Annotated in this window: 52 protein-coding genes and 2 pseudogenes (1 of these 54 running past the window's edge); 21 read left to right on the top strand and 33 right to left on the bottom strand. The window is 57.5% G+C overall.

The window, feature by feature from the left end; all coding sequences use genetic code 11:
- From AP059_RS04300 to AP059_RS04285, 4 genes are all read left to right on the top strand, one after another.
- On the top strand, positions 1 to 403 hold the 3' portion of the coding sequence (locus AP059_RS04300; protein ID WP_048366344.1) for a LysR family transcriptional regulator. It extends 521 nt beyond the left edge of the window; the window shows 403 of its 924 coding nt (coding positions 522-924); its start codon lies off the left edge, out of view; its stop codon occupies positions 401 to 403.
- Positions 404 to 516: 113 nt separating this feature from the next.
- Positions 517 to 1086: a peptidylprolyl isomerase gene (locus tag AP059_RS04295; protein ID WP_059762036.1), complete on the top strand. Its 570-nt coding sequence runs from the start codon at positions 517 to 519 to the stop codon at positions 1084 to 1086.
- 102 nt (positions 1087 to 1188) lie between these two features.
- A complete protein-coding gene (locus AP059_RS04290; protein ID WP_059762035.1) occupies positions 1189 to 3021 on the top strand; it encodes an ABC transporter ATP-binding protein in 1833 nt (610 codons plus the stop codon).
- Positions 3022 to 3178: 157 nt separating this feature from the next.
- Entirely contained in the window at positions 3179 to 3472 is a 294-nt protein-coding gene (locus AP059_RS04285) for a hypothetical protein (protein WP_059762034.1), read from the top strand.
- 18 nt (positions 3473 to 3490) lie between these two features.
- Here the strand turns inward: AP059_RS04285 and AP059_RS04280 are convergent, their stop codons facing one another.
- Positions 3491 to 4615, bottom strand: coding sequence for a GNAT family N-acetyltransferase (locus AP059_RS04280; protein WP_059762033.1), 1125 nt, complete (start codon positions 4613 to 4615; stop codon positions 3491 to 3493).
- 258 nt (positions 4616 to 4873) lie between these two features.
- Here AP059_RS04280 and AP059_RS04275 point away from each other — a divergent pair, with 258 nt between their 5' ends.
- On the top strand, positions 4874 to 6166 hold the full coding sequence (locus tag AP059_RS04275) for a putative porin (protein ID WP_048366349.1): 1293 nt from the start codon (positions 4874 to 4876) through the stop codon (positions 6164 to 6166).
- Positions 6167 to 6228: 62 nt separating this feature from the next.
- On the opposite strand, the gene AP059_RS04270 is transcribed toward AP059_RS04275, so the two are convergent.
- The 6 genes from AP059_RS04270 to aceK form a co-directional block, all read right to left on the bottom strand.
- Positions 6229 to 6468: an anti-sigma factor family protein gene (locus AP059_RS04270; protein WP_059762032.1), complete on the bottom strand. Its 240-nt coding sequence runs from the start codon at positions 6466 to 6468 to the stop codon at positions 6229 to 6231.
- Positions 6462 to 7064 carry an RNA polymerase sigma factor gene (locus AP059_RS04265; protein ID WP_059762031.1) on the bottom strand — a complete coding sequence of 201 codons (603 nt, stop codon included), beginning with the start codon at positions 7062 to 7064 and terminating at the stop codon, positions 6462 to 6464. The genes AP059_RS04270 and AP059_RS04265 overlap by 7 nt, the downstream gene beginning before the upstream one ends.
- An 85-nt stretch (positions 7065 to 7149) precedes the next feature.
- A complete protein-coding gene (locus AP059_RS04260; protein WP_059762030.1) occupies positions 7150 to 8271 on the bottom strand; it encodes a beta-ketoacyl-ACP synthase III in 1122 nt (373 codons plus the stop codon).
- A gap of 207 nt (positions 8272 to 8478) precedes the next feature.
- Positions 8479 to 12390 (bottom strand): ATP-dependent RNA helicase HrpA, encoded by a 3912-nt coding sequence (gene hrpA / locus AP059_RS04255; RefSeq protein ID WP_059762029.1) that lies wholly within the window; start codon positions 12388 to 12390, stop codon positions 8479 to 8481.
- Between the two features lie 146 nt (positions 12391 to 12536).
- Positions 12537 to 15467: an amino acid adenylation domain-containing protein gene (locus AP059_RS04250; RefSeq protein ID WP_165599914.1), complete on the bottom strand. Its 2931-nt coding sequence runs from the start codon at positions 15465 to 15467 to the stop codon at positions 12537 to 12539.
- Positions 15468 to 15882: 415 nt separating this feature from the next.
- Entirely contained in the window at positions 15883 to 17592 is a 1710-nt protein-coding gene (gene aceK / locus AP059_RS04245) for a bifunctional isocitrate dehydrogenase kinase/phosphatase (RefSeq protein ID WP_059762027.1), read from the bottom strand.
- 138 nt (positions 17593 to 17730) lie between these two features.
- Between aceK and AP059_RS04240 the strand changes: the two genes are divergently transcribed.
- Positions 17731 to 18624 (top strand): DMT family transporter, encoded by an 894-nt coding sequence (locus tag AP059_RS04240; protein ID WP_059874951.1) that lies wholly within the window; start codon positions 17731 to 17733, stop codon positions 18622 to 18624.
- 32 nt (positions 18625 to 18656) lie between these two features.
- Here the strand turns inward: AP059_RS04240 and AP059_RS04235 are convergent, their stop codons facing one another.
- The 3 genes from AP059_RS04235 to cysK all read right to left on the bottom strand — a co-directional run bounded on the left by AP059_RS04235 (position 18657) and on the right by cysK (position 22038).
- A complete protein-coding gene (locus AP059_RS04235; protein ID WP_059762025.1) occupies positions 18657 to 19523 on the bottom strand; it encodes a DMT family transporter in 867 nt (288 codons plus the stop codon).
- A 324-nt stretch (positions 19524 to 19847) separates the two neighbouring features.
- On the bottom strand, positions 19848 to 20786 hold the full coding sequence (locus AP059_RS04230) for an aspartyl/asparaginyl beta-hydroxylase domain-containing protein (RefSeq protein WP_059762024.1): 939 nt from the start codon (positions 20784 to 20786) through the stop codon (positions 19848 to 19850).
- 277 nt (positions 20787 to 21063) lie between these two features.
- Positions 21064 to 22038 (bottom strand): cysteine synthase A, encoded by a 975-nt coding sequence (cysK, locus tag AP059_RS04225; RefSeq protein WP_059762023.1) that lies wholly within the window; start codon positions 22036 to 22038, stop codon positions 21064 to 21066.
- Positions 22039 to 22243: 205 nt separating this feature from the next.
- On the opposite strand from cysK, the gene AP059_RS04220 reads away from it, so the two are divergent.
- Together AP059_RS04220 and AP059_RS04215 are read left to right on the top strand one after the other, a co-directional pair.
- Positions 22244 to 23089 carry an AAA family ATPase gene (locus tag AP059_RS04220; protein WP_047276083.1) on the top strand — a complete coding sequence of 282 codons (846 nt, stop codon included), beginning with the start codon at positions 22244 to 22246 and terminating at the stop codon, positions 23087 to 23089.
- 21 nt (positions 23090 to 23110) lie between these two features.
- On the top strand, positions 23111 to 24289 hold the full coding sequence (locus tag AP059_RS04215; protein ID WP_059762022.1) for a vWA domain-containing protein: 1179 nt from the start codon (positions 23111 to 23113) through the stop codon (positions 24287 to 24289).
- 51 nt (positions 24290 to 24340) lie between these two features.
- Here AP059_RS04215 and AP059_RS04210 read toward each other — a convergent pair whose 3' ends face one another.
- The 6 genes from AP059_RS04210 to AP059_RS04185 all read right to left on the bottom strand — a co-directional run bounded on the left by AP059_RS04210 (position 24341) and on the right by AP059_RS04185 (position 28745).
- Complete coding sequence (locus AP059_RS04210) at positions 24341 to 25270, bottom strand: biotin-dependent carboxyltransferase family protein (RefSeq protein ID WP_059762021.1); 930 nt, start codon at positions 25268 to 25270, stop codon at positions 24341 to 24343.
- Positions 25267 to 25971, bottom strand: a complete 705-nt coding sequence (gene pxpB / locus AP059_RS04205; RefSeq protein WP_059762020.1) for a 5-oxoprolinase subunit PxpB — start codon at positions 25969 to 25971, stop codon at positions 25267 to 25269. The genes AP059_RS04210 and pxpB overlap by 4 nt, the downstream gene beginning before the upstream one ends.
- Positions 25968 to 26717, bottom strand: a complete 750-nt coding sequence (locus AP059_RS04200) for a 5-oxoprolinase subunit PxpA (RefSeq protein WP_059762019.1) — start codon at positions 26715 to 26717, stop codon at positions 25968 to 25970. The genes pxpB and AP059_RS04200 overlap by 4 nt, the downstream gene beginning before the upstream one ends.
- A gap of 178 nt (positions 26718 to 26895) precedes the next feature.
- Complete coding sequence (locus AP059_RS04195) at positions 26896 to 27429, bottom strand: DUF2937 family protein (RefSeq protein ID WP_048366363.1); 534 nt, start codon at positions 27427 to 27429, stop codon at positions 26896 to 26898.
- A gap of 12 nt (positions 27430 to 27441) precedes the next feature.
- The gene (locus AP059_RS04190; RefSeq protein WP_059762018.1) at positions 27442 to 28218 is read right to left on the bottom strand and encodes a class II glutamine amidotransferase; all 777 of its coding nucleotides are present in this window, start codon (positions 28216 to 28218) and stop codon (positions 27442 to 27444) included.
- A gap of 35 nt (positions 28219 to 28253) precedes the next feature.
- Entirely contained in the window at positions 28254 to 28745 is a 492-nt protein-coding gene (locus AP059_RS04185) for a hypothetical protein (protein WP_059762055.1), read from the bottom strand.
- 100 nt (positions 28746 to 28845) lie between these two features.
- Between AP059_RS04185 and AP059_RS04180 the strand changes: the two genes are divergently transcribed.
- Entirely contained in the window at positions 28846 to 30891 is a 2046-nt protein-coding gene (locus AP059_RS04180; RefSeq protein ID WP_059762017.1) for a S9 family peptidase, read from the top strand.
- A gap of 29 nt (positions 30892 to 30920) precedes the next feature.
- Here the strand turns inward: AP059_RS04180 and AP059_RS04175 are convergent, their stop codons facing one another.
- Positions 30921 to 31214, bottom strand: coding sequence for a hypothetical protein (locus AP059_RS04175; RefSeq protein ID WP_048402530.1), 294 nt, complete (start codon positions 31212 to 31214; stop codon positions 30921 to 30923).
- Between the two features lie 82 nt (positions 31215 to 31296).
- Here AP059_RS04175 and AP059_RS04170 point away from each other — a divergent pair, with 82 nt between their 5' ends.
- The 4 genes from AP059_RS04170 to AP059_RS04155 all read left to right on the top strand — a co-directional run bounded on the left by AP059_RS04170 (position 31297) and on the right by AP059_RS04155 (position 33437).
- Positions 31297 to 31983 carry a spermidine synthase gene (locus AP059_RS04170; RefSeq protein WP_010656469.1) on the top strand — a complete coding sequence of 229 codons (687 nt, stop codon included), beginning with the start codon at positions 31297 to 31299 and terminating at the stop codon, positions 31981 to 31983.
- A 52-nt stretch (positions 31984 to 32035) separates the two neighbouring features.
- Complete coding sequence (locus tag AP059_RS04165) at positions 32036 to 32410, top strand: YajD family HNH nuclease (protein ID WP_048366367.1); 375 nt, start codon at positions 32036 to 32038, stop codon at positions 32408 to 32410.
- Between the two features lie 144 nt (positions 32411 to 32554).
- Entirely contained in the window at positions 32555 to 33022 is a 468-nt protein-coding gene (locus tag AP059_RS04160; RefSeq protein WP_059762016.1) for an RNA methyltransferase, read from the top strand.
- 79 nt (positions 33023 to 33101) lie between these two features.
- The gene (locus AP059_RS04155) at positions 33102 to 33437 is read left to right on the top strand and encodes a DUF2892 domain-containing protein (RefSeq protein WP_059762015.1); all 336 of its coding nucleotides are present in this window, start codon (positions 33102 to 33104) and stop codon (positions 33435 to 33437) included.
- Between the two features lie 191 nt (positions 33438 to 33628).
- Here AP059_RS04155 and AP059_RS04150 read toward each other — a convergent pair whose 3' ends face one another.
- From AP059_RS04150 to AP059_RS04110, 9 genes are all read right to left on the bottom strand, one after another.
- Positions 33629 to 34678: an AI-2E family transporter gene (locus AP059_RS04150; protein WP_059762014.1), complete on the bottom strand. Its 1050-nt coding sequence runs from the start codon at positions 34676 to 34678 to the stop codon at positions 33629 to 33631.
- 73 nt (positions 34679 to 34751) lie between these two features.
- Complete coding sequence (locus AP059_RS04145) at positions 34752 to 35570, bottom strand: DUF4892 domain-containing protein (protein ID WP_059762013.1); 819 nt, start codon at positions 35568 to 35570, stop codon at positions 34752 to 34754.
- 145 nt (positions 35571 to 35715) lie between these two features.
- Complete coding sequence (locus tag AP059_RS04140; protein ID WP_059762012.1) at positions 35716 to 36570, bottom strand: alpha/beta fold hydrolase; 855 nt, start codon at positions 36568 to 36570, stop codon at positions 35716 to 35718.
- 12 nt (positions 36571 to 36582) lie between these two features.
- Positions 36583 to 37383 carry an alpha/beta fold hydrolase gene (locus AP059_RS04135; protein ID WP_059762011.1) on the bottom strand — a complete coding sequence of 267 codons (801 nt, stop codon included), beginning with the start codon at positions 37381 to 37383 and terminating at the stop codon, positions 36583 to 36585.
- Between the two features lie 111 nt (positions 37384 to 37494).
- The gene (locus AP059_RS04130) at positions 37495 to 37938 is read right to left on the bottom strand and encodes a hotdog fold thioesterase (RefSeq protein ID WP_059762010.1); all 444 of its coding nucleotides are present in this window, start codon (positions 37936 to 37938) and stop codon (positions 37495 to 37497) included.
- A 22-nt stretch (positions 37939 to 37960) separates the two neighbouring features.
- On the bottom strand, positions 37961 to 39634 hold the full coding sequence (locus AP059_RS04125; RefSeq protein ID WP_059762009.1) for an AMP-binding protein: 1674 nt from the start codon (positions 39632 to 39634) through the stop codon (positions 37961 to 37963).
- A gap of 134 nt (positions 39635 to 39768) precedes the next feature.
- Positions 39769 to 40218 carry a phosphohistidine phosphatase SixA gene (sixA, locus tag AP059_RS04120; RefSeq protein ID WP_059762008.1) on the bottom strand — a complete coding sequence of 150 codons (450 nt, stop codon included), beginning with the start codon at positions 40216 to 40218 and terminating at the stop codon, positions 39769 to 39771.
- Positions 40215 to 40544 carry a DUF4389 domain-containing protein gene (locus AP059_RS04115; protein WP_059762007.1) on the bottom strand — a complete coding sequence of 110 codons (330 nt, stop codon included), beginning with the start codon at positions 40542 to 40544 and terminating at the stop codon, positions 40215 to 40217. Before AP059_RS04115 ends, sixA begins: the two co-directional genes overlap by 4 nt.
- Positions 40545 to 40563: 19 nt before the next feature.
- Positions 40564 to 41589 carry an NAD(P)H-dependent glycerol-3-phosphate dehydrogenase gene (locus AP059_RS04110; RefSeq protein ID WP_059762006.1) on the bottom strand — a complete coding sequence of 342 codons (1026 nt, stop codon included), beginning with the start codon at positions 41587 to 41589 and terminating at the stop codon, positions 40564 to 40566.
- A 264-nt stretch (positions 41590 to 41853) separates the two neighbouring features.
- Between AP059_RS04110 and AP059_RS04105 the strand changes: the two genes are divergently transcribed.
- From AP059_RS04105 to fabB, 3 genes are all read left to right on the top strand, one after another.
- On the top strand, positions 41854 to 43725 hold the full coding sequence (locus tag AP059_RS04105) for a response regulator (RefSeq protein ID WP_059762005.1): 1872 nt from the start codon (positions 41854 to 41856) through the stop codon (positions 43723 to 43725).
- Between the two features lie 248 nt (positions 43726 to 43973).
- Entirely contained in the window at positions 43974 to 44489 is a 516-nt protein-coding gene (gene fabA, locus AP059_RS04100) for a 3-hydroxyacyl-[acyl-carrier-protein] dehydratase FabA (RefSeq protein ID WP_032859207.1), read from the top strand.
- A gap of 11 nt (positions 44490 to 44500) precedes the next feature.
- Positions 44501 to 45721, top strand: coding sequence for a beta-ketoacyl-ACP synthase I (gene fabB, locus AP059_RS04095; protein WP_048366380.1), 1221 nt, complete (start codon positions 44501 to 44503; stop codon positions 45719 to 45721).
- 65 nt (positions 45722 to 45786) lie between these two features.
- On the opposite strand, the gene AP059_RS04090 is transcribed toward fabB, so the two are convergent.
- Positions 45787 to 46758 carry an amidohydrolase family protein gene (locus AP059_RS04090; protein WP_256209705.1) on the bottom strand — a complete coding sequence of 324 codons (972 nt, stop codon included), beginning with the start codon at positions 46756 to 46758 and terminating at the stop codon, positions 45787 to 45789.
- Between the two features lie 176 nt (positions 46759 to 46934).
- Between AP059_RS04090 and AP059_RS04085 the strand changes: the two genes are divergently transcribed.
- Both AP059_RS04085 and AP059_RS04080 read left to right on the top strand, forming a co-directional pair.
- Positions 46935 to 47351, top strand: a complete 417-nt coding sequence (locus AP059_RS04085) for an OsmC family protein (RefSeq protein ID WP_059762004.1) — start codon at positions 46935 to 46937, stop codon at positions 47349 to 47351.
- 64 nt (positions 47352 to 47415) lie between these two features.
- Positions 47416 to 48276, top strand: coding sequence for a pirin family protein (locus AP059_RS04080; protein WP_059762003.1), 861 nt, complete (start codon positions 47416 to 47418; stop codon positions 48274 to 48276).
- 58 nt (positions 48277 to 48334) lie between these two features.
- Here AP059_RS04080 and AP059_RS23010 read toward each other — a convergent pair whose 3' ends face one another.
- From AP059_RS23010 to AP059_RS04070, 3 genes and pseudogenes are all read right to left on the bottom strand, one after another.
- Positions 48335 to 49090: a methyl-accepting chemotaxis protein gene (locus AP059_RS23010; protein ID WP_441295888.1), complete on the bottom strand. Its 756-nt coding sequence runs from the start codon at positions 49088 to 49090 to the stop codon at positions 48335 to 48337.
- A 102-nt stretch (positions 49091 to 49192) separates the two neighbouring features.
- Positions 49193 to 50017 (bottom strand): annotated as a pseudogene (locus AP059_RS23005) (cache domain-containing protein); the annotation flags it as partial.
- A gap of 105 nt (positions 50018 to 50122) precedes the next feature.
- A complete protein-coding gene (locus tag AP059_RS04070; RefSeq protein ID WP_165599915.1) occupies positions 50123 to 51442 on the bottom strand; it encodes a Na+/H+ antiporter family protein in 1320 nt (439 codons plus the stop codon).
- Between the two features lie 306 nt (positions 51443 to 51748).
- Here AP059_RS04070 and AP059_RS23000 point away from each other — a divergent pair.
- A pseudogene (locus AP059_RS23000) lies at positions 51749 to 53038 on the top strand (HAMP domain-containing protein); the annotation flags it as partial.
- A 102-nt stretch (positions 53039 to 53140) separates the two neighbouring features.
- Positions 53141 to 53896, top strand: a complete 756-nt coding sequence (locus AP059_RS22995; protein WP_371260616.1) for a methyl-accepting chemotaxis protein — start codon at positions 53141 to 53143, stop codon at positions 53894 to 53896.
- 26 nt (positions 53897 to 53922) lie between these two features.
- Here the strand turns inward: AP059_RS22995 and AP059_RS04060 are convergent, their stop codons facing one another.
- Genes AP059_RS04060 through AP059_RS04050 form a run of 3 tightly spaced genes read right to left on the bottom strand, consistent with a single transcriptional unit; the run spans position 53923 to position 56236 of the window.
- Positions 53923 to 55257: an ATP-binding protein gene (locus tag AP059_RS04060; RefSeq protein ID WP_059761999.1), complete on the bottom strand. Its 1335-nt coding sequence runs from the start codon at positions 55255 to 55257 to the stop codon at positions 53923 to 53925.
- The gene (locus AP059_RS04055) at positions 55254 to 55922 is read right to left on the bottom strand and encodes a response regulator transcription factor (RefSeq protein WP_059761998.1); all 669 of its coding nucleotides are present in this window, start codon (positions 55920 to 55922) and stop codon (positions 55254 to 55256) included. The genes AP059_RS04060 and AP059_RS04055 overlap by 4 nt, the downstream gene beginning before the upstream one ends.
- A complete protein-coding gene (locus AP059_RS04050; protein WP_059761997.1) occupies positions 55922 to 56236 on the bottom strand; it encodes a PepSY domain-containing protein in 315 nt (104 codons plus the stop codon). The genes AP059_RS04055 and AP059_RS04050 overlap by 1 nt, the downstream gene beginning before the upstream one ends.
- Before the next feature lie 215 nt (positions 56237 to 56451).
- Here AP059_RS04050 and queD point away from each other — a divergent pair, with 215 nt between their 5' ends.
- On the top strand, positions 56452 to 56808 hold the full coding sequence (queD, locus tag AP059_RS04045) for a 6-carboxytetrahydropterin synthase QueD (RefSeq protein WP_059761996.1): 357 nt from the start codon (positions 56452 to 56454) through the stop codon (positions 56806 to 56808).
- Positions 56809 to 57671: the final 863 nt, after the last annotated feature.

Here is a 57671-nt window from a genome sequence, read left to right as displayed (position 1 = left end):
GGACCATCCGCTGCACCGCCTGCAACGTGAACTGCAATTTCAGGACCTTGAAAGCCAGCTGCAAGTGGTGATCCGCGATTCGGGGCGCCAGCAACCACGGGACATGGGCTGGCTGGGCGCCGAACAACGCTGGACCGTTGGCAGCCTGGCCACCGCTGCCGCCTTTGTCGGTAGCGGCCTGGGTTTTGCCTGGCTGCCCCGACACATGATTGAACGCGAAATACACGAAGGCGTGCTCAAGCCTTTGCCGCTCCATCAGGGCGGCAACCGCCACCCGGTGTTTTTCCTGTACAGCAACAAGGACAAACCGCTGGGGCCTGCCACCCAAATACTTGTCGAGTTGTTACGCACCTTTGATACAGCGCCGCTGGACGCAGCGTTTGCTGCGCCACTGCAAGCGTGAACAGCGGTGGGCAGGAACCGGATTCGCGCATATCCTGTCCAACGATCGCTACACCTCGCCCCATTGCCTGCGTGACATAGACCCGTCACCCCACTTTTCAGGATTACTGAACCATGTTTAAAAAGATTGCCCTCGCCGCTGGTGCCCTGCTGTTTGCTGCCAACCTGATGGCTGCCACGCCTGCACCGACCAAGGCGCCGCATGTACTGCTGAACACCAGCTTCGGGGAAATTGAAATCGAACTGGACCCGGTAAAAGCACCGATCAGCAGCAAGAACTTTCTGGAATACGTCGACAGCGGTTTCTACACCAACACCATTTTCCACCGGGTGATACCGGGCTTCATGGTGCAAGGTGGCGGTTTCACGGCTCAAATGACACAAAAAGACACCAAAGACCCAATCAAAAACGAAGCCAGCAACGGCCTGCATAACGTGCGCGGTACGTTGTCGATGGCACGCACCTCCAACCCGAACTCGGCCACCAGCCAGTTTTTCATCAACGTGGCAGATAACGCATTCCTCAATCCGGGCAGTGATGCCGGTTATGCCGTGTTCGCCAAAGTGGTGAAAGGCATGGACGTTGTCGATCAAATCGTTAACTCGCAGACCACCACCAAGCAAGGCATGCAAAATGTGCCGATTGACCCGGTTCTGATCAAGTCCGCCAAACGCGTGGACTGATGGATTGAGTCTTGCAGGGAGCGCTGACCGGTAAATACCACGCCATCGGGTGCTACCGGCCACACCACTAAAGGAGCGCCCGCACAGCGGGCGTCAGTGACCATGCTCTACCGTCGTTTCGAACAACTGATCGATATTTTCCGCAAGCCTCCCACCGATGCACCGCCCTCCACCGTGTGGGCGTTTTACCTCTATTACCTGCGTCAGGTATGGCCGATTTTTGCCGCACTGCTCGTGGTGGGGCTGGTCGCGGCCCTGGTTGAAGTCGCGCTGTTCAGCTACCTGAGCACCTTGATCGACCTGGCACAGGGCACGCCCAACACTGACTTTTTCAGCCTCCACAAGGGTGAACTGATCTGGATGGCCGTCGTGGCCTTGATCATTCGCCCGGTGTTCTTTGGCCTGCATGATCTATTGGTGCACCAGACCCTCAGCCCGAGCATGACCAGCCTGATCCGCTGGCAGAATCACAACTATGTGCTTAAGCAAAGCCTGAACTTCTTCCAGAACGATTTTGCCGGGCGCATTGCGCAACGCATCATGCAAACCGGCAACTCGTTACGCGACTCAGCGGTGCAAGCGGTGGACGCGCTGTGGCACGTGTTGATCTATGCCATCAGCTCGCTGGTTCTGTTCGCCGAAGCCGACTGGCGCCTCATGCTGCCGCTGCTGACCTGGATCGTGCTTTATATCGGTGCACTGTATTACTTCGTCCCCAAGGTCAAGGAACGCTCGGTGGTGTCCTCCGAAGCGCGCTCTAAACTGATGGGCCGCATCGTCGACGGCTACACCAACATCACCACCCTCAAGTTGTTTGCCCACACTCAATTTGAGCAACAGTACGCCCGCGAAGCCATCATCGAGCAAACCGAAAAAACCCGACTGGCCAGCCGTGTCGTCACCAGCATGGACGTCACCATCACCAGCATGAACGGTCTGTTGATTGTCAGCACCAGCGGCCTGGCCCTGTGGCTGTGGAGCCAGTCGTTGATCAGCGTGGGAGCCATTGCGCTGGCCACGGGCCTGGTGATCCGCATCGTCAACATGTCCGGCTGGATCATGTGGGTGGTCAACGGCATCTTCGAAAACATCGGCATGGTCCAAGACGGGCTGCAAACCATTGCCCAGCCAGTGGCGGTGACTGACCGCGAAAATGCCCCGCGCCTGAACGTGACCCGCGGCGAGGTGCGCTTCGAACACGTGGACTTCCACTACGGCAAGCGCAGCGGCATCATCAGCGACCTGAACCTGGTGATCAAACCGGGCGAAAAAATCGGTTTGATCGGCCCCTCAGGCGCAGGCAAATCGACACTGGTCAACTTGCTGTTACGCCTGTACGACCTCCAAGGCGGGCGCATCCTGATCGACGGTCAAAATATTGCCGAAGTGACGCAGGAAAGCCTGCGCGAGCAAATCGGCATGATTACCCAGGACACCTCGCTGCTGCACCGTTCGATTCGCGACAACTTGCTGTACGGCAAACCGGATGCCACCGACGAACAATTATGGGCTGCCGTGCATAAAGCCCGCGCCGACGAATTCATCCCGCTGCTGTCCGACGCTCAGGGCCGAACCGGCTTTGACGCCCATGTGGGTGAGCGCGGGGTCAAATTGTCGGGTGGTCAGCGCCAGCGCATCGCCATCGCCCGCGTGCTGCTCAAGAACGCGCCGATTCTGATCATGGACGAAGCCACTTCGGCCTTGGACTCTGAAGTGGAAGCAGCGATTCAAGAGAGCCTTGAAACCCTGATGCAGGGTAAAACCGTGATCGCCATCGCTCACCGCCTGTCGACCATCGCGCGCATGGACCGCTTGGTGGTGCTGGAAAAAGGCCAGATCGCCGAAAGCGGCACGCATGCCGAACTGCTCGCCCGGGGCGGTTTGTATGCACGCCTCTGGCAACACCAAACGGGTGGATTTGTCGGGATCGATTAAGCCAGAACAATAGCCTGCCGAACTGGCAGGCTATTCCTACAACGTGAGTCGGCCGATTATCAGCCCCCCCTCCCCCCGTTGAGTCGAGCGAACACTACAGTGAAGTACAGACGCGAACTGCTCGCGTCTTCACTGACGTATTCAATGGACTGAACTCATGAACCGACTCTTCATCTTTTTAATCACGCTCACACTTGCTTTGCCATTCACTACATTTGCCCATGCGGCAGAGGCTCACCAAGGCGATGCAGCACAGCTGCAACCCACCAAGGTCAAAAAAAACCGGCTGCCGGGCAATGGCCCTTACGTGTACATAAATTGCGTAGCCATGACCCCGGACGGGCCCCTCCCGGTGCTGCCTTTTCGCTCGACCTACTCAACGCCAGCCCAATTAATGGCCAACCAACGCGATCTGTCGCAGTGCGAAAAACGTAACGACGCACCTGCCTGATTTGAGGGTGTGCACTGCTCAGTCTTGCCGATAGGGCAAGGCTGAGCGGGCTTCTTGGGCATAGGCCAACACACCTTCACGCTCACGCCGTAAAAAATCACTGACTGCCGCTCTCAATCCCGCGTGGCGCAGGTAATGCCATGAGTGAGTAATCACCGGTTCAAAGCCGCGAATCAACTTGTGCTCACCCTGTGCTCCGGCATCAAAGCGCTGAATACCCTGTGCGATGGCGTAATCCATGCCCTGGTAGAAACACGTTTCAAAGTGCAACCGGTCGAACTCAGCCAGGCAGCCCCAGTAGCGCCCATACAAACTGTCGCCCCCCACCAGGCTAAAGGCCATCGCCACCGGCTGATTGGCTTGTTTGGCCATCACCACGCGAATGGCCTCTGGCATGCGCTCGGCCAGCAGACTGAAAAACGCGCGGGTCAAATACGGGGTGCGGCGGCGTATGGCGTAGGTATTGGCGTAGCAGGCGTAGACGAAGTCCCATTGTGCTTCGCTGACCTGATGGCCTTCGAGCCATTCAAACTCGAACCCCTGCCCCGCCACTTGCTCACGCTCTTTGCGCATCTGCTTGCGTTTGCGTGAGCTGAGCGTATCGAGAAAGTCCTGAAAGTCGCGGTACTCGCGATTTTGCCAATGAAACTGGCAGCCCAATCGTTGTAACCAGCCCGGTTGCTGTGCCAAAGCGTTATCGGCCAACGGGTCGGTGAAGTTGATGTGCGCACTGGACAACCCCTCGCTCTCCAGATAACCGGGCAATGCCGCCAACAGCGCGAACCCGTCTTCGGCGCGGGCCGCCAGTAAGCGCGGGCCACTGACCGGGCTAAATGGCACGGCCGTCAAAAGCTTGGGGTAGTAGTCAATGCCCGCACGCTCGCAAGCATCCGCCCACTCGTGATCAAACACGTATTCGCCATAGGAGTGCCATTTGCGATAACTGGGCAACGCAGCGTGCAACTGCCCATCTTCGTAATGCAGCAAATGCTCAGGCTGCCAACCTGAATGCGGCCCAAGGCTGGCGCTGTCTTCCAGGGCACTGAGAAAGGCATGACGCAGAAACGGTTGCGAGGCAGGCACCAGCGCATCCCATTCCTGAGCGCTGATAGCCGACAGGCTGTCCAGACGATGTAACGGCATTGAAAAACCTCAGCACGCGGCGTAAGGCCGCGATGGTAACACCCCGCCAGCGACGATGACGCTGTCACAGACTTGCTATCACTTTGCCACTTTTCTGTCATATCCAGCCGCGATACTGACGCCGCTTCTTAGATCGCGGGGTTATGAGTGGTCGTCGGCCTACACGCCGCAAGTCCACCCGCACCGCTTCAATTCAGAGCCCATAAAGGGCCGTTTTTCCTGGGGTGGCTAGGGCCATCTCACCACTGGGAGATTCATATGCGTCTTGTATCTACACGGGTTGCGGCGGGACTGTGTGGCGGCTTGGCTATAGCCATGAGTATTCCGGCCAGCGCCGGGGTCGATGCCAAACTGCTGGAAATGCTCAAGGCCAACGGCTCCATTTCGCCAGCTCAATACGCTGAATTGCAAACCGAACTCACCAGTGAAAAACAGGCCCAGCAAGAAGCTGCCGCCAATCAGGTGAAGAAGTCTGATCTGAGCGCCTTCGAACAAAAAGTGGCCTGGGCGGCCAAGACTGAATTCAAGGGCGACGTACGCGTGCGTCAGGAAACGGTCAAAATCGATGGCGAATCTGACGGCAAAAACAAGGACCGTCAGCGCATTCGCGCTCGTTTGGGTGCCTACACCGAAATCAACCCGCAAGTGAACACCGGTATTCGTATTGCCACGGGCGGCGGCGACGATGCGCGCTCCACCAACCAGGACCTGGACAACTACTTCGACAAGAAGCAGCTGTGGCTGGATCAGGCCTACATCGACTACCACCCCACGGCGATTAATAACCTGCACCTGATTGGCGGCAAGATGCCACAACCGTGGGTCAGCACCGGCGATGTGATCTGGGACAGCGACATCAACCCCGAAGGTCTGGCCGCCACCTACAAACACAACCTGGGCAACAGCGGCGTCGAGATGTTCGGTAGCGCGGGTTATTACACCCTCAAGGACAACGTCGACGGCGAAGGCGTGCAATTTCGCAATGACCTGAGCATGTACGCCGGCCAGTTGGGTGCACGTTTCGCCCCGACCGACAGCCTGAAAGTGACGCTGGGCGGCAGTGTTTACGGCTACAAAAACGACGAAGACAGCAAGTGCCCCACCACCGGCACCAAAACCACCCCGTGTGCACTGGCGGTCAACGGCAACAGCACCGACGAGTTCCGTCTTTACGAAGGCTTTGGTCAGGTCGATATTGCCAACCTGCCGTTGCCCCTGTCGCTGTATGGCCAATACGTGCATAACGCCGAGACCGACAGCGATCAGGACGATGCGTGGCTGGTGGGCTTCAAAAGCAAGTACAACGCCTTCAGCCTGGACTACAACTACCGCGATATTCAGCGTAACGCCGTGGTCGGAGCCTTCACTGACTCTGACTTCGCGAACGGCACCACCGGTTCTCGCGGCCACAAGGTCAAACTGGGCTACGAGATCGACAAGAACTTCGGGGTTGGCGTGACGTACTTCCTGACCAAAGCCGACTACGCCACCACCACCCAGAAAGATGCCAACACCAATACCTTGCAACTGGACGTAGAAGCCAAGTTCTAACGGCACCTGGGCTTAAGAGAACGCGTCGTCGATCCCCACATCCGTCGACGACGTTTGTTCTTTTAGCTTTCACTCGAGCGCGAGCGCTCACGCATCATGCGCTCAACCGTACTGTCCAGATCGGCCGGTGGCGTCTCGGGCAGTTTTTTCAACGTCGCCCCCAGCAAGCGCATTTGTTTGATGAACCGGCGGCAGTTGGGACAAAACAACAAGTGATGACGCACCAACAACCGTTCACGAAACGTCAACTGACCATCCAGATAATCGCTTGAGCGGGCTACTTGCTGTTTGCAGGTCAACATTCACCGGTTTCCTCGAAATGCTCCACGGTCGCGAAGACTTTAAGTCGGGCTCTGTGCACGAGCACCCGAACATTAGAGAGCGATATCTCCAGAAGATTACAAATCTCCTCCAGCTCCAGCCCTTGACGCTCGCGCAACACCAGCACGCTGCTTTGCAGCTGCGGCAAGCTCAACAAAGTGTGCTCCAGGCAGTCACGCAATTCGTCTTCGGTGAGCAAGGCTTCAGGTGTGTCCTGATGCCAGGCGAAAGGCGCCAGCAACCAATGGCCATCACTGGAGAAGCGCTCATCATCGATCGTGCCGTGGGGCGATGGCAGGTCGTCGAGCAGCACTTCGCGGCGATTTTGTTTATAGCGATTTTTCGCACAATTGGCCGTGATGGTCAGCAGCCAGGTTTTCAGGCTTGAGCGGCCCTCAAACCCGGCCAGGTTGCGCACCACCGACAACCACGCATCTTGCACGGCTTCATCGGCGTGCCGATTGCCGACAATCGCGTACGCCACGGCACGCATCGGGCTTTGATAGGTACTGACCAGCTCGCGAAAGGCCCGTTCATCACCGGCCAGCAAGCGGGTTAATAATTCAGTGTCTGCCATTGGGTCTCACAGCGATTGAAGTGGCTGGCGCAGGCGACGAACCTGATTGTTCGCAGCCTGTGCCCGTGACGACACCCTCAAGGGATCAACGCTTGCGCAAAATCACGCTACCAATGGAGTAGCCCGCGCCGAACGAGCTGAGGATCGCCAGTGCACCGCTTGGCAAGTCGTCCTGATAAGTGTGGAAAGCGATCACCGAACCCGCCGAGCTGGTGTTGGCGTAGGTGTCGAGAATCACCGGGGCTTCTTCAACCGACGCTTCGCGGCCCAGCAGGCGCTTGACGATCAGGTGGTTCATGCTCAGGTTGGCCTGGTGCAGCCAAAAGCGCTTCACATCCGCTACGTTCAACTGGTTTTCTTCAAGGTGCTGACCGATCAACTCGGCCACCATCGGGCACACCTCACGGAATACTTTGCGCCCCTCCTGTACGAACAGTCGGTCCGGGCTGTCCGCCGGTTCGTCTGAGGCACGGTTAAGAAAGCCAAAGTTGTTACGGATGCTGTTGGAGAACGTGGTCAGCAGTTTGGTGCTGACAATATCGAACTGATGCGCGGAGGTCGCCAGGTCGGCACGCTCGACGATCACGGCGGTCGCCGCATCACCAAAGATAAAGTGGCTGTCACGGTCACGGAAATTCAAGTGGCCGGTGCACACTTCCGGGCTTACCAGCAGCACGGCCCGGGCCTGACCCAGTTGCACGCTGTTGCTGGCGGTCTGAAGGCCAAAAGTGGCCGATGAACAGGCCACGTTCATGTCAAAGCCGAAACCCTGGATGCCCAGTGCCTGTTGCACTTCAATGGCAATGGCCGGGTATGGGCGTTGCAAGTTGGAGCAGGCGACGATAACGCCGTCGATATCGGCAGCGGTTTTACCCGCACGTTCCAGCGCCTGTCGGGCGGCGCCGACAGCCATTTCGCACAACACAGACATCTCGTCATTGGAGCGCTCAGGCAAATGCGGGCGCATGCGTTGCGGATCAAGAATGCCGTCCTTGTTCATCACAAAGCGGCTTTTGATACCGGAAGCTTTTTCGATGAAAGCAGCGCTGGACTCGGCCAGAGGCTCGATCTCGCCGGCCTCGATGGCGCCAGCGTTATCGGCATTGAACTGTTGCACATAGGTATTGAAAGACTGCACCAGCTCTTCGTTGGAGATGCTGTTGGCCGGGGTGTACAGGCCGGTGCCGCTGATGACGACGTTATGCACGGTCGTTCCTCTGTTCTGATCAAGCAGAAAATACTGGCACCTTAGTGCCAAGTCATAAAAAGGCTTACCCCTGCACATGAGAGGTAAACGCCTTGGATCAAATTCGTGTCTGGACTTTATAGCCGCGAAGTTTGCCATAAAAGGCAACATTTGGCGTTATGTGAGCAACAAAGCCCCTCGCCCCGACCCTCTACCTACGGCTGAGGGTCAGGCCTCCACTCCACTCCATTGCTTGCTCAAGCGCTTGTCAGAAATCGGCACTTTGGTGCCCAACTGCTGACCAAACAACGACACGCGGTACTCCTCCAGCCACCAGCGATACAGCTCCAGTTGCGGGTCGCGCTTGCCTTCCTGGGCATGCTTGGAGGCGCGCGCCTGATACTGCGCCCATAACCCGCTCAATTCAGCGCTCCACACCCGGTCTTTCTGCACCTGACCCGGCAGTTTTTCCAGTCGTAACTCAATGGCCTTCAAATACCGCGGCAACTCCTTGAGCCACACTGCCGGCGTCTCGCGCACAAAGCCTGGGTACACCAAGTGGCTCAGTTGCTGCTTGATATCATTCAAGGCCACTGCTTGCGCCAGATCAATCTTGCCCTTGAAGCGCTTTTGCAGGCCGTGCCACAGTTTGAGAATGTCCAGCGTCAGTTTGGCCAGTTTCTCGGCGTGCTCAGTCCAGCCTGCGCGTTTGCGCTCGGCCAACGAAGCCAGCCCGGCGCCATCGCGCGGCAACACCGTCTCGCCTTCAAGGATGCAGCTGTCGAGACTGGCCAGCAGAATGTCTTCTACCAGGCTATCGACCCGGCCCAGCTCGCGGTACAGCAACCCCAACTCGGTCAGGCCCGGCAACTTGCCGCGCAGGAACTTGGCCGGCTCGGCCAGTTGCTGCATCAGCAAACGCTGTAAAGCGCGGCGGTGCTGATATTCGGCCTCAGCCGGCGTCGAAAAACGCCCCTCCTTGACCGTGTTGCCCTCTTCCACCAACGCCGGGTACACCGTCATCGAGAGCCCGGCGATCTTTTGTTGGGTTTTCTCGGCCACCGGGGCAAACACTTTGGCTTCAACCGGCTGCTGGTTTTTGGCCGTTTGCGGCACCGCCAGCGCCGCCTGACTGGCCTGCGCAAAGCGTGCCGTCAGTTCAGCCAGATCGCGGCCTTCACCGAGGAATTTGCCATCGGCGTCCACCACTTCGATGTTCATCTTCAGGTGGTTTTCGACTTGCTGCGCGGCCTCTGCCCACGCCTCGTCACTGACCCGCGCACCGGTCATGCGCAATAATTCGCGGCCCAAGGTGTGCGGCAACGAACCCTGCGCAAACGCCATCCGCTCCAGAGCTGCTTTGACGAAGTCCGGCACCGGGACAAAGTTTTTGCGCAACGCTTTGGGCAAACTGCGCACCAAGGCTATGCACTTGGCCTCGATCATGCCGGGTACCAGCCATTCCAGACGCTCTGGCGGTAACACCGGAAGCAACGGCGCGGGCACTTTGACGGTCACGCCATCGCGCGGGTGATTGGGTTCAAAGTGGTAGCTCAGCGCCAGGGTCAAATCCCCCAGATGCAGGGTGTCAGGGTAATGCCGGGCTGTGATTTCGGTGGCTTCGCGGGCCAGCACGTCTTCTTCGCGCATGATCAGCAGTTGCGGGTCTTTCTGGCTGTTGACCCGGTACCAGCTGTCAAACGTGGCGGTCTGATGAATCTCGGCCGGCAGGCGCGCGTCGTAAAACGCATACAGGGTTTCTTCGTCTGCCAGGATGTCCCGACGACGGGCCTTGGCCTCCAGTTCGTCGAGTTGCTCCAGCAGTTGAGCGTTGGCGGTCAGGCACTTGGCCCGCGACAGAATCTCGCCGCGCACCAACCCTTCGCGGATGAACAGTTCGCGCGACAACACCGGGTCGATCGGCCCGTAGTGCACAGCCCGGCGCCCGACCACAATCAGCCCGAACAAGGTGATTTGCTCGTAAGCCACCACTTGCCCGCGCTTTTTCTCCCAATGCGGCTCGAAGAAGTTCTTTTTCACCAGATGCCCCGCCAGCGGCTCGATCCAGTCCGGCTCGATCTTGGCCACCATGCGCGCATAGAGTTTGGTGGTTTCTACCAGCTCGGCGGTCATCAGCCATTGCGGGCGCTTTTTGCCCAGCCCGGATGAGGGGTGAATCCAGAACCTGCGCTGGCGCGCGCCCAGATAATCACCGTCTTCGGTCTTTTGCCCGATCTGGCTGAGCAAGCCGGACAACACCGCTTTGTGCAGCTTGGGATAGTCCGCCGGTTCTTTATTGACCGTCAGTTGCAGGTCGCGGCAGATCAGGCTCAGCTGACGATGGGAATCACGCCACTCGCGCAGGCGCAGGTAGTTCAGGAAGTTCTTGCGGCACCAGTTGCGCAGCGGGCTGGCGGTCAGCGCCTGACGCTGCTCTTCAAAACCGCGCCATACGTTGATCAGCGCAGCGAAGTCCGAGTCCACGTCTTTCCATTGCGCATGGGCCTGATCGGCCGCTTGCTGGCGCTCGGGTGGACGTTCACGCGGGTCTTGCACCGACATTGCACTGGCCACGATCAACACTTCCTGCAAGCTGCCCAGCTTGGCCGCTTCGAGCAACATGCGGCCCATGCGCGGGTCGACCGGCAAACGCGCCAGTTGTCGGCCCAACGGGGTCAGCTGGTTCTCGCGGTTAACTGCCGACAGCTCTTGCAACAGATTGAAACCATCGGTGATGGCCTTGCCGTCCGGTGGCTCGATGAACGGGAACGCGGTGATCTCGCCCAGACGCAAATGCAGCATTTGCAGGATCACGGCCGCCAGGTTGGTGCGCAGAATTTCGGGGTCGGTAAATTCGGGCCGTGCGTTGAAGTCTTCTTCGGCGTACAAGCGCACGCAAATACCCGGCTCAACCCGGCCGCAACGACCTTTACGCTGATTGGCGCTGGCCTGTGAAATGGCTTCAATCGGCAGGCGCTGCACCTTGGCGCGATAGCTGTAACGACTGATGCGCGCCGTGCCGCTGTCGATCACATAGCGAATACCCGGCACCGTGAGCGAGGTTTCCGCAACGTTGGTCGCCAGCACCACGCGCCGTCCAGGGTGCGACTGAAAAATTCGCTGCTGCTCGGCCGGGGACAGTCGCGCATATAGAGGCAGGATTTCGGTGTGCTTGAGTTGTGCCTTGCGCAGCATGTCGGCGGCATCGCGAATCTCACGCTCTCCGGGCAAAAACACCAGTACATCACCGGGGCTTTTGCGCTCATGGCGTTCGTGCGCGGCAATCTCATCCAGTGTGGCAATGATCGCCTGATCGACGCTCAAGTCTTCTTCGACACTGTTGCCCTCCTCGTCCTGCTCGCTGGTCAGCGGGCGGTACCAGGTTTCTACCGGGTACGTACGGCCCGAGACCTCGACAATCGGCGCATCGTTGAAATGCTTGGAGAAGCGCTCAAGGTCGATAGTGGCCGAGGTGATGATGACTTTCAGGTCGGGACGACGCGGCAGCAGGATTTTCAGATAACCCAGCAAAAAGTCGATGTTCAGACTGCGTTCGTGTGCTTCGTCGACGATGATCGTGTCGTAGCGTTCCAGGTAACGGTCGTGCTGGGTTTCGGCCAGCAAAATACCGTCGGTCATCAGCTTGACCAAGGTATTGGAATCGCTTTGATCCTCGAACCGCACTTGATAGCCGACCAGTGCGCCCAGCGGTGTACCCAACTCGTCTGCTACGCGGCTGGCCACGCTGCGCGCTGCAATGCGCCGCGGCTGTGTGTGACCAATCAGGCCATGCTGACCACGACCGATTTCGAGGCAGATTTTCGGCAACTGAGTGGTTTTACCTGAACCGGTCTCACCCGCCAGAATCAGCACCTGATGCTTGAGCAACGCGGCCTTGATCTCATCGCGCTTGGCGGCAATGGGCAAGTTTTCGTCATAGCGAATCAACGGCACACTGGCGGCCCGCGCCGTCACCTGCGCGCACGACGCCTCAACCCGCGCCACCCAGGCCGCCAACTTGGCGTCGTCCGGTTTTTTGCGCAGCTCATGCAACTGCCGACGCAGCTTATGGCGGTCGGCAATCATGGCGTGATCGAGGTTTTTCAGCAGCTTGTCGATAGCAGGCGATTCGTCAGTCATCAGGTGCGCAAAAGTCTTGGTAAAGGCAGGGGGCGGATTGTCGCAGATTTGGGGGCTATTGCACGAATCTGTGGCTGATCCGTGTTCCGATTGAAGGGCCAAACAACAGCCCTTGGGCGTGTACCCGCTCCCTCGCGCCATATGCCTCAGCCCATCAAGTGTTTGAGGTAGCGATGCAATACCTGCTGCGAGAACACCGATTCACGCACCGTGCTGTCCTTTAAAAAAAACTTGGTCTGACTGCAATCCCACCTGTAGGTATTTTGATAGAGCTCAATAATGGCTTCCCCCTTGTACATATCGTCGGTAAACATCCCGCGTAGCGGATAAAGAAACGCTTGCGTGTCGTGACTCCAAAGTTCCACCCATTGCTGATAAGGCAATAACTGGAAGTGGCGATCATAGTAAGTCTCGACGCGCTGGCAGAACGCCTGAAGGTCGAGGTTGGTTGATTCACTCTGAATGAGGTTGAACTTGTGCCCGAGTGCATCCGGATTACGCGAAATACAGGCCACTGCTTCAACCATGTAATCAACAGTGGTCAACCCTTCCAGAAGGTTTTGCAAGTCTGGAACCGCGTTGTACTTCAGGCATGTCTGAATAAAACGCCCCCACCATTGATAGTCCGCGCACACGCCTGTACGGCTATGAAATGTCGCGTAGCCCAGACGAAAAGTCATGACGGGAAGGCCCGCCGAGGCCGCCAGATCAGCGAGTTTTTCCATGACCCATTTACTTTGTACATACCCCAGATCGTGGCGAATGGACTCCAGGTTCTCGTCAATACTGTCGTTCTCGTAGACGCGTGTTTTTTGGGTGAACCGATGGCCCCAGCTATAGACCGAAATGGTCGACATCAGCATTAAAGGCTTGGTCTTTTTAGCCGCACAAAAGCGGATGATTTGCCTCATGCCTTCAACGTTGTCCTTGCGCATGAAGGCGTACGGCATGATGAAGTTGACCGCACTGGCCGAGTGGTACACGACATCAATCTTTTCAGCGAGGTTGAGGTACTCGGGTTCATTTATTCCCATTGCGGCGTCTGATAAATCAGCCGCATAGACGTGAATACGCCCCCACTCACGCTCACTTAATGAAACCTGATAGCGCTCGCTGACTTGTTGTAACCGCGTCAATGCAATGTCGGTATTCGCACACCGCACAGGGCAGTGAATCTCAGCCGACGTGGTGGCCAGCAACTGCCCCAACAAATGAATGCCGACGAAGCCTGTCACGCCCGTCAGCAAAATATGTTTGGGCTCGGTGATTTGGCGCAGATCAAACACGGGGTCGATCTGCGTATCAGCACTGAGTCTGACGTCATGTTCAAATTCACTGTTTTTACGGATGTGCGTAGCGTCCCCAGAAACACGGGTGCGGTGCAGTAACTGCGCGACTAAATCCTTAAAAATCAAATGATCATAAATATCGCTGACCCGCACGTTGATGTTGAAGTGCGTCGACAAGCGCCTGGCGAGTTCAGCGGCACGCAGCGAATGGCCGCCCACTTCAAAAAAACTATTCTCCCGCCCAAAATCACCATGCTTGAGCAAGTCAAACCAGAGGGAAGCCACTGCCCTTTCGACATCGTTGGCAAATCGTTCTTTATTCAAGGGTATGGGCGTGCACTGCTTCAACAACTCCAGCAACGCAGGTTTATCGGTTTTGCCATTGGTATTGGCGGGGAGTGCCTCAAGGCAATGGTATTGCTCAGGCAACATATAGTCCGGGAGATCGGACGCCAGGCTGCGTCGCACCGTTGCGATCACCCGTTCGGGATGAGCCTGTTTATTGCGCTGTACGATGAAAGCGACCAAGCGTTTGCTGGCCTGTAAACCCGCGTCATCTAACACCACCGCCACAGCGTTGACCTCAGGCTCTTTTAGCAGCCGCGCCTCGATTTCTCCGAGTTCAACTCTGTACCCCCGAATCTTCACCTGGCCATCCAGACGCCCCTGAAACTGAATACTGCCGTCCTCAAGACGTCGCCCCTGATCGCCACTGCGGTATACCCGACACCCCAAGGCATCGGAATAAAGAAAACGCTGTGCGGTCAATTCAGGCGCTCCCAGGTAGCCTCTGGCCAGGCACTTACCGGCAATACACAGCTCTCCTGTTTCACCGGCAGGCACTTCAATCATGTTGTCGTCCACGATATAAATCGTGCAGTCCGGTATGGGAAACCCAATGGAGTCAGGTCGATTAAGACGTTTGCTCTCGACAACTTTCGATGTCACAAAAATAGTCGCCTCGGTGGGACCGTAATAGTCAATCACGGTGTAAGGCAAGTGCTTTACTTCCACCGGGTGGAGCTTTTCCCCGGCGGTATAAAGGTACTTGAGTTTCAGCCCTTGCGGCTGCACAGACGTTAACAGGTCATACACTTTGAGCGTAGGAACGAACGCATGAGTAATACGGTTCACCACACAAAATTCGAGAAACGCATCACTGCTTAACAAAGCCTCTTTATTCAATATATGCAGGCATCCCCCCGCCGTTAATGCTGACCAGATTTCTGATTGGCACACATCAAAACCGACGCAAGCCATCAACGTACAATGACTGTCGCCGCTCACTTGCAGCGTGTGGTTATGGTGCGCTATTAACGCCGCCACAGACTGATGTTCGATCACCACCCCTTTCGGATTGCCAGTCGTACCTGACGTGAATATTACGTAGATGACGTCGTCTGGCCGGACCTCAACCGGTTGAAACGGTCGTTCAACCGGTAACCCCACAAGCGCTTCAATCGTTTTAACCGTGCAGGACAACAGCGGCGCCTGATCATTAACGTTCGTTGAAATAACCCAGGAAGCCGAACATTGCCGGGCAATATATTCTTTGCGTTTTTGCGGCAACCGTCGGTCCAGAGGAACAAAGGCAGCCCCCAGCTTTACGATAGCCAACACGGCAACAATGAACTCAATCGAGCGCTGCGCTTGTACTAAGACCACTTCGCCACGGCCAACACCTCGCACTTGTAAATACGCTGAAACGCGAGAACTCCTTTCGTCCAGTTGCGCATAAGTGATGCGCTCATCGGGGCTGACCACTGCCCAATTCAGCGGGTTGATCAATACGTGATGCTTGAAGTGTGACAAAACGGTAGCCGGGTTCATCGTCATGATCCTTTAATCCGCGCAGCCAAAGGAGCCATTATCTGGTCGACCTTTCAGCCCGCGCAGCGCGATCACTGCGCGAGTTCCAAACACTTGCAACTTGGGGATTGAATAATGTGCAGGGCACGCAGCGCCGGCACTGCACCGAGCACTATCATTGTTCAACTAAGGCGGATCGACGACTGTTAGAAATGACAGCTTTTAATACAATAACGCGCTAAACCAATGACGCTTAATTATAAAAATGTGGCTGCTATATACGCGCCTAACTTATGAGTCACTCGTTGAGTGCCAAACGACCTGCTGCGCAGGTCGTTCACGCCATTAACCCAACGCGTTCACGTGTGTTTCAGCCCGGACCAGGCACCGCACGCTACAGGCGGCGCCGATAAGGAAACACATCAATCACCTTGCCCTCGGCAATAGCCGCTTGCAGGCTTTTCCAGTAATCGGCGTCGTAGATTTCACCGTGCAGCTCATCGAACAGGCGGCGCTGAGCGGCGTCGGCAAACAGGAAGGGCGGGAATTCTTCCGGGAACACGTCCAGCGGGCCAATCGAGTACCACGGCTCGCTGGCCATCTCGTCTTCCGGGGTGCGCGGCTGCGGGATGTGGCGAAAGTTGGCTTCGGTCAAAAAACAGATTTCGTCGTAGTCGTAGAACACCACGCGGCCGTGGCGGGTGACGCCGAAGTTTTTCAACAGCATGTCGCCGGGGAAAATATTGGCAGCGGCCAGTTGCTTGATCGCCAGCCCATAGTCATCAAGGGCTTCACGCGTTTGCGCCGCACTGGCGTTTTCCAGGTAGAGGTTGAGCGGGGTCATGCGCCGCTCGGTCCAGCAGTGACGAATCAGTACGCTGTCGCCGTCGAGCACCACGGTTGAAGGCGCAACCGCCAGCAGTTCGGCCAGGCACTCAGGTTCGAACTTGCTCAGCGGAAAGCGAAAATCGGCGAACTCCTGGGTATCGGCCATACGCCCGACCCGGTCGACACTTTTCACCAGCCGGTATTTCTCAATCACCGTGGCCCGACTGACATTTTTCGATGGCGAAAAACGGTCTTTGATCAGTTTGAATACCGTATTGAAGCCCGGCAGGGTGAATACGGTCATGACCATGCCGCGCACACCGGGGGCCATGACAAAGCGGTCATCGGTGCTGGCCAGGTGATTGATCAGGGCACGGTAGAACTCGGATTTGCCGTGTTTGTAAAAACCGATCGAGGTGTAAAGTTCGGCAATGTGCTTACCGGGCAAGATGCGTTTGAGAAAGCCGATAAACTCCGCAGGCACCGGCACATCGACCATGAAGTAGGAGCGGGTAAACGAGAAAATGATCGACACCTGTGCCTCGTCGGTGATCAAGGCATCGATCTGAATGCCCTGGCCTTCGCGGTGCAAAAACGGGATCACCAGCGGCCACTGCTCATCTTGGGTGTACAGCCGCCCCACCAGGTACGCACCCTTGTTGCGGTACAGCACCGAACCAAACAATTCGATGGCCAGGCCCGGGTCTTTGCACACCCAGTCGGGCAGGCTGTCGCGCAGTTCGGCTTCCAGTCGTCGCAAGTCACCCGGCAAGTCGGCGTAGGCCTCACTGAAGGCGTAGTCGGTAAAGATCTGCGCCAGGGTGTTGCTTAATTGCCCCGCCGGGCGATAGAGGCGGGTTTGCGCGGCCCGCGCCTGGCGCAAGGCCGGGCGCGTGGTGTGAATGAACATGCAGTCGTCGCTGATCAGGTCATGACTGAACAGGCTGCAAAAGGTCGAGTTGTACCAGGTCTCGGCCAACTCATCGTCAAAACGCAGGTCAATCAGGCGGATGTAAGCGCCTTTAACGAGCGACCAATGGCGGGCCTCAAACAAACCTTGCCCGGCATACGTCGACTGCAACCGCTGGCTGACTTCACTGACCTTCTGTTCGTAGAGGTTGATGCGCGCCGCTGAAGCTGCCTGCGCGTCTTGCCATAACGCGCCTTCAAAACGGGCACGAGCACCGTCGGTGATCTGAAGGAAGTGTTCCCGGTAGTCGTCAAAGCCTTCCAGAATCATGTTTGCAATGGCAGCGGCAGGCCAGGACTGGGGCATGGGTGAACCTCGGTACGCACAGCGTTGATTATGTTGTTATGCGCCTGAGCTTAGTGGCCAATTGTAACCAGACGCAACCATTGCCTTGCGCGCTGCATCCCCTACACTGCCCCGCTCAAACCTTGTAAGGAAACAACCGTGAGACTTGTCGATATCGTACGCATGCTGTCGCTGGCAGGCATTTGGGGCGCCAGCTTTTTGTTTATGCGGATCATCGCGCCGGTCCTCGGCTCCATCCCTACGGCGTTCTTTCGTGTCTCCATCGCTGCGACGGGGCTGCTGGTGATACTGGCGTTGATGCGCGTCAGCTGGAACTTCGGCGGCAAGTTCAAGGTGGTATTGATCCTGGGGGTGATTAACTCCGGGATACCGGCCACGCTCTACTCAGTGGCCGCCCAGGTATTGCCGGCGGGTTATTCGGCCATTTTCAATGCCACCACACCGCTGATGGGTGTATTGATTGGCGGGCTGTTTTTTAGTGAAAAACTCACCCTGACCAAAATGGCCGGGGTGTTTCTGGGCTTGCTCGGGGTCGGGGTGCTGACCCGTGCCGGGCCGGTGGCGTTTGATATGGATTTGCTGATGGGTGCCCTCGCCTGCTTGCTGGCCACCACGTGCTACGGCTTCGCAGGCTTTTTGGCGCGTCGCTGGCTGGATCAGCAAGGCGGGCTTGATCCGCGTCTTTCTGCGCTGGGCAGCATGCTCGGCGCTACGCTGTTCCTGCTACCGCTGTTTGGCATCAGCCTGATCAACCAACCACCCGCCAGTTGGGGCGGTATCAGTGTGTGGCTCTCGCTGCTGGGGCTTGGCCTGTTGTGCACAGCTTTTGCCTACATTCTGTACTTCCGTTTACTGACCAGCATTGGCCCGGTCAAATCCATGACCGTGACCTTTATGATCCCGCCGTTTGGCGTGTTATGGGGCGCATTGTTTCTGGATGAGCCGCTGTCGATGGCACACATTTATGGCGGCGTCCTGATTGCCCTGGCGTTATGGCTGGGGCTCAAGCCAGGGGCCATCGCCAAAGCCTGATGCAAGGCGCGAGCACGCTCGCGCCTTGGCACTTATGGGCGGGTTTTACGGAACACGAACATCAAACCGATGATGATCATGGCCATGCCCAGCAGGCTCAACGCTGCCAGCTTATTGCCGAAAATCATGTAATCCATGACTGCTGTCACCGCAGGCACCAGGTAAAACAGGCTGGTGACATTGACCAGATTGCCCCGGGCAATCATCCGGTACAGCAGCAAGGTCGCCAGCACGGAGACCACCAACGCCATCCATAACACCGGTACGACAAAGCCTGCGCTGTGTTCGAAATGAAACGGTTGAAACGGCACAAACACGGCGCACACCAGCAACCCGGCGGCATATTGCAAGGGCAAAGTGCCCAGCGGGTTGTCTGTGATGCGTTTTTGCATCAGCGTGCCCACGGTCATGCTCAGCAATGCCAGCACGGCAAAGAGCATGCCTTGCCACGACATACCCGCCAGCCCCAGGCCCTGATACACCACCAGCACCAACCCCGCCAAGCCCATAAACAGCCCCAGCAGACGGCTCCAGGAGTGACGCCGCTCCATGATCACGGCGGTCAGTATCGGTTGCACGCCCATCACCGTGGCCATCACCCCCGGGGTGACATTAAGGTCCAGCGCCAACAGGTAAAAAATCTGATAGGCGCCGAGCAGCACCGCGCCCGTGGCCAAGGCATACCGCACCGCCTGCGCACTACGAGGCTGTTTGAATTTCAGTAATGGGATCAACAGCCCCAGTGCCAGTAGCGCGATGGCAAAACGAATCAGCAGAAAGGCAAACGGCGACGCGTGGGCCAAGCCCCATTTAGAGAAGATCGCGCCGCTGCTCCACAGCAACACAAACAGGCTCGTGGAGGCCGCTGCAAAGGCAGATTCTTTAGAGATCGAAAACATGAGTCACACCTGTCATCAGGCAAAAAAAGCCAACTCAGCCAAAGCTGAAGTTCGTGGGTTTTTCAGACGGGTACGGCCAGCTGAACGCTCGGTTCAGCCCGCCACCACACCCGGTGGCGATACGACGACGTACACCACAGTGCGGCTGACAGGAGGAGGATAGTGACTGATCTGCTCAGGCTGTTTGCTCGCGCACGGCACTGCCCCAGCAGTCACTGCTGAGTCGACAACGCGGTGGGAAAGGAAAACCGGCATGGGCTGATCTTTTTCAAGAGGGATATCGAGCGCCGACTATAACCAGCGCCCGATACAAATTGCAACGACTTAGCCGAACAACCAACGCCACAACAACAGCAGCACAATCACCGCCAGTACCGGGCGCATGATGCGGTACAGCTTGGGATTGCGGCGCTTCCACTGCTTGACCACGCCACTGAAGCGGTCGCTGAAGGTTTTGCTCCACGCATAGGCTTTGTTGATACCGCCAACGCGCTCATCGTCCAGGTTTTGCGGCGCTGTGGCTTTACCCAATTGCGCGCTGACCCAGCGGTTGATCGAGGTCATGAGGCGGCTGGTCAGCGGGCGCTCAACGTCACAGAACAGGATCACGCGGGTGATGTCGGTTTCGTTCTTCACCCAATGCACATAGGTTTCGTCAAACATCACGTCTTCACCATCGCGCCAGGCGTACTCTTCACCGTCGACAAAAATGCGGCAGGCATCGGAGTTCGGTGTCGACAGCCCCAAGTGGTACCGCAAGGAACCGGCAAACGGGTCGCGGTGCGGGTTGAGGTGGCTGCCACCCGGCAACAGGGCAAACATCGCCCCTTTGACGTTGGGGATGCTGTTGACCAGCTCTACCGTTTTAGGGCACAGCAATTCGGCCGATGGCAGCGGTTTGTCGTACCACTTGAGGTAAAAACGCTTCCAGCCTTTCTTGAAGAAGGAACCGAAACCGGCATCGTTGTTCTTCTCGGCGGCGCGAATATAACCCTCGTCGAACAGGTGCATGGCTTCTTCACGGATGGCTTGCCAGTTGTCTTTGAGCACATCCAGCTCAGGGAACTTGCTGCGGTCCAGGTAAGGCTTGGACGGCACGCCCGAAAACAGGTACATCAGCGCGTTGTACGGCGCAAAGAATGCGGAGTGGTTGACGAACTGACGCAGCACCGGCAAGCGCGCTTTGCCGCGCAAATGCACGTAAAGGATGCTGGCGACAAACAGCAGTATCAGCCCTGCCTTGATGGCGAAGGATAAGGTCATGCAACAACTCCTCGAAAAAACCGTGCGGCACCGATGGCCCGATGTGGCAGCCGCGCATGATAAACACTACCGGCGCCGGACAAAACCCGCGTGATCCAACATTCAGCATTAAGGATTACGTAACAACGTATTAATTAGCATAAGCCGGGTTGAAACCGCTTGATGTGGGTCAGGCAAAATCCTCGGTCGCTGCGAAGGGCTGCCAAGCAAGCCGTGCATTGGATTGCTTCACAGTCCCTTCGCAGCCTTCGACAGCGACGACGAGATAACGCCGGGTTTACTGCTCCAGTTCCTGCTCGCTGAACACGTCGCTGAACAGAAAGCTCGACAGGTAGCGCTCGCCCGAGTCCGGCAGGATCACGACGATGGTTTTACCTTGCATCTCCGGGGTTTCGGCCAGACGCACCGCCGCCGCCATCGCCGCGCCGCACGAGATCCCGCACAGAATGCCTTCTTCGTGCATCAAGCGCAGGGCCATTGCTTTGGATTCGTCATCGCTGACCAGTTCGACTTTATCGACGATGGACAAGTCGAGGTTTTTGGGCACAAAACCGGCGCCAATGCCCTGGATTTTGTGCGGTGAGGGCTTGATCTCTTCACCCGCCAAGGCTTGCGTGATCACCGGCGAGGTCATGGGTTCGACCGCCACCGACAGCAGTGGCTGGCCCAATGTGTGCTTGATATAGCGCGAAATGCCAGTAATGGTGCCGCCCGTGCCCACACCTGAGACCAGCACATCGACGCGGCCATCGGTGTCATTCCAGATTTCCGGACCGGTGGTTTTCTCGTGGATGGCGGGGTTGGCCGGGTTTTCAAACTGTTGCGGCATAAAGTAGCGCTCAGGATCGCTGGCCTGAATGTCGGCCGCTTTGTCGATGGCGCCTTTCATGCCCTTGGCAGGTTCGGTCAGCACCAGCTGCGCGCCGAGTGCCTTGAGCACTTTGCGCCGTTCCAGGCTCATGGACGAGGGCATGGTCAGCGTCAGCTTATAGCCGCGTGCAGCCGCAACAAAGGCCAGGCCAATGCCGGTATTGCCCGACGTTGGCTCGATGATGGTCATGCCCGGCTTGAGCACACCACGGCTTTCGGCGTCCCAGATCATGTTGGCGCCGATCCGGCATTTGACCGAATACCCCGGGTTACGCCCCTCGATCTTGGCCAGAATGGTCACGCCGCGCGGTGCAATGCTGTTGATCTGCACCAGAGGCGTGTTACCGATGGACTGCGCGTTATCTGCAAAAATGCGGCTCATGACGGGTCCTTAAACACATTTTGGGAAAGGCCCCAAGGGTAGGCTCCGTGTTCGTATGCGTCCAGTCATGGCGTGACGCCCCATTCAGAGACTGAATGGGGCGTCTGCGTTCACGCAGCGCGGGTGTCGCGCTATAGTCGTCCCTACTTTTTTAGTCGCCCGCCCTGCCCTGCTCAGGTCGGGGTTCTGGTTTGAGGAATGACACATGAAGTTTGAAGGCACCCGCGCCTACGTGGCCACTGACGACCTGAAACTGGCGGTCAATGCGGCGATCACCCTGGAGCGCCCGCTGCTGGTCAAGGGCGAACCCGGCACTGGCAAAACCATGTTGGCCGAGCAACTGGCCGAATCTTTTGGCTGCAAGCTGATCACCTGGCACATCAAGTCCACCACCAAGGCCCATCAGGGTTTGTACGAGTACGACGCGGTCAGCCGCCTGCGCGACTCGCAGCTGGGTGTCGACAAGGTGCACGATGTGCGCAATTACCTGAAGAAAGGCAAGTTGTGGGAGGCTTTCGAAGCCGAAGAACGGGTCATTTTGCTGATCGACGAAATCGACAAAGCCGACATCGAGTTCCCCAACGACTTGCTGCAAGAACTCGACAAGATGGAGTTCTACGTTTACGAGACTGACGAAACGATCAAGGCCAAAGTGCGCCCGATCATCATCATTACCTCAAACAACGAAAAGGAACTGCCGGACGCCTTCCTGCGTCGTTGCTTCTTCCATTACATCAGCTTCCCGGACCGTAACACCTTGCAAAAAATTGTCGACGTGCACTTTCCTGATATCAAGAAAGAGTTGGTCAGCGAAGCGCTGGACGTGTTCTTCGATGTGCGCAAGGTGCCGGGGCTGAAGAAGAAACCGTCGACCTCCGAGCTGGTTGACTGGCTCAAACTGCTGATGGCCGACAACATTGGCGAAGCCGTGCTGCGCGAGCGCGACCCGACCAAGGCCATCCCGCCATTGGCCGGTGCGCTGGTTAAAAATGAGCAAGACGTGCAATTGCTTGAGCGCCTGGCGTTCATGAGCCGTCGTGGCAATCGCTGATTTTTGCAGAAGGCGCCAAGCATGTTGCTGAATCTGTTCAATGAAATGCGCGCGGCCAAAGTGCCGGTGTCGGTGCGCGAGCTGCTGGACTTGATCAACGCGCTCAAACACCGTGTGACCTTCGCCGACATGGACGAGTTTTACTTTTTGGCGCGTACGATCCTGGTCAAGGACGAGCGTCATTACGACAAGTTCGACCGTGCGTTCGGGGCTTATTTCAACGGGCTGCAAAACCTCAACGAACACCTTGAGGCACTGATCCCGGACGAGTGGCTGCGCAAAGAGTTCGAACGCTCGCTCAGTGACGAAGAGCGCGCGCAGATCCAGTCACTGGGTGGCCTGGACAAACTGATCGAAGCGTTCAAACAGCGTCTGGAAGAGCAAAAGGAACGCCATGCCGGTGGCAATAAATGGATCGGCACCGGCGGCACCAGCCCGTTTGGTTCGGGCGGCTACCACCCCGAAGGCATCCGTGTGGGCGATGCCGGAGCGCGTCAGGGCAAAGCGGCCAAGGTCTGGGAGCAGCGCGAGTACAAAAACCTCGACGATCAGGTCGAATTGGGTACACGCAATATCAAGGTTGCGCTACGGCGCTTGCGTAAGTTCGCACGTCAGGGCGCGGCCGAAGAGCTGGACATCGACGGCACCATCGACCACACCGCACGTGATGCGGGACTGCTCAATATCCAGATGCGCCCTGAGCGGCGTAACACCATCAAGTTGCTGCTGTTGTTCGACATTGGCGGCTCGATGGATTCACACGTCAAGATTTGCGAGGAGTTGTTCTCGGCCTGCAAGACCGAGTTCAAACATCTGGAGTATTACTACTTCCATAACTTCATTTATGAATCAGTGTGGAAAAACAACCAGCGCCGTCAGGTTGAGCGTATTGCCACACAGGATGTACTGCACAAATACGGTGCCGATTACAAAGTGATTTTTATCGGCGACGCGGCCATGGGTCCGTACGAAATCACCCACGCAGGGGGCAGTGTCGAGCACTGGAACGAAGAGCCGGGCTACCTGTGGATGCAGCGTTTTATGGAGAAATACAAAAAACTCATCTGGATCAATCCGTATCCCAAAGATACGTGGAACTACACCGCGTCAACCCGCATCGTGCGCGACTTGATTGAAGACCGCATGTATCCGTTGACCCTGGACGGGCTGGAACAAGGCATGCGGTTTTTGGCCAAGTAATGGCGTTGGCTCGCAGCCCCTCAGTCCAATCCTCTCCCCTGAGGGAGAGGGTCAAGGAGAGGGGCTTTTAAGGCGCTGCATAAGTTCCACCTGCTGACGCTGCGCGGCCTGCTGTGTGGTGGGGCGCAATTGCACCACCTCCCCCGGCAAACACTGCGCCAGCCGCGCCAGCGCCAAGGGGGTCAACGCCCCCAACCGCGGATACCCGCCAATGGTCTGTCGGTCATTGAGCAGCACTATCGGCTGACCATCGGGCGGCACTTGAATCGCCCCCAACGGGATACCTTCCGAAATCATCGGCGCCCCCTGATACTCCAACGTCGGGCCTAACAGGCGAATGCCCATGCGATCAGCACGGCTGTCTACCGTCCACGGCCGGTTGAACACATCGAAGGTGCTTTGCCCGCTGAACGCACCGATTTGTGCGCCCAGGATCACATCCAGTACTGGCCGGGCGGCGAATTCGGGGATCAGCGCGCGGCTCAGCTCGCGCAACGCAGGCCCGGCGCCGCTGTAACTCAACTCGCCTCCTTTGACCAAGGCATGGCCAAAACCGTCAGGCCCGCCCAGCGCTTCACGCACCACGGTGGCGCAACTGCCCAGCACCTGCGGCGCAGTAAAGCCCCCCGGTGCAGCCAGATACGCCCGTGCCCCCTTGAGCGGCTGAGCAAATTTCAACGTTTGACCCTGATGTAACGTAAAACTGCGCCAGGGTTTAAGTGCCTGACCCTCCACGGTCGCGCCAAGGTCAGCGCCCGCCAGTGCCAAGGTGCAATCGGCCTGCGCAATCAGGATGAGCCCGCCCAGGGTGATCTCAATCACCGGGGCATCGAGGTCATTGCCCAGCAACCCGTTGGCCAATGCCATCGACCGCCAATCAGCCGCACCGCCCTGGGTCACACCCAAATGCCTGACACCAAAACGTCCTGCGTCCTGCAACTGGCACAACGCAGTGCTGGCTTGTATCAATAAACGGCTCATGCCAGTGCCTCCTGCGGGGTGTCATCGCCACCCAAGTTGATGAACTCGGCATGGCTGATGGGCGCAAACTGCACGCGATCACCGGGTTGCATCAGGCTGTAGCCTTCGCGCTCGCGGTCAAACAAGGCGCTGGGAGTACGCCCGATAAGGTTCCAGCCACCGGGAGATTGCGCCGGATAGGCGGCTGTCTGGCGCTCGGCAATGCCCACGCTGCCCGCCGCCACCCGTTTGCGCGGGGTCGACAGACGCGGTGCGGCTAACGCCTCGTCCACCAACCCCATAAACGCAAAGCCCGGCGCGAACCCCAGGGCGAATACCTGGTACTCGTGCTCGCTGTGGCAACGGATGACTTCGTTGTGCGACCAGCCGGTACGTTGGGCAAGCAATGCCAGCTCAGGCCCGACACTCAGGTCGTACCACACCGGCACCACATGGCACTGGCCTTGACGCCGGGTGTCCGGTTGCAGGTCGCTCAGTGCGTGGGCAATCAGCTCCCGCGCCTGAACCGGGCTGAGCTCCAGCCCATCGTAGTGCACCATCAAGGTGGTGTAGGACGGCACCACATCAATCAACTGCCCGGCAAACACGCTGCGTACGCGCTCAGTGGCGGCCAGCATCCACGGCATGTTGGCTTCGGCAATGTCATCGAACAGGCGCAGCATCAGGCAGTCGATGGCCACCACTTCAATACGCAGCTTCATGCCTGTAACTCGTTGAGGGCATTGCGTATGCGCTGCACGGCGGCCACCGAGCTGGCGTTGTCGCCATGCACACACAGGGTGTTGGCGTGCAGATACAGCGCGCTGCCATCACTGGCAATCAGCGGCTGGCCTGCCGCAAGGGTCAGGGCCTGACGCACGATGGTGTCTGCGTCATGGTGCACGGCACCCGGCAATTGCCGTGAGACCAAACGCCCTGCGTTGTCGTACGCCCGATCAGCAAAGGCTTCAAACCATAACGTCACGCCATACTCATCGCCGATGGCTTGGGCCTCGCGGTTGTCGCGGGTGGCCATCAGCATCAACGGCAAGCGGGCATCGTAGGTCGCCACAGCGTGCACCACGGCGCGCAATTGCTCGGGGCTGGCCATCATGTCGTTGTACATCGCTCCGTGCGGTTTGACGTAACCGATACGCGTACCCTGGGCACGGCAAATGCCGTCGAGCGCGCCCAACTGGTAGTGCAACAGGTCTTGCAGCTCTGCCGCGGTGTAGGCCATAGAACGGCGACCAAATCCTGCCAGGTCCTGGTACGCCGGGTGGGCACCGATTTGCACGTCATGCTTGAGCGCCAGGGCCACGGTTTTGCGCATGATGCCCGGATCGCCCGCATGAAAACCGCAGGCAATGTTGGCGCAATCAATGAAGGGCATCACTTCGGCGTCCAGGCCCATGGTCCAGCTGCCAAAGCTTTCACCCATATCGCAGTTCAATAACAGGCGGCTCATGCGGATGCTCCTGTGGTTTTTTTATAGTTCAGAGGTAGGACATTTTTCGGCAGGCGTACGCGTTCGTCCAACTAATAAAAGCCGGGCGCGGGGATAAGAAAACTTGATCGCTGGCGGCGATGAGCATCATGGGCCCCTTTGGAAGGGGCCGCCTGGCAGGCCATTGCAGCCTAGAGGTTCAGTAGCTGCGCTCGCGACGGGCGATGCGTTCGCGCTGGCGTTTACCGCCCAGCACGACCCAATCGATCAGGCGCAAGAAGCCTTCGATGATGAAGGAAAACAACAACGCGCCCGCCATAGCCCAGCCAATGGCCGTCGGCGAGAGCAAGACTTGGTAGGTGTAGGCGTCGAAGGTTTCCTGGCGGATGGCCGGGTCTGCGGCATACGCCACTTGCAGGGCGCGCATGTACCACGGGCCTTGCATGGCCTGGAACTGGTTATCCAGCAGGCGCTGACGGGTCAGCAGCGTGTTCAGGCTGGTGGCGTCGCTGCGAAATACCGGGTCATCACTGGCCTGGTAGTGAGCCACCAGAGCTTGCAGGTCACCCTTGAAAAACTGATTGGCCGTGTTTTGAAAGCCTGCCAACCCGGTTTGGGCTTCGATCAGGTGAGCTTCTACACGATTGGCGTAATCATTGATAAACCCCGGCACTTGCACGCCGAGCAGCAGGCCCAACGTAAATAGCACCAACCGCAGGTAGCTCAGGAACATACACGCCCTTCCTTATTCGGTTGTGCCGCGGCTGACGCATTCGCCGCCACGCCACAAGCTCCATTGCCCCGGTTCGTAGCGGGTCCAGGTTTCGTTTTCAGTCAACGGTTCGGTGGCAATCACGGTGACCACGTCAGCAGGCGTGGTTTCGGCCTGAAAGTCCACGATCACGTCGACATCTTTCAAGCGCGCCGGACCAAACGGCGCCCGCCGGGTGATGTGGGCCAGTTTGGTCGAGCAGTAGCAAAACAGCCAGTCGCCATTGCTCAGCAAGCCATTGAACACGCCTTTAGTGCGGTATTGGGCGCAGGCCGCCACCAGCACGGGAAGCAATGTTTCGACGTCTACGGGTTCTGGAAACGCCTCGCGCACCCGATTGAGCAGATCACAAAAGGCCGCTTCGCTGTCGGTGTCGCCAATGGGCCGGTAAAAACTGACGCTCGGGTTGAAGTCCGCCAATTGCCCGTTGTGCGCAAAGCACCAGTTACGGCCCCACAACTCACGCACAAACGGGTGGGTATTGGACAAGCACACCTGGCCCACGTTGGCCTGGCGGATATGCCCAATCACCACTTCACTTTTGATCGGATAACGCTGCACCAGCAAGGCGACTTCAGAATCGCAGCTGGCACCCGGGTCCTGGAACAGCCGCAGGCCACGCCCTTCATAGAAGGCGATGCCCCAGCCATCGCGGTGCGGGCCGGTACGCCCGCCGCGCTGCATCAGGCCGGTGAAACTGAACACAATGTCGGTCGGCACGTTGGCGCTCATGCCCAGTAATTCACACACGCTCGTACGCTCGCATTCAGGCTTGACGAAAAAGTTTACAGCCGTGGCTCAACCCGTGAGGAGCCAGCAGGCCGCGGTACAGCCGTATGGCCATAGCGATCATCGGCGGCGCCGAAAGGTTGATCGTCTTCGGGCTCGCTTTTGCGGGCCGCTTCATTTGCAGCCAGCCGAGCACGCCGCGCTTTGCTGGCGCGCTCGATCGGCCAGCGAATCAGCACAAACACTGCGTACAGGCAAAACGCGATGATGGCGTACATCAACAAGTCGGACACCGCGCGCCAGGCGTTATTGCCCACCTTGAAAGCAAGGTCGAGGGCGGTGATGGCGATCGCGGGGGCAAATTTTTCCTTGACCGGGTCAATGATGGTCGGGCTGAACAACAGCACGGCCATTAATATACGCAGGGGTTCACGCAGCCAGCGCCACATGAAGCGGGTCAGGCGGCACCACACGAGCAGGCAGCCCAAAGCGGCAAAGGCGTAAAGGCCCCAAGCGAGCAGATAGTCGTTCTCGGTCATGGTATCCATGGTCGGCAGGCAATGAGGCGCTATGATAACGGCTTTTGACAAGGGCGGCTGCACCGCCGTCAGCACGACTTCTTTTCATGCAGGTTTGTGAGAACACTTAATGACCGAATCAGCCCACGCAAACAGCGCGCCTATCGCACATACCGTAGAGGGTCCTGACCCATATGTATGGTTACAAAATCGCGACAGCAAAGAGGTTTTGGACTATCTGAAAGCGGAAAACAGTTATCAGGAGGCGCAGTTGGCCGATCAGGCTGAACGGCGTGAAGCCCTGTTTCAAGAGATCAAAGGCCGTATTCGCGAAACTGATTTGTCGCTGCCCTCGCCTTGGGGACCTTTCCTGTATTACACCCGCACCGTGGCCGGTGATGAGTACCCGCGACACTTGCGCTGCCCGCGCCCGGCCGATGACAGCCAGCAGGTTGACGAGCGTGCCGAGCAATTGCTGCTCGACCCGAACGCCTTGGCCGACGGCGGTTTTATTTCACTGGGTGCGTTCAGCATCAGCCCGGACCATCAGCGCCTCGCGTATAGCCTGGACATCAACGGCGAAGAAGTTTTCCGTTTATTCGTCAAAGAGCTGAGCACCGGCGTGGTCACCGAACTGCCGTTTGACGACTGTGATGGCAGCATGACGTGGGCCAATGACAGCCAGACGCTGTTTTTTGCCGAACTGGATGACACTCACCGCCCGCACAAACTGATGCGCCATACGCTCGGCGAGTCGGGGGCGCATGAAGTGTTTCATGAGCCGGACGGGCGATTCTTCCTGCATTGCTATCGCTCAAGTTCCGAACGCCAACTCATCCTGCTGCTCAGCAGCAAAACCACCAGTGAAAGCTGGGTGCTGGATGCGCATCAGCCAACAGACCCGTTCACTTGCCTGGCACCCAGGGTTGAAGACCACGATTACAGCGTCGATCACGGGCTTTACCAAGGCGCCTGGACCTGGTTCATTCGCACCAATCAGGACGGCATCAACTTTGCCCTGTACTGCGCCGCAGGTGATGTGCCGACCCGTAATGAGTGGACGCTGCTGATCGCCCATGACGACAAGGTGATGCTGGAGGGCCTGACCCTGAACGCAAACGCCTTGTGCTTGAGCCTGCGCGAAGGCGGACTGCCGATCATCGAGATTCGTCCTGCGGGTTTGGCGCCGTATCGCGTTCAACTGCCGGACGCCGCCTACAGCCTGTATGTACAAGACAGCCTTGAGTTCGACAGTCCTTGCATCCGACTGCGCTACGAAGCGCTGAATCGCCCGGCGCAAGTGCGCCAGCTGACCTTGTCCAACGGCGAACAACGGGTGCTCAAAGAAACACCCGTACTCGGGCCGTTCGATGCCGATGATTATGTCAGCCAGCGTCTATGGGCCACGGCGCCCGATGGCACGCAGGTGCCGATCAGCCTGGTGGTCAAGCGCAGCGCTCTGGGCCAACCCACTCCCTTGTATTTGTATGGCTACGGGGCCTATGGCGAAAGTCTGGACCCGTGGTTTTCGCACTCGCGCCTCAGCTTGCTCGACCGCGGTGTGGCCTTCGCCATCGCCCATGTGCGCGGCGGCGGTGAGTTGGGTGAGGCCTGGTATCGCGCAGGTAAACAGGAACACAAGCACAACACGTTCAGCGACTTCATCGCCTGTGCCGAACATTTGATTGCCCACGGGCTGACCGACGCCGGGCAACTGGTGATCAGCGGCGCCAGCGCGGGGGGCCTGTTGATTGGCGCCGTGCTCAATCAACGCCCAGAACTGTTCAAGGCGGCGATTGCTGAAGTGCCGTTCGTCGATGTTCTGAACACCATGCTCGACCCCGAACTGCCGCTGACCGTCACCGAGTATGACGAATGGGGTAACCCGCAAGAGCCACAGGTGTATGCCCGGATCAAAGCCTATGCGCCGTATGAAAATGTACGCGCTCAGGCCTACCCGGCGATGCTGGTGATTGCGGGCTACAACGACAGCCGCGTGCAGTATTGGGAAGCGGCCAAGTGGGTCGCCAAACTGCGCGTCACCAAGACTGACAACAACCTGTTACTGCTCAAGACCGAACTGGACGCCGGTCATGGCGGCATGAGCGGGCGCTATCAAGCCCTGCGCGATGTGGCGCTGGAGTATGCCTTTGTGTTCAAGGTGCTGGGCCTGTAGGGGCGCGCCTGTACATGCAATCAAGCCCATTACTCTGCCGGGGGCTTGGCCTTGGGGTCTTTGACCTCAAGCCCCGGCAGTGGCTGGTCTTTGGGCGGCTGGGGCAAGTCGATGGGTGGCAGCGGGATCAAACTGCCACTTCCGGCAACCGGCTTGCGCACGGCCTTGGGGGTGATCTGCGGATACGGGGTGGGCGTCGCCGTGCCGGGTGAGCCCGGCGCCGCAGTCACAGGCACCACCGGCACAGGCGTCAGCTCTGCTGCCTGTGCCGCACTTATCGGGAGCGCAGCCCACACAATGGCCGTTAGAATAGTGCGTTTCATCAATCACTCCGTTGCCAGACCGGCTTGTCTGCCCTCAGGCTACTCGTAACCTGCGGTTTTTGTCCCCTTCTATGAGATATCCATGAAACGTTTTGTTTTGCTCGACACCACTCCGATCCCCGAAAACGGCGGCGCCTTGTGCCTGTTCGAGTATGGCGAGGACTTCGTGATCAAGATCCAGGGCGGCGACGGGGGGCAATTGATGAACACCCGCATGCACGGCTCGGAAGATGCGCTGGCCGAAATCCCGTGTCGCAAGGTCGCCGGTCGTCCGCAGTCACGGGTGCTGATTGGCGGACTGGGTATGGGTTTCACCTTGGCTTCGGCGCTCAAACACTTGGGCAAAACTGCCGAAGTGGTGGTGGCTGAACTGGTGCCGGGGGTTGTTGAATGGAACCGCGGGCCGCTGGGAGAAAAGTCCGGCAATCCTTTGCAAGACCCGCGCACCGTCATCCGCATGGAAGACGTGGCCAAGGTGTTGCAGGCCGAGCCCAATGGCTTCGACGCGATTATGCTGGATGTCGACAACGGCCCCGAAGGCTTGACCCAAAAAGCCAACAGCTGGTTGTATTCAGCCGGTGGCCTGAGCGCCTGCGCCAAAGCCTTGCGCCCTAAAGGCGTGCTGGCGGTGTGGTCAGCCAGTGCCGACAAACAATTTAGCGACAAGCTGCGCAAGGCCGGTTTCAAGGCTGAAGAAGTGCAGGTATTTGCCCACGGCAACAAGGGCACGCGGCACACAATCTGGATTGCTGAAAAAATCAAAGGCTGATCAACAGCTAAACTTAACGACCTGACCGTCATTCGTCCTGAAAGGTAACCCCATGAGTTCGGCCAACCCTCCCTCCCATACCGCGAAGCTGGATCGCATCCTGGCCGATGCCCAGCGTGACCGTGAAATGGGCTACCGCGACAAAGCCCTGAAAATGTACCCGCACGTGTGCGGTCGTTGCGCCCGAGAGTTTGCGGGCAAGCGCCTGAGTGAACTGACTGTTCACCACCGCGACCACAACCATGACAACAACCCGCAAGACGGTTCCAACTGGGAGCTGTTGTGCCTGTACTGCCATGACAACGAACACTCGCGCTACACCGACCAGCAATACTTCTCGGACAGCTCCACCAGCAGCCCGAAAGTCGCCAAGGCGACTCATAACCCGTTCGCGGCACTCGCCGGCTTGATGAAAAAAGACGAGTAAGACGGCTTGCCCCGCAGCCACTGGCGCAGGCGACGTCCAAATCCGGGCCGCGGGGTGTGTGGGCGAACGCACCCTGCGCCAGCGGCTACGGCTATGCAGTAACAGGGGGTATACTCGCGTCTTTTTTCTGAAGGGCTCGGGCACGTGGCGAACAAACGGTACAGCTGCATTGGTTTGTATAACCCCAAATCACCGGAAAACGTCGGCTCGGTGATGCGTGCGGCTGGTTGCTACAACGTGGCCTCGGTGTTTTACACCGGCAAACGGTACGAACGTGCCCGCGACTTCATCACGGACACCAAAAAGGTGCATCAGGACATTCCGTTGATCGGCATTGATGACCTGAAAAAAATCCTCCCGCTGGGCTGCATTCCGGTCGCGGTTGAGCTGGTCGAGGGCGCACGCTCCCTGCCTGAGTACACGCACCCGGATCGCGCGCTGTACATTTTTGGCCCCGAAGACGGCTCACTGGACAAAGAGATTCTGGACTGGTGCGAGGATGTGATTTACATCCCGACCAACGGCTGCATGAACCTTGCGGCCACCGTCAACGTGGTGCTTTACGACCGTTTGGCCAAGGGCAACAACACCCGTTCCGGCCCCAAGTTCTAACCCTCGCCCGCCATTGAATGGAACAACCCGCCCTCCCCGGCAGTCAGCTCTGTATCCACCTATCCCTTGGAGACAGAGCATGAGCAACACAAAACCTGTAGAGCGCATTGAATCCACTTCGTACGAAGACGTGCCTTATCAAAACGTAGAGGGCTGGGAGCGCGTTGGCTCGCTGGCAGGCGGCGTGGTGATGCTGGGCAAAGGCATTCGCCGTGGCGGCTTTATCGGCTTGATCCAGGTAGGCATTGGTGCGATGGCGCTCAAGCGCGGCATTACGGGCCACAGCTCGACCAAACGTCTGCTGGAAAAGAGCCGCCAGCAATTGAACAGCGTGCGTTCGGACATCGAGCAGGCGGGTGACGAGTTACTGCGCATGAAAGATGAAGTTGAAGCCAGGGTTGTGAAAAACACCTGATACGTTCCTGGCTGCACCTGCGATTAACGGCGCCATGTGCCGTCATTGAGCAGTGATGTGAGGCTGCGATTCGCGGTGAAGCCTTCATAAACCCTTCAACCCGGTGCTTTCGTCACACCGCAATCACCGGGTTTACGCCGCGTCGCAACCCATCACAGCCTCCCGCCTCAACAGCACTACAGCGTTTGGTCTCAGATTTTGTCTTTGTTCTGCTGGCTCGCGCTCCAGTCCACCAGCAGGCTGTAAGCCAGCGCCAGCAACGTCGGGCCGATGAAAAGACCGATAAAGCCAAAGGCAATCAAGCCACCAAACACGCCGAGCAATACGATCACCAAGGGCAAGTTGCCGCCCCGGCTGATCAAATAAGGTTTGAGCACGTTGTCCACGCCACTGATGATCAACGTGCCCCAAATTCCGAGAAAAATCGCCAGCCCGTAATCGCCCTTCCAGGCCAGCCATGCCGTGGCCGGAATCCAGATCAACGGCGGCCCCATCGGGATAAGACTTAGCAGAAAAGTCGCCAGCCCCAGCACCAGTGCGCCCGGTACACCGGCAATCAAGAAGCCGATCAGCGCCAGCACCGCCTGCGCCGCTGCCGTGCCGATCACACCGTTGACCACTCGCTGAATGGTGCCGGCCACCAGATCCTGATAGTAGGAGGCGCGCTCGCCGATCAAGCGTTCAAGCAAGCGATGCACGAACATCGCCAAACGCGGGCCATCACGGTAGAAAAAGAACACAAACACGATACTCAGTGTCAGCTCCAGAATGCCGCCGCCGATCTGTGCACTGCGGGCCAACAGCCAGTTGCCGACCTGCCCCAAATACGGCTTGACGGCCACGATCAGCGCCGCGCCCTGCTCATCGATGGTGTCCCAAATACCCACCAGGCGCTCACCGATTAACGGAATACCCGCCAGCCAGCCAGGCGCCTGCGGCAAGCCTTCAAGCTGAACATCCTTGACGAAGGTCGTGGCGTCGCGCACGTGATCCGCCAGGTTGAAGCCCAGCCACACCAGCGGGCCTGCCACCAGCAGCATCCAGCCCAAAGTCAGAATACCCGCTGCCAGCGACTCACGGCCATTGAGCCAGCGCGTCAGCAAGCGCATTAACGGCCAACTGGCAAACGCCAGCACCGCCCCCCAGAACAGCGCCGACCAAAAAGGCGCCATCACCCACAGACTGGCACCGAACAACACCAGCAGCAGGATCTGCACCAGCAGGCGATCGTTATTGAGCATGTGTGTTCCACAGAAAATTCATAGGCAAAAAAAGACGACGGCTACGCAGAGTGTAGCCGTCGCAGACAAGCGTTTAACGGAGCAGTTCGACCCGCAGCCCCTGGACCGGGTTCTCGCCCAGTTCAATGCGCGCAGCCCTTACACCGTTCTTGATCAGACCGTCGCGCCATGCGGCGGCGTGAACACCGCTCAGGCTGACCCTGGAGGTTGCATCCAGGTTCAATGCGCGACTGATCAAGGTGAGCCACTGTGCATCTGGCTCTGCCGTGAGCGCAGGTAAATCCAGCTCGCCCGTGCTTTTTAACTGGCGCTGCAAGGTGGCTGAGGTGGGCAGTAATTGGCCCAGATCACCACTGGCCTGAAGCTGCTCGACATGCAGGTAGGCTTTGCGGTTGCCCCGCGTGATGCCATACAACGCGACCAACTGATTTTGCTCAGGCGCCGCCAGGCGGATCAACAGGTAGGACTGCTCACCGTCGGCGCCCACCAGCTTGGAGTTACCAAAAATCTCATTTGCCCACAGGCTGCTTTCGCCACAATCACGGGCCTGGCACCAGAACAACAACTGCGCATCTTTGGCTTGCAGGGCTTCACGCGCAGCCGTAAAGGCTTCGGTGGCCGAGTGCTCAGCGGGTAATTCATAGGTGATCGCCGTGGTTTGGCCACGGGCATTGACCTGCCCTTCAAAACGCAGCCGACCGCTGATTTTTCGAATGGCGCCCATCGGGTAGATGCGCTCGACATCGGGCTTGACGGTGTAATCGACAATTTGCGCGTCCGCCAGCCGTGGCACGTCTCGCAAGTCATGACTGCCGGGCACGTCAGCCGCCCACAGCAGAGGGCTGAGGCAGCTCAGGCCCAGCGCACAGATAAAACGATTGGTCGGTTTCATCGGCACGCGTCACCCGCAGGTGAGGAGTGTTTGAGCCTGCTCACGATAGAGACCGGGTGGCCTTCCGAGGTCGCAGCGGTGTAGAGATCTATCATGGTTGTCTCCCATTTCAACCCGCCAAGCCTCGGCAGTTGGCCGCCGCAAGTCAAGGAGCGGCGAAGAACCGATTGAAACAGTCTGCAACAAGGATTGCCCCCGCGTCGTCATTGACGTGTAAATGATGGCCGCCGGGTAACCGTTCCAGCGTGAAGGGTAGCCTATCCAGCAACGTCGGATGGGAGGTCAACATCCCGTCCTCAGCGACCACTAACGTGGTGGGACAACTGACACGCTGTACGAATGACATGGCCTGTTCATCGGTAAGTCGCAGCGGGGACGGCAAGGTCAAGCGGCTGTCACTGCGCCAGCTGTAGCCCCCCGGCACCGGCATCAAACCGCGCTGGGCCAACAACTGCGCAGCCTCACGGCTGACCGCGACCATGCCTTTCATGCGGGCCTCGACGCCTCCCTCCAGGGTTTTGTGCACCGTTTTACGCTTGTGCGTGAGTGCCAATTGGGCCTGCAGCGCCTGCCCCATGCGCTCGGCCGTGCCCTGTTCAGACCCCATGTGCGGCATGACGCCATCAATGAGCGCCATTCGGGTGATCCGCTGCGGGCATGACCCGGCCACGATCACTGAAACAATCGCCCCCAGCGAGTGCCCTAACAGCGCAAAACGCTCCCAGCCCAGTTGTTCTGCCACGCTGAGCACATCAAAGGCGTAGTCCCACAGCGAGTAACCCGCGCCCTGCGGCCTGTGCGCAGAGTGACCATGTCCTGCCAGATCAAGCGCAACGATGCGCAAGCCCTTGAGCCTTGGTGCCAGCCGCGCAAAGCTGTTGGCGTTGTCCAGCCAGCCGTGCAACGCGATCACTGGCAGGCCGTCTTCAGGGCCAAACACATGCGCGGCAAGCTCGATGTGGGGCAGGCTCAGACGAATTTCTTCAACCACGGGATTCATGCAAAGCGCTCTTCAGAGGCCGGGATGACGCAGTTCCCAGCGGGTAAAAATGTCTTTCAGCAGGCTGGCGGTGTCTTGCGGCTGTTCCAGCGGGAACATGTGGCCACCCGGCACGCTTAACGCCTCCCCCAGGGGCAGGCGCGCGACGGCGTTGGCATGATGGCGCATCACCACCCGACTGTCGCGCCCACGCACCACGGTCAGCGGTACTTGCAACTGCTTGATCAGCCCCGGACTGGTATGCGGCACGCCCCGGTAGATGTCAATTTCGGTGGCCGGGTCGAAGCTTAGCCGCAGACGATCATCCATCGCGCACAACCCATGCTCCAGATACGCCTCAAAGCAGTCCGGGTCAAAGCTGCGAAACAACGACTTACCCGCAAAATAAGCCCGGGCGGCGTCACGGTCTGCAAACTCTTCGCGCCGTCCCAGTGTGCGCCCGGCCGGCGTCAGGCGATCAATCAGGCCAAAACGCTTGGCCGCGCGAATCACCCATTGATCGGTGCGCGTCAACACAGGTGAGTCGAGCATCACAACCCCACGGTAGAAGTGCGGGCAGCGTATGGCCGCGTGCAAGTGCAGCATTCCGCCCAACGAATGGCCAACGCCCAATACGGGTTCGTCTTGTTGTTGCAGGTGGTAAATCAGTTCGTCGACCAGGTTGCGCCAGTTGTTGTCCACCGGAAAGCGCGGGTCGTGACCGTGCTGCGACAAATGGGCGACGTGAAAGTCAGGCGCCAGGGATGCAAATAATTTGCCGTAGGTGGCCGAAGGGAAGCCGTTGGCATGGGCGAAAAAAATCTGCCGGGACATACAAGGCATCCAGTTGAAAAGGGTGGCCTTATTGTCAGTAGGATTATTCCCAACATCAATGACCGTATACGCCATCGAGGACGCCAGTACGGCCATTGCGTGCCCCTTTGCTCAGCGCACAGGCGGGGTATCACCCAGCGCGACCACGGCAATGGTCAGTCGGGAAATGCAGTTGAGTTTGCCGTTTTCATCCGTCAGGCGGATGTCCCACACATGGGTTGTACGCCCGATATGCACCGCACGCGCAACAGCACTCACCCGCCCGCTGCGCACCCCACGCAAGTGATTGGCGTTGACCTCAAGGCCGACGCAGTAGAACTTTTGCTGATCAATGCACAGATAACTGGCCATCGACCCCAAGGTCTCGGCCAACACGACCGAGGCGCCACCATGCAATAAGCCAAAGGGCTGATGCGTGCGGTGATCGACCACCATGCTTGCCGTGATGGAGGTGTCATCGAAGGCATCAAAGGTGATGTCCAGTACATCGCAGATGGTGTTTGTGCGCAGTGAATTGAGGTGCGCCAGGTCGGGCGTGGTGGTCCACAAGCTCATGGGTCAGTCCTTGGAGAGTGAATTAGTTGCCGTCTTGCCACTGGACGGCTCGACTGTCTGCGCCCCACCGTTCAAACCATTCGCTGTAGGTGTCTTCAATCACTGTGCGTTTGATCTTCAAGGTGGGGGTTAAAAAACCGTTGTCCGTGCCCCAACTATCTTTCACTACCACCAGGCTGCGCAACTGTTCGTGTTTGTCCAGGCCCGCATTGACCGCATGCAACAACGTTTCCAGGCTGACTTGCAGGCGGGCACGCGCCACTGTTGCGGCCTCTTCCCGGCCCCGCGCGGACAACACGCAAAGCCCCAACGGCCCCGCCAGACCATCGCCTACCACGCACACCTGTTCAATTTTTGCGTGCGCGGCAAGCTTGCCTTCAATCGGCCCTGGCGCGACGTATTTGCCTTTACTGGTTTTGAAGATCTCTTTGATTCGCCCCCGCAGCCGCAAATGCCCCAAGGTGTCTTGCTCACCTTTGTCACCGGTGCGCAAATATCCGTCACGGGTAAACGCTTCGCGGGTCAATTGCGGGTTTTTGAAGTAGCCCATCATGAGCGCCGGACTGCGCATTTGCACTTCACCCTCAGGATCGATCCGCACCTCCACGCCCTCGCAATGTCGGCCTATCCAGCCCGGTTTATGCTGGCCCACGCGGCACACATGGGAATAGCCGCAGTTTTCGGTCATGCCATAAATTTCGACCACTTCAAGGCCCAGTCGCCGATACCACAGCATCAACGCCTGGGGGACGGTCGAGGCGCCGATATAACCCATACGCACCGCGTCCAGGCCCAAAGCGTGCAGGATGTGGCGTGCCACCCGCTGACGCACCATTGGCACGCTCAACAACAGGCTCAGCCGACGCTCGCCCATGCGGCTGTAGACCGCCTGTTGAAAGTTGCTCCAGATCCGCGGCACGCCTAAAAACACAGTCGGGCGGGCGCGCTGCATATCGAGGGCAAACGTCTCCAACGACTCAGAGAAATAGATGCAGTGCCCCGCATAGAACGATGCAAGCTCAACGAACAGACGCTCAGCCACATGGCACAAGGGCAAGTAAGAGATCACCCGGTCATGCTCATGCAGCCCTAACAGTTGCGTGGCATGACTGGCGGCGTAACCCAGCGCGCCGAAGTTGTGCATGACGCCTTTGGGCTCGCCAGTGGTCCCTGAGGTGTAAATCACGGTCGCCAGTTGCTCGGCCGCAGGCGTGGGCGAGTCGGTGATGGGGGGACAGGCCTGGAGGTCGTCCCAATTGAAGTCAAAACTGTCGAGTGGCGCCTGCGGCAAGCTGACCGTCACCCGCTCAGGCGTGATGCCCTCAACCATGTGCGACCAGTCATCCAGTTTGCCGACAAACACCAGCACGCTTTCAGAATGCGCCAATACGTGGGCCACCGAGGCAGCTGTCAGGTTGGGGTACAGCGGCACCGTCACATGCCCGGCCATCCAGATCGCCAGATCGGTGATCAGCCAATGGGCGTTATTTTTCGAAATCAGGGCGATATGACTGCGGGGGGCAAGGTTCTGATTGCGTAACCACTGTGCGACCCGCCGGGCTTGCTGCCCCACTTCATACCAGTTGAAGGCGTGCACGCGCCCATCGCTCGACGGTTGAATCATGTAGGGTTTTTGTGGATGACGCCTTTCACGTTCGTAAAAGGCTTGCAGGGGTAAGCATGTAGCGCTGGACATGGTGCCCTCCTTGGCTCATGGCGGATATCCGGACTCCTTGATGAGTCCTGACCGGGCCGACTCCTTCGGCCACACGCAATGAATGTAGAGCACGCGTTGAAACTTGCCGTTAAACCGTCACACCGCCCGGCTGGTTACGGATGCCGGACCGTGCGCAGGTGCATGCAGCCAGCCAGCGCCCCGTCGCCCTCAAGCTGCGCCAGACTGGCGGTCTGCATGGGCTCAGGACTGCGGTCATGGCCGTATTGCAGCAGGCTGATCAACTCGCCCACAAAAGGCTGATGGCTGACCAGCAGCACATTACCGTTGTCCGGGAGTTGACCGACGGCGAGCGCAGGATCGCTCTCGGGCGTCAACCAGGACACAGTCTTGAGTGCGGGTGTGCCCCCCAAAACCTTGCGCACGATTTCGGCTGTTTGCTGCGCCCTGACGTAAGGGCTGACCAACATCTTGTCGATGGACTGGCCGATCAAATGGGCCGCTGCCTGGCGCACTTGCTCACGGCCGTGCTCAGTTAAATTTCGCTGCGCATCAGAGCGGGCGTGGGGCTCGGCTTCGCCGTGGCGCAAAATCCACAGTTTCATGGCTGCTTGGTTTCGCGCACGGGTTGTGCATAAGGCGCTTCACCTTCCGGGGCGCGCGGCGCTGGCCAATCAGCAAATGGCCAGGGTTTTTGGTCCGTGTGAAAACTGCCAAAACGACCGATTTGCGCCAGATACACGCTCAAGCTGTCGCCAAAATTCATCAGGCCACCATTGGGGGCCCCATAGATCAGGCGGTAGATCAATTGCACCAGCACCAACCCGCCGAGCACGAGTTGCGCAACGTGCCAGATCATTAAAAAAATCAGCATCCACAGCACACGCAAAATGATGGACTCGTACTGGGGTGCGTTTTGGGTGTCACGCATGGGGCGGCTCCTGTTGTGTTCAGTTAAAACCACTGGTGGAAATAAAGTCGACGTCGGTTTTGGGTTCGGCACGCATCAGCAATTCAATCACCTGGTTCAGGGTGCGGCCCTCAAAAAGGATAGCGTGCAGGCCCGCCACCAACGGCATGTAGACGTTGAGCTCCTGTGCTTTGACCTTGAGCACTTTGAGCGTGTTGACACCTTCTGCCACTTCGCCCAAACGTGAGACCGCCTCTTCCAGGCTAAGCCCTTCACCCAACGCAAAACCGACTTGATAGTTGCGGCTTTTAGGGGAGGAGCAGGTGACGATCAGGTCGCCTACACCGGCCAACCCCAGAAAAGTCATCGGGTTGGCGCCCTGACTGACAGCAAATCGAGTCATCTCTGCCAATGCTCGGGTAATCAGCATGCTTTTGGTGTTTTCACCCATGCCCAACGCCACGGCCATGCCGGCAATAATCGCATAGACGTTTTTAAGCGCCCCGCCCAGCTCTACACCAAAACGGTCCGCGCTGGCGTACACGCGAAACGTACGACCGTGCAGCACCTCTTGAACCCGCAAGCAAAGTGCTTCGTCGGCACTGGCGATCACCGTGGCGGTCAGCGCGTGCTCAGCCACTTCACGCGCCAGGTTGGGACCGGACAAAACGCCAATCCGCGCCTGAGGGGCGATTTCTTCAAGGATTTCACTCATCAGCTTGAAGCTGTGGGCTTCGATGCCTTTGGTCAGGCTGACCAGCATTTTGCCGCTCAAGCGCTCGGCATGGACCGCCAACACCGCACGCAAGGCACTGGACGGCAATGCAACGAAACACAAATCACAGTCATCAAGCGTGGCTTGCAGGTCGGTGACCGGCTCTACACCCGGATGAATTTTGATGCCTTTAAGGTAGCGAGGGTTTTCACGGTTAAGGCGAATGGCCTCTGCCTGCTGCGGATCGCGCATCCACTGACGTACGTGATGGCCATTTTCGGCCAGCAGGTTGGCCACCGCAGTGCCAAAGCTCCCGCCTCCCAAGACCGCAATAGCGCGCTGTTCAGTCATATGCAATCCCGTCATCCATCTAGCAGTGGCAATGGCGGCATTATACGGAGCACACTCTTGGCGACCAGCCCCCCCGTGCAGTGACCTGCGGCAACTGATCCCGCAGAAAATGCATGGCCTTGACTGGAAAACGGCTTCAGCTCAGTTAACATGCCGCCCATTCATTCACCCCTGACGAGGCAGCCTGGCTGCGCACCTGCATGACCCACCGCAGGTCACGGATGACTTCAGCAAGCTGGCACTGGCTCATGGAACACTTCACGCATGACTGACCGTGGTCGATGGGATATTCACGCCCGCACCCAAATGATGAGTTTGGGCCCGGCTTTGTTGCTGACCTTGCTGCTTATCAGCTTTTTTACCTTCGTGCGCCTTCAGGATTTACGCCAGGAGCTGAACCACACCGGCCAATTGATTGCCAGCCAACTGGCCCCTGCGTCCGAGTACGGGGTTATTTCTGGCAACACCCAGGTGCTCGAAACCCTGATGGCGGCGTCGCTCAACACCGCCCATGTGCAATTTGTGCAAGTACAGGACAGCGCCAACAATGTGCTGGTCCATGCCGAGCAACCGCAGCTCGACCCCCACCATCGCGCCGAGATCGAGGTGTTTCAGGCCCCCGTCAGGGTCAGGCGCAGCTCCAGTCAATCCAATGCCCCTGCCGAGGACTATATGGGTCGGGTACTGGTGGGGATGTCCAGTGACGCCTTCAATCAGCGCCAGCAAGACATCTTGCTCAAGGCCGTGATTCTTGCGCTGTTTGCGCTGGGTTTCACCTATTTGCTGGCCAGACGCCTGGCGTCCAACCTGTCCAAACCGATCAGTGACATGAGCGATGCGGTCAAGGCCATTCAACAAGGGCACTACAACACACCGCTACCGGTGGTGGACGAAGGTGAACTCGGCAGCCTGGCGCGCCACATCAACAACCTCGCCGAAGGTTTGGCGCAAGCGAGCCGTGAACAGCAAACAGCGATCGCCCAATTGATTGAGACACGCGAAGAAGCCGAGCGCGCCAACAGCGCCAAAACCGATTTTCTGGCGATGATGAGCCATGAGCTGCGTACCCCGATGAATGGCGTGCTGGGGATGCTGCAACTGATGGAAACCACGCAAATGACCGAGGAGCAGGCTGAATATGCCGCCCTTGCGTCGCAATCCACCGAGCATTTACTCAAGGTCATCAACGACATTCTCGATTTTTCGAGGATCGAACGTTCAACCCTGGAACTGGAACATATTGCGTTCAACCTTGGCGAATTGGTGAGCAACTGCGCGCAGGCCTTCCAGCACAATGCCGGGCAACGTGGCTTGCACTTGCGCACGGTGGTGCCAGAGGGCCTGCAACATTTGCACGTACTGGGTGACCCCACCCGTATTCGGCAGATTTTGGTCAATCTGATCGGCAATGCATTGAAATTCACCGAACGCGGGCACGTCAGCATCGAACCTGCATGGCAACCGCTGGACCACGAGCTGATCTGGTTTACCTGCACCGTTCGCGACAGCGGCATCGGTATCAGCACCGAGAAGCTGGACTCGATGTTCAATGCCTTTAAGCAAGCTGACAGCTCTATTTCACGACGTTACGGCGGCACCGGCCTGGGCCTGCCCATTGCCCGTTCATTGGCTGAACGCATGGGTGGGCGCTTATTGGCCCAGAGCGAAGAAGCGCAAGGTTCGGTGTTCACCCTAGAAATCCCGCTGGAACTGCACCAGCCCACCGCCAGCAACACTCGCGCCGCACTTCAAGCGCCTCCCTTGTGCATCAAAGGTCGCAAAGTGCTGCTGGTGGAGGACAACCCGGTCAACCAGACGGTGATTGAGGCCATGCTCAGCAGCCTTGGGTATGAGGTAAGCGTGGTCAGTGACGGCGCCCAAGCCATTCACCGGGCCAATACCGAGTGCTTCACAGCCATTTTGATGGATTGCCGGCTGCCGATCATTGACGGTTATGAAGCAACGCGCCAGATTCGCCAGCTAGCTGGCTGCACCCAGGTGCCAATTATTGCGTTGACGGCCAACGCCTTGCAGGGTGACCGTGAAGCTTGCCTGCAAGCAGGAATGAACGATTATCTGGCAAAGCCGTTCAAACGCACTGATCTGGAACAAATCCTGCTGCGCTGGGTCCAGTAACTTATACCCATGACCTTCCTGCGACTGGCGTAAAACTTAAAAGTGCGGCAGTCTTAGCCACCCGATTGGGGGCCTGAACGGGCCTGATTTTAAATTTCAGTGAACAAGTGTACATTTGTGTCCTTGGCGCTGTGACTTTCACTACTACGCAATAGTCTATGTGTAGGCTGGCGAACTGAAGCGCGACTGTTTCAGTTGGTCGGGAAGTTTTGCCCCACCTTGCCGCATGGGATTATTGAGGAGCTCGCATGACCAAACAAAACGCCTTTACTCGGGAAGATTTGCTGCGCTGTAGCCGCGGCGAACTGTTCGGCCCAGGTAACGCGCAACTGCCCGCCCCTAACATGCTGATGGTGGATCGCATTACCCATATCAGTGAAGAGGGTGGCAAGTACGGCAAAGGTGAATTGGTCGCCGAGCTGGATATCACCCCTGACCTGTGGTTTTTTGCCTGTCACTTCGAAGGCGACCCTGTGATGCCAGGCTGCCTGGGCCTTGATGCCATGTGGCAACTGGTGGGCTTCTACCTCGGCTGGCAAGGTCTGCCGGGCCGCGGCCGTGCCCTGGGTTCGGGCGAAGTGAAATTTTTTGGCCAGGTCTTGCCGACCGCCAAAAAAGTCACCTACAACATTCATATCAAGCGCGTCCTCAAGGGCAAGCTGAACCTGGCCATTGCCGATGGTTCGGTCACTGTCGACGGTCGCGAAATTTATACCGCCGAAGGCCTTCGGGTCGGCGTTTTCACCTCAACTGACAACTTCTAAGGGTTATCCGAATGCGCCGCGTCGTTATCACTGGTCTGGGCATCGTTTCGTGCCTGGGCAATGACAAAGAGACCGTCTCCGCTAACCTGCGTGCAAGTCGCCCTGGCATCCGATTCAACCCGGAATATGCCGAAATGGGTCTGCGTAGCCAGGTTTCCGGCTCCATTGACCTGAACCTCGAAGAGCTGATCGATCGCAAGATTTATCGTTTCGTTGGCCACGCCGCTGCTTACGCTTACCTGGCCATGAAAGACGCCATTACCGATTCGGGCCTGAGCGAGGAGCAAGTCTCCAATCCGCGTACCGGTCTGATCGCAGGTTCTGGCGGTGCGTCGACCTTGAACCAGATGGAAGCGCTGGACATCCTGCGCGAAAAAGGCGTGAAACGTGTTGGCCCATACCGTGTGACGCGGACCATGAGCAGCACCGTGTCGGCTTGCCTGGCAACGCCGTTCAAGATCAAGGGTCTGAACTATTCCATCGCTTCTGCCTGCGCAACCAGTGCTCATTGCATCGGTACGGCCATGGAACAGATCCAGATGGGCAAGCAGGACATCGTGTTTGCCGGCGGCGGTGAAGAAGAACATTGGAGCCAATCGTTCCTGTTCGACGCTATGGGCGCTTTGTCCAGCCAGTACAACGACACGCCAGAAAAAGCCTCCCGTGCCTACGACGCCAAGCGTGACGGTTTCGTGATTGCCGGTGGTGGTGGCATGGTGGTGGTTGAAGAGCTGGAGCATGCCCTGGCCCGCGGCGCCAAAATCTACGCCGAAATCGTGGGTTACGGTGCAACTTCCGATGGCTACGACATGGTTGCTCCAAGCGGCGAAGGTGCTATTCGCTGCATGCAGATGGCGATGTCTACCGTTGATGCGCCTATCGACTACATCAATACTCACGGCACCTCGACCCCGGTCGGTGATGTGGCCGAAATGAAAGGCATCCGCGAAGTCTTCGCCGACAAAGCGCCGCCTATCAGCTCCACCAAGAGCCTGTCGGGCCACTCCTTGGGCGCCGCCGGTGTTCACGAAGCGATCTACTGCATGCTGATGATGGAAGGTAACTTCATTGCTGGCTCCGCCAACATTGATGAGCTGGACCCGGCCGTCGCTGACATGCCGATCCTGACCAAAACGCGTGAAGATGCCAAAATCGACACCGTGATGAGCAACAGCTTTGGCTTTGGTGGCACTAACGCCACCTTGGTGCTCAAGCGCTGGGAAGGCAAATAAGCCCTCTGCCCGCTCATAAAAAATGCCCTGACTGGTTCAGGGCATTTTTTTGTCCCGGATTTGGCCTATCGAGTCTTTTTCGGCAAAACCTGCAAAAAGTTATCCTTCGCCACTTTATGCGCAACCTCGACAGGCAGTGCATCCAAAAAGGGGTCAAAGCTGTGCAGCTCCTGGCCCAGCTTGTCAAAACGACCTACAACATCTGACCCCAGCATAAAGCGTTCAGGGAAGCGCTCAACCAGCGCCACCCACTCCGGCCTTGCCCTGCCCTGCGCATCCAACAGATAAGGCGTGAGCATGCTCCAGGACAGGTCGACGTAAAGGTTAGGGTAAGTCGCCAGTAATCGGGTCAGCGTTGGCAGCAAAAAATCCATCTGTGTTTGGTGGCGGTGAATCTCTGCGCTAGTGCCCGCATGCGCCCAGATGAAGCGAGTGCGTGGATGCTGCCCCAACGGTTGTTCAATTTCGGCCAGGTACAGCGGGTTTTTCTCACGCTTGGAGGTGATATTGGAATGCACCAGAACGGGCAAGTCGTGTTGGGCCGCCAAGGTGTAAATGCGCATCAAGGCTTCGTTGTTGGCACGCGGGGTATCACCTGAAATCAGGGCGGTCAGATCATCATGGCGGGTGAACACTTCGCCAATCCCCTGCCACAGCCCGGGGTTGAGGTCGAGCATGCGCTGGATGTGCGCCGCCGAGTTTTTGTCATTGGGGTTAAAGCCCGACAAAAACGGATGAAAATGCTCGCGCTGCTTTGCACTCAGTTGCTTGACCGCATCTGCCACCCAGACATCGGTGGCGCTGTACCAATAAGCGTCAGCATCGTCACCCGCGTAATAGCGCGGGCGCTTGGGTTCGTCTTCGTGCCATTTTTTGGCCACCGGGATGCCGGAAATCATTACGTGTTCAATACGATTTTTTGCCATGGCCGCCAACAGCGCTGGCATACCCGCACTTTCCTGGAAGAAATCGACGTAATGCAGATGGGCATCGCTGTAGGCGTATTCGCGCGATTGGGCCAACGTGCTCACGGCCAGCGCCCCAAAAGCCAAAAGTAATGATTTGATTCGCACCCGGTCATCCTCATCAGTAGAGACTGATAGACCCGAGCACAGGCTTAAGGGTTCAGGCCCACATGTTAAATGGAACGCACGATCCGCCACATGCTCTATAAAGATCAGGACCTTTAATCACTGCCAAGCTGAGGTTTGCCATGACTGTTACCGTTAATACCGTGTCGCATGAGGGTTTTCGTCACAGCATCAAGATTGATGATTACGAAGTGTTCACCGATGTGCCCAAAGCGCTGGGAGGCGAAGGCTCAGCACCAGGGCCGCATGATTACTTCGATGCCGCACTGGCCGCTTGCAAAGCCCTGACCCTGAAAATGTACGCCAAAAAGAAAGACATTCCCCTCACGGGCGTCACCGTCGAGATAAAACACGATGCCGAGCAAGAACAACAAGGCAAGTACAACCTGCACGTCAAGCTCACACTCAAGGGCGTACTGACGGACGCCCAGCGAGATGAACTGCATCGCGTTGCGGACAAATGCCCGATTCACAAACTGATGACCACTGCTGACATCAGCATCGAAACGCATTTGTCCGAAGGTGCGTTTAGCCAGTAACCGGCAAGCGTGATCCTGAAGCGTTGGGTTATGCTCAACGCTTCTTGATTGGCGGGACTGATTCATGTCGGCACTTACTGTGATTCGGCCGCGTGCCGAAGAGGTTGAAGGGCAACCCATTCTGCGTCCACTACCCTCGGCCAAATGCCGAAGTGTCGGACCTTTCGTTTTTTTCGATCACATCCTGCACACCCACTATCCTCCCGGTCACGGGATGGACATCAAACAGCACCCCCACATTGGTTTGTCGACCCTTACCTATTTGTTTGAGGGCCGTGTGCAGCATAAAGACAGCCTGGGTTCAGATCAGCACGTAGGCCCTGGGGACGTCAGTTGGATGACCGCCGGCCAAGCCATTGCCCACATTGAACGCACACCGCAACCCTTGCGCGCTGAAGGCTCGGTGATTCACGGGTTACAAGTGTGGCTGGCCTCGCCCAAAAGCCACGAGCAGGGCCCCGGTCACTACAGCCATCACCCGGCTGCCAGCCTGCCAGTCAGCGACAACCTGGGCGTTAAGATTTGCCTGATCGCGGGTTCGGGGTTCTGCCTGACCTCGCCTGTGCCCGTGTTATCCCCCACGCTCTACGCCGACGTGCAGATGCAAACCGCCACCACCCTGCTGATTGCAGCCGAACATGCTGAACGCGCGGTGTATGTGCTTGAGGGGGAAGCTCAGATCGATGGCCAGCCACTTGAGCGCCATACGTTGGTGGTGTTGCCGGCGGGTGAAGCGGTCACGGTGTGCGCCGACAGTGATTGCCACGTGGTGATCATTGGCGGCGCCCCACTGGATGGGCCGCGCCGGATGAACTGGAACTTTGTCGCCAGCGATCCAGCCTTGATTGAACGCGCCAGGGCGCGGTGGGCGGCCGGTGATTGGCCGACCGTGCCGGGAGAAACAGGCCGTATCGAGTTGCCGTGAGCGTACAGAAGCAGCCGATGGCGGCGAGCCGCACACAGCCATCAGCCACTGCGCACTGTCAGATGCGGAACTGCCCGACCAGATCACCCAAGCGCTGGCCCAATTGCGCCAGGCTGCGGGTGGTTTGGGCGCCTTGCTGGGTTTCGTCCGCCACATTGTCGACCGCGACTGCAATCTGGTGAACGCTGCGGTTGATCTCTTCGGCAACGGCGGTTTGCTCTTCCGCTGCACTGGCAATTTGCGCATTCATTGAGTTGATGGTGCCAATCAGTTGCGCCATCGTGTCCAGGGAGGTCCCGGCCTGATTGGCTTGCGCCGAGGTGCCATCCCCCGCTTCACTGGACCGGCGCATCGCTTGCACGGCTTGATCGGTGCCCTGTTGCAGGCGATCGATCATGCCTTGAATCTCTTGCGTGCTTTGCTGCGTACGGCTGGCCAGCGCTCGCACTTCATCAGCAACCACAGCAAAACCACGGCCCGCTTCACCCGCTCGCGCAGCCTCGATGGCGGCGTTGAGGGCCAACAGGTTGGTTTGGTCTGCAATCGAGCGAATCACCCCCAAGACGCTGACAATCGAGGTGACATCTTGTTGCAAGCTATCCAGCGATGTCCCGCTGCTGCGGATATCGCTGACCAGCGCATGAATCTGTTGAATGCTGCCATCCACCACGCGTTTAGCGAGCTGACCCTCTTCATCGGTTTTTTGTGCCGCGACCGAAGCCCCTTGCGCACTGCGGGCCACTTCCTGCGCCGCCGAGGACATTTCATTGATTGCCGTAGCCACTTGGTCGGTTTCGTGGCGCTGGCGCTCCATCGCCTGCTCAGAACGGTGCGCCTGATCTGACACCTGCGCGACCAGCGTGGTCAGTTGGGAGGTCATGTCGGTGATTTGTCGCACCATGGCGTGGATTTTGTCGACGAACCGATTGAATGAACCTGCCAGCTCACCCAGTTCATCCTGGCTAGTAATCGCCAGACGGTGGGTCAAGTCACCTTCCCCGGCCGCAATATCGTCCAGATTGGCTTTCATCAAGTGCAATGGACGCAGAATGGTATTGGCCACCAGCATGCCAATGACGGCGATGACCAACAGCACCAGCACCGTAATGGCGGCAATGCTGAAGATCATGCCTTCCATACGCTCTTTAACGTCGGCCTGGACGTCGGCGACCTGCGCCTCGATACCGTCAAGATTGACCACCGTCCCCATCACCAGGTCCCACTTGGGCAGATATTCGGTGTAGCCCAATTTGGGGACTAGCAGCTTTTCATTGCCGGGCAATGACGAACTGTACTGAGCGTAGTGCGTGCCGTCTTTAGCGGCGCGAACCAATTCGCGGTTGGTGTACACGCCATTCGGGTCGCGATTGTCCTGAAAGTTTTTGCCTACGCCTTCCGGGCTGTTGCCTTTAAACAAGCGTACGGTTTGCGAGTCATAACCAAAGAAGTAACCATCGGTGCCATAGGTGATATTGGACAACAGCTTGATCGCCTGCGCCCGTGCGGCTTCATCACCCGGCTGCGCCGCGTCGTACAGCGGCTTGATGGCCGTCATCGCCACCTCAACGTAGCTGTGCAGCGTCGCCTTGGCGTCATTGAGCAAGCGTTGACGGGTTTCTTCGACCTCTTTAGTGGCCTGATCTTGCAGAATCCAGACCGTCGTTACGCTGATGACCAAGGCAAACAACAAGACCGGCAACACCGCGAGGGACAATACTTTTGCCTTCAGGCTCAGGCGCATGGCTTTTACTCTTTTTAAGGAACTACGTACTGCGTTAACGGCCTGAAACGTTCAAAGTTAAGACCCCATACACAACTTGTTTAACGGCTAAAGGTGCCAGGTTACTTACAACGTCATGGCCGCCACCCAGCCAAAGGCCAGCAGCGGTAGGTTGTAATGCAGGAACGTGGGTACCACCGTGTCCCAGATATGGTGATGCTGGCCATCTACGTTCAGACCAGAGGTCGGCCCCAGTGTTGAATCGGAGGCAGGCGAACCGGCATCACCCAGCGCGCCCGCGGTGCCCACAATGCAAACGATCGCCATCGGGCTGAAGCCGAGTTGCACGCACAGCGGGACAAAAATGGCCGCCAGGATCGGCACCGTCGAAAAGGACGAGCCAATCCCCATCGTGACCAACAAACCGACCAACAACATCAGCAGCGCACCCACGCCCTTGCTGTGGTTGATCCAGCCCGCAGAAGCCTCTACCAGCGATTTCACTTCACCGGTGGCCTTCATCACTTCGGCGAAGCCTGAAGCCGCAATCATGATGAAACCGATCATGGCCATCATTTTCATGCCTTCGGTAAACAGATCGTCCGTTTCACGCCAGCGCACGATGCCTGAGGCCGAGAAGATCAAGAAACCCACCAGTGCGCCAATAATCATCGATCCCAGCCACAGCTGAACGATAAACGCAGCGGCAATCGCCCCTCCGGCGACCAGCAGGGTGCGTGGGTTGTAGCTCACGGCCACTTGCTCAACCTGTTCAATTTTTGACAGGTCATATTCACGTTTTTTTCGGTAGCTGATGAACACCGCGACCAACAGACCAGACAACATGCCCAATGCCGGAATGGCCATGGCGTGCGTCACATTGACCTGGCTGATATCCACGCCACCCTTGCTGACGTTGGCCAGCAAAATTTGGTTAAGGAAAATATTGCCGAAACCTACAGGCAAGAAAATGTAGGGCGTGATCAAGCCAAAGGTCATGACACAGGCAATCAAACGCCGGTCAATCTTCAATTTGGTCAGCACATACAGCAGCGGCGGAACCAAAAGCGGAATAAACGCAATGTGGATGGGCAGGATGTTCTGTGAGCAGATCGCAACCACTAACAGCAAGACAATGAGTAGCCATTTGACCCGATTGCCACCCGCGCTTTGCTGTTTGTTCACCAGCGTCAGGGCTTTGTCGGCCAAGGCATGTGCCAAACCGGACTTGGCAATCGCAACGGCGAAAGCACCCAACATCGCGTAAGAAAGCGCAACTTGAGCACCGCCACCCAACCCGCTGTTAAAGGCATTGAGGGTTTCTTCAATACCCAGCCCGCCCACAAGACCACCCACGACTGCACCGACAATCAGGGCGATGACCACATGCACACGGGACAGACTGAGCACCAACATGATGCCGACCGCGGCAACTACTGCATTTATCATTACAACCTCATGGCACGCACAACGTGAGCAACACCGTCATGCGGATGATTCCGGGCAAATGACTGCTGTGCCAGTCGCCGGATTTGGAAAGGAGGATTTATTTGAGGGCGCACACTTTGAAGCAGCATCGCCGCCTTGTCAAAGTGCGTTCCGGGACCTGTCAATAAACATCGCAAAAACGGCTTTATCCCTAATAAATACAGGGCTAAATGGGCATTTAATAAACTGGGTTTTTACGTTTCAAGCATAAAGAAACGCGCCTGTCGGCCGCTAACAGACAAAGCCTCTTTTTAGGATGTCTCCATGTCGATTAGACAGCTTTCCATCCAATGGAAAATCACCCTGCTTTCCGGACTTTGTTTGTTGGCGATAGTGACATTGCTGGTGGGCCTTTCCCTGTATCGCATGGAGCACAACTCCGAACTGGTGAAAGCCTCCAGTGCCCAGATGCTCAACGAATCGGCGCAAGCGCGCATCGAAGCTCAGGGCGAGGCCCAGGCGTTGGCCATCAGCCGCCAGTTTATGGATGCCTACCAGTACGGCAATGGTTTCGCCCGTCAGGTCCTGTTTTTACGTGAGCAATCGGAGAAGCGGTTTCTGGATGCTTTCGATTTGCGTGAAGACCTGACGCGTCAGGTTAAAGCGGCCCTACAGGCAAACCCTGACTTGTTGGGGTTGTCGCTGGTGTTCGAAGCCAATGCGCTGGATGGCAAAGATCAGCTGTTTGATCACCAAAAAGAGTTGGGCAGCAACGATAAAGGCCGTTTTGCGCTCTATTGGTCGCAACCCACGCCAGGCAAGTTAACGTCGATGGCGTTGCCGGAAAGCGACATGGCCGATACGAGCATCGGACCCAGCGGTCAGGCCAATAACACGTGGTTCACATGCCCGCGCGCAACGCTGAAACCGTGCATCATCGAACCCTATTTCTATGAGATCGACGGGCAAAACGTATTGCTGACCAGCATCGTGTTTCCGTTGATGGTCAATGGCAAAGTGATTGCGTCGCTGTCGGTTGATATCAACCTCAATAGCCTGCAAGCCATCAGCCAACAGGCCAGCCAAAAGCTCTACGGCGGCCAAACCAATGTCGGCATTATCAGCTCCGTGGGCCTGTTGGCAGGCTACAGCCTGGATGCCAGCAAACTGAGCCAGCGTCTGGACGCGGTAGACAGCAATGATGGTGCGCAACTGATTCGCATGATGGCCAGTGGCGACGAGCCGCAAAGCATTCGCAGCCATGAGCGCCTGAAAGTCCTGACCCCTTTCCACCCGATCCCTGGCAGCCAGCCTTGGGGCGTACTGCTGGATGTGCCTGAAAAAGTACTGGTTGGACCGGCAGAAACGCTGAAGGCCGAACTGGACGCACGCAGCTATGCCGGGACGTTGATCGAACTGGCACTCGGCTTACTCGCCGCGGTGGTGGGACTGGTGCTTGTGTGGCTGATGGCCCGCAGCGTAACCCGCCCCATCCTCAGCGTGGCGAATATGCTGGAAGACATTGCCAGTGGCGAAGGTGATCTGACACGGCGTCTTGCCTACGACAAAAAAGATGAGCTGGGCCAACTGGCGGGCTGGTTCAATCGTTTTCTGGATAAGCTGCAACCGATCATCGCCGAGGTTAAGCGCTCGGTGCAGGATGCCCGTAGCACCGCAGACCAGTCGGCCGCCATCGCCGCCCAGACCAGCGCTGGCATGGAGCAGCAGTATCGCCAGGTCGATCAGGCTGCCACCGCGTCTCACGAAATGAGTGCGACAGCGCAGGACGTCGCCCGCAGTGCGGCTCAAGCGGCACAAGCCGCGCGTGATGCCGACCAGGCGACGCGTGATGGTTTGACCATTATTGATCGGACCACGCGCAGCATTGACCACTTGGCCGCTGATATGAGTAATGCCATGACCCAGGTTGAAGGTCTTGCGGCCAACAGCGAAAAAATCGGGTCGGTACTGGAAGTGATTCGCGCCATCGCCGAGCAGACTAATTTGTTGGCACTCAATGCGGCGATTGAAGCGGCGCGCGCGGGTGAGGCAGGTCGTGGATTTGCCGTCGTGGCTGATGAAGTGCGCAATCTTGCTCGCCGTACACAAGAGTCCGTGGAAGAAACGCGTCAGGTCATCGAACAGCTACAGGCCGGCACTCAAGTGGTGGTGAGTTCGATGAGCAATAGCCATCAACAGGCCCAGGGCAGTGTTGAACAAGTCGGGCAAGCCGTCACCGCGCTGCAACAAATCGGTAATGCGGTAACGGTGATTACTGACATGAACTTACAAATTGCCAGCGCAGCGGAGGAACAAAGCGCCGTGGCGGAAGAGATCAACAGTAACGTGTCGACTATCCGGGATGTGACGGAGTCATTGTCTGAACAAGCCAATGAATCGGCGCGGGTGAGCCAGTCGCTGAATTCACTGGCCAATCAACAACAGCAACTGATGGATCAGTTCCGCGTCTGATCACGCAGCAAAGGCGGCGACATGCATCAGGCTGTCGTCGCCTTGTCAGCCGGGTCAGGCAAATTGATTGTGACCAATAGACCGCCCCACTGCCCTGCCGCTAATTGCATCTGCCCCCCCCATGCATCGACGATATCGCGAACGATACCCAACCCCAAACCATGACCGTTGGCTTGTTCGTCAAGGCGAGTACCACGACTCAATACTTGATCGCGCTCATCTGGGGCAATGCCGGGACCATCGTCTTGCACCTCAATTTCATAACCGTTGGCTGTTTGACGCAGGCTCAGCTCGACCCGTGAATCAGCCCATTTACAGGCGTTGTCCAAAATATTGCCCAACAGCTCAAGCATGTCTTCACGGTCCCATGGCAGGTGCACATTGTCGGGGGCCTGGAACGTGAGGTTCACATGTTGCCCATGAATCATGGCCAAGGTGGCCAGCAGACCGGGAAGTTCTGCCTGCGGGTCAAATTGAGCCCCCGGCAACGCGTCACCCGCAAGACGAGCACGATTTAGCTCGCGGTTCACGCGCTGTTCAACTTGCTCCAGCTGGGCACGCAATGTCGCTTGTATGTCGGGATACGTCGCAAGCCGTGGGTCATTGGCAAGGCTGATCAGCACTGCCAGCGGTGTTTTCAACGCATGCCCCACATTGCCTAACGCATTGCGCGAGCGTTTGAGCGTGTCTTCGGTATGCGTCAGCAGGTGGTTGATCTGTTTGACCAGCGGTTCAAGCTCTATGGGCACCTGAGCGTCGAGCTGCGAACGCTGGCCTTTTTGCAATTGGGCAATTTGGATGCGTGCTGTTTCCAGCGGCCGCAGCGCTCTGCGAACCGTAATCCGCTGCAACAGTAAAATAACCGCCAACGCTAACGTCCCAAGGCCTAGCCCGATTCGCTGAACCTGTTGGAAACTGTTGCGTATGGGCGAGTAATCCTGTGCCACGGTGATGGAAACCGACTGACCGAAGCGTTTGTAGTCACTGCGCAAGACCAACAGCATTTGGCCTTCGGGGCCTGGTTGAAGGGTGTTATTGAGCCCGGAGTGTTCTGTCTTGGGCAACTGCGCATCCCACAGTGAGCGCGACCGCCAATGAATGTCACCGAACTCAATACTGAAGTAGTGCCCGGAAAATGGTCTCTGATAAGCCGGAGACAGACGCCGCTCATCAAGCTGTAACCCCTGAGGGCCGCGACTCAACGCAAACAGCAAATTCTCGCTGTCATCTTGAAGACCCGACTCAAGATAACGTTGCAGACCACTCTCAAAAAGCCACAGGCTGACTTGGCCGACCACAATACCGGCCACCAGCAAGACACTGACAAGTCCAAGGCTAAGCCTGCGCTGAATAGACTTCACTGGGCCGCTGTTCCGAAGATATAGCCCTGACCACGTCGCGTTTCAACAACGTCACGGCCAAGCTTACGCCGCAGGTGGTTGACGTGAACTTCCAAAACATTGGAATCGCGCTCTGTTTCGCCATCATATAAATGCCCGGACAGATGGCTTTTAGAGAGGATTTGCTGCGGGTGCAACATGAAATAGCGCAGTAAGCGAAACTCGGCAGCGGTCAGCTGGATCTCAACACCGTCACGGGTAACACATTGGCGAGCTTCATCGAGTTGCAGGCCCGCAGACTTCAAAAGTGGCTGATTGGCATGCCCATGCGTGCGTCGCAACAGGGCCTGAACCCGTAACTGTAATTCTTCGGGATGAAAAGGCTTGGTCAAGTAATCATCCGCTCCCGCCTTGAGCCCCTCTATGCGTTCGGCCCAAGAGCTGCGTGCGGTGAGGATTAAAACGGGTGTTGTCACCCCTGCAGAGCGCCACTTTTCAAGCACATCAATACCCGTCATTCCAGGTAAACCCAGATCGAGAACAATCAGGTCATAGGGTTCACTCTGGCCTTGATGAAGGGCATCGCGACCATCCGCCAACCAATCGACTGCATAGCCTTGGCGAGTAAGTCCGGCGATCAACTCATCAGCGAGTGGGACATGGTCTTCCACCAATAACAAACGCATTAATCGTCTTCCTTATCTTTAGTCAGATTGCCACTACTGGCATTGAATTTGAGTTCCCGGACAACACGTTGAGGGGTTACCAATTCGACCTCATAGACATAGGCACCCTGCTTTTCTTCCAGTTCGACCTCTAATAATTTTGAGTCCGGATAGCGTTCAAGCGCGAATTTAAGAATGTCCTCAAGGGGTAAGATTTCACCCCTCTCGCGTAAGCGAAGCGCTTCGTCTTGACCCAAATCCCGCGCGGAAGCCAACGAGCAACATGCACAGAGCATCAGCGCTAACAGTTGGCTAAAGCGTACATTGATGTTCATGGCTACTCCGGTGGAACATCGGGTGAAATGAAAGACACTATCGAAAGCGATGACTGTAACGAAAGTCGCTTAATTGAAACTGAATAAACCCGGCGTTTGGTCACCCAGCGCGCCTTCAAGGCGGGTGGCTACTCGCGTGTACAACGTTAACTGTTAAACTGCGCGCCTGCATTCGTCGCACAGGCGACAGCCATCTCTTCAAGAGCTAAAACACTGTGGAAATTTTTAAAGAGTTTACATTCGAATCTGCGCATCGGCTGCCATTTGTTCCTGAGGGGCACAAATGTGGTCGTTTACATGGCCATTCATTCAAAGTTGCCATTCATCTAAGCGGCGACATTGACCCCAATACCGGCTGGATCCGTGACTTTTCTGAAATCAAAGCGATTTTTAAGCCCCTGTACGAGCAGCTTGATCATAATTATTTGAATGATATTCCTGGCCTGGAAAACCCAACCAGTGAAGTCCTGGCCAAGTGGATCTGGCAGCAGTTGAAACCTTTATTGCCTGAGCTGTCAGCTATTCGAATTCATGAAACATGTACCAGTGGCTGTATCTACTACGGGGATTAGTAATCCCTCGCTGGGAATTCCAGCTGCATGCCTAATAAGATGCCAGTGCTTACACCCTTCGAGAGTGATGCTTTCGCGGGGTGTTTTTTATGGTGAGCTGGTAATGCCGCTCCGATATGTCCACGCAGAATCCCTCGCTGGTCTGTGTGGCCAAAAAGAGTTTCCTCGCACAGTGATTCATCACGAATCTGAAACAAATACACTTACACGGCTGCACCCTTAAGGGCATAGGTGAAAACGTCAACGAAAAAACTGACCACCTACCGGATCGGCACTGCGGAATGCAATTGCAGCCACTGATTGATGTGCTGCGTGAAATCGTACTTGCTTACGTCCAGGACTAAACCCCGACAATTACCACCCTGATCAAGGCGATGAAGTACGATTCGCTTCCTAGTCGATCGAGTCCTGAGATATTGAAAAGGAACGTTGGACTGAAAGGACTAGGTGGACTACAAACCCAGTTTTGCATTCAGTGTCACGGAAATAGCTTGCCCGCCTATTCCAGGTGCAAGCTCTACAGCGTGTTCACGCTTACTTGCGGCATTAGCATGCGATACATCGCAGCTTTATGGGGTGGGCCACTGACTCGTCCAGCGGTAAATCTGACACCCTGCGGGCGTCAACCGGATCTGGCATATAAGGAGTCTCTGGCTTTGAAATGACTGCGCCCATTCTAGTGTGCGGAGCATGAAATGACTGCGTCTATTTGTAGGACTTTAGGTGAAGCACGCCGCAGTTGTACCCGGCATGGCTGGTCAGTGACCTGAGATCACGTTGCAGGCTGAGCCGATAATCATTGTTTTTCGAGCGCACAAACAAAATCCCCATCTGCGTGAGCAGACAGGGATTCTGGAATTTAA

The organism is Pseudomonas sp. TAA207 (genome assembly GCF_001529285.1).
Lineage (GTDB): Bacteria > Pseudomonadota > Gammaproteobacteria > Pseudomonadales > Pseudomonadaceae > Aquipseudomonas > Aquipseudomonas weihenstephanensis.
This window is presented reverse-complemented; position numbering and strand designations above follow the sequence as displayed.

Excerpts from the sequence above, each read along its gene's own strand:
- AP059_RS04295 (WP_059762036.1), top strand. The coding sequence starts at position 517 with ATGTTTAAAAAGATTGCCCTCGCCGCTGGTGCCCTGCTGTTTGCTGCC.
- AP059_RS04290 (WP_059762035.1), top strand. The coding sequence starts at position 1,189 with ATGCTCTACCGTCGTTTCGAACAACTGATCGATATTTTCCGCAAGCCT.
- AP059_RS04285 (WP_059762034.1), top strand. The coding sequence starts at position 3,179 with ATGAACCGACTCTTCATCTTTTTAATCACGCTCACACTTGCTTTGCCA.
- AP059_RS04280 (WP_059762033.1), bottom strand. The coding sequence starts at position 4,615 with ATGCCGTTACATCGTCTGGACAGCCTGTCGGCTATCAGCGCTCAGGAA.
- AP059_RS04275 (WP_048366349.1), top strand. The coding sequence starts at position 4,874 with ATGCGTCTTGTATCTACACGGGTTGCGGCGGGACTGTGTGGCGGCTTG.
- AP059_RS04270 (WP_059762032.1), bottom strand. The coding sequence starts at position 6,468 with ATGTTGACCTGCAAACAGCAAGTAGCCCGCTCAAGCGATTATCTGGAT.
- AP059_RS04265 (WP_059762031.1), bottom strand. The coding sequence starts at position 7,064 with ATGGCAGACACTGAATTATTAACCCGCTTGCTGGCCGGTGATGAACGG.
- hrpA (WP_059762029.1), bottom strand. The coding sequence starts at position 12,390 with ATGACTGACGAATCGCCTGCTATCGACAAGCTGCTGAAAAACCTCGAT.
- aceK (WP_059762027.1), bottom strand. The coding sequence starts at position 17,592 with ATGCCCCAGTCCTGGCCTGCCGCTGCCATTGCAAACATGATTCTGGAA.
- AP059_RS04235 (WP_059762025.1), bottom strand. The coding sequence starts at position 19,523 with ATGTTTTCGATCTCTAAAGAATCTGCCTTTGCAGCGGCCTCCACGAGC.
- AP059_RS04230 (WP_059762024.1), bottom strand. The coding sequence starts at position 20,786 with ATGACCTTATCCTTCGCCATCAAGGCAGGGCTGATACTGCTGTTTGTC.
- cysK (WP_059762023.1), bottom strand. The coding sequence starts at position 22,038 with ATGAGCCGCATTTTTGCAGATAACGCGCAGTCCATCGGTAACACGCCT.
- AP059_RS04220 (WP_047276083.1), top strand. The coding sequence starts at position 22,244 with ATGAAGTTTGAAGGCACCCGCGCCTACGTGGCCACTGACGACCTGAAA.
- AP059_RS04215 (WP_059762022.1), top strand. The coding sequence starts at position 23,111 with ATGTTGCTGAATCTGTTCAATGAAATGCGCGCGGCCAAAGTGCCGGTG.
- AP059_RS04210 (WP_059762021.1), bottom strand. The coding sequence starts at position 25,270 with ATGAGCCGTTTATTGATACAAGCCAGCACTGCGTTGTGCCAGTTGCAG.
- pxpB (WP_059762020.1), bottom strand. The coding sequence starts at position 25,971 with ATGAAGCTGCGTATTGAAGTGGTGGCCATCGACTGCCTGATGCTGCGC.
- AP059_RS04200 (WP_059762019.1), bottom strand. The coding sequence starts at position 26,717 with ATGAGCCGCCTGTTATTGAACTGCGATATGGGTGAAAGCTTTGGCAGC.
- AP059_RS04195 (WP_048366363.1), bottom strand. The coding sequence starts at position 27,429 with ATGTTCCTGAGCTACCTGCGGTTGGTGCTATTTACGTTGGGCCTGCTG.
- AP059_RS04185 (WP_059762055.1), bottom strand. The coding sequence starts at position 28,745 with ATGGATACCATGACCGAGAACGACTATCTGCTCGCTTGGGGCCTTTAC.
- AP059_RS04180 (WP_059762017.1), top strand. The coding sequence starts at position 28,846 with ATGACCGAATCAGCCCACGCAAACAGCGCGCCTATCGCACATACCGTA.
- AP059_RS04175 (WP_048402530.1), bottom strand. The coding sequence starts at position 31,214 with ATGAAACGCACTATTCTAACGGCCATTGTGTGGGCTGCGCTCCCGATA.
- AP059_RS04170 (WP_010656469.1), top strand. The coding sequence starts at position 31,297 with ATGAAACGTTTTGTTTTGCTCGACACCACTCCGATCCCCGAAAACGGC.
- AP059_RS04165 (WP_048366367.1), top strand. The coding sequence starts at position 32,036 with ATGAGTTCGGCCAACCCTCCCTCCCATACCGCGAAGCTGGATCGCATC.
- AP059_RS04155 (WP_059762015.1), top strand. The coding sequence starts at position 33,102 with ATGAGCAACACAAAACCTGTAGAGCGCATTGAATCCACTTCGTACGAA.
- AP059_RS04150 (WP_059762014.1), bottom strand. The coding sequence starts at position 34,678 with ATGCTCAATAACGATCGCCTGCTGGTGCAGATCCTGCTGCTGGTGTTG.
- AP059_RS04145 (WP_059762013.1), bottom strand. The coding sequence starts at position 35,570 with ATGAAACCGACCAATCGTTTTATCTGTGCGCTGGGCCTGAGCTGCCTC.
- AP059_RS04140 (WP_059762012.1), bottom strand. The coding sequence starts at position 36,570 with ATGAATCCCGTGGTTGAAGAAATTCGTCTGAGCCTGCCCCACATCGAG.
- AP059_RS04135 (WP_059762011.1), bottom strand. The coding sequence starts at position 37,383 with ATGTCCCGGCAGATTTTTTTCGCCCATGCCAACGGCTTCCCTTCGGCC.
- AP059_RS04130 (WP_059762010.1), bottom strand. The coding sequence starts at position 37,938 with ATGAGCTTGTGGACCACCACGCCCGACCTGGCGCACCTCAATTCACTG.
- AP059_RS04125 (WP_059762009.1), bottom strand. The coding sequence starts at position 39,634 with ATGTCCAGCGCTACATGCTTACCCCTGCAAGCCTTTTACGAACGTGAA.
- sixA (WP_059762008.1), bottom strand. The coding sequence starts at position 40,218 with ATGAAACTGTGGATTTTGCGCCACGGCGAAGCCGAGCCCCACGCCCGC.
- AP059_RS04115 (WP_059762007.1), bottom strand. The coding sequence starts at position 40,544 with ATGCGTGACACCCAAAACGCACCCCAGTACGAGTCCATCATTTTGCGT.
- AP059_RS04110 (WP_059762006.1), bottom strand. The coding sequence starts at position 41,589 with ATGACTGAACAGCGCGCTATTGCGGTCTTGGGAGGCGGGAGCTTTGGC.
- AP059_RS04105 (WP_059762005.1), top strand. The coding sequence starts at position 41,854 with ATGACTGACCGTGGTCGATGGGATATTCACGCCCGCACCCAAATGATG.
- fabA (WP_032859207.1), top strand. The coding sequence starts at position 43,974 with ATGACCAAACAAAACGCCTTTACTCGGGAAGATTTGCTGCGCTGTAGC.
- fabB (WP_048366380.1), top strand. The coding sequence starts at position 44,501 with ATGCGCCGCGTCGTTATCACTGGTCTGGGCATCGTTTCGTGCCTGGGC.
- AP059_RS04085 (WP_059762004.1), top strand. The coding sequence starts at position 46,935 with ATGACTGTTACCGTTAATACCGTGTCGCATGAGGGTTTTCGTCACAGC.
- AP059_RS04080 (WP_059762003.1), top strand. The coding sequence starts at position 47,416 with ATGTCGGCACTTACTGTGATTCGGCCGCGTGCCGAAGAGGTTGAAGGG.
- AP059_RS23010 (WP_441295888.1), bottom strand. The coding sequence starts at position 49,090 with ATGGAGCGCCAGCGCCACGAAACCGACCAAGTGGCTACGGCAATCAAT.
- AP059_RS22995 (WP_371260616.1), top strand. The coding sequence starts at position 53,141 with ATGGAGCAGCAGTATCGCCAGGTCGATCAGGCTGCCACCGCGTCTCAC.
- AP059_RS04055 (WP_059761998.1), bottom strand. The coding sequence starts at position 55,922 with ATGCGTTTGTTATTGGTGGAAGACCATGTCCCACTCGCTGATGAGTTG.
- AP059_RS04050 (WP_059761997.1), bottom strand. The coding sequence starts at position 56,236 with ATGAACATCAATGTACGCTTTAGCCAACTGTTAGCGCTGATGCTCTGT.